The following is a 57,671-nucleotide window of genomic DNA, read 5'->3' as shown; positions in this document are numbered from 1 at the left end:
CGGACGTAAGCAAACGAGAGCCGGACAGTTAGGGCGCGTGGGGATTGGCCTCGGCCTGATCCTACTGGCGCTGGAGCTGATTGTTCAGGCCGTCCATCCGATAACGCAAGCCAATGGCGTGCAGGTCATTTTCGCCTCGCTGACCGGCGACATCATGCTCGATGCGCTGATCGGCGCACTGTTTGCCGTTATCACCTACTCAAGCCTGGCCGCCGTGCTGCTGACCGCGACCTTAACGGCTACCGGCGTGATTTCCTTCCCGGTGGCGCTGTGTCTGGTTATCGGTGCCAACCTCGGGTCCGGCCTGCTGGCGATGCTCAACAACAGCACCGCCAATGCCGCCGCCCGTCGGGTAGCCCTCGGCAGTCTGCTGTTCAAGCTGGTGGGCAGTTTAATCGTGCTGCCGTTTGTGCATATCCTGGCCGATGTAATGGCCCGTCTGCCGGTGGCGAAATCTGAACTGGTTATCTATTTCCACGTGTTCTACAACCTGCTCCGCTGTCTGGCGATGGTGCCGTTCGCCGAGCCGATGGCCCGCTTCTGCAAGCGTATTATTGTGGAGGTGCCGGAGCTGGATGCACGGCTTAAACCGAAACATCTCGATCCGACCGCACTGGACACGCCGACCCTGGCGCTGGCCAACGCCGCCCGCGAAACGCTGCGCATTGGTGATGCGATGGAAAACATGATGACCGGCCTGCACAAGGTTATCCACGGTGAGCCGCGCGAAGATAAAGAGCTGCGTAAAATCGCCGATGACGTCAACGTGTTGTATACCGCCATCAAGCTGTATCTGGCGCGAATGCCGAAGGACGAACTGGCGGAGGAAGAGTCACGTCGTTGGGCGGAAATCATCGAGATGTCGCTCAACCTCGAGCAGGCCTCCGACATTATCGAACGCATGGGCAGTGAAATTGCCGACAAATCGCTGGCCGCACGCCGGGCGTTTTCGCTGGAAGGGCTGAAAGAGCTGGATGCGTTGTACGATCAACTGCTCAGTAACCTGCAGCTGGCGATGTCGGTATTTTTCTCCGGCGACCTCGACAGCGCCCGCCGCCTGCGTCGAAACAAGCACCGTTTCCGCATCATGAACCGACGCTTTTCGCACGCACACGTCGACAGGCTGCATCAGCAAAACGTACAGAGTATCGAGACCAGTTCGCTGCACTTGGGGCTGCTCGGCGACATGAAACGTCTGAACTCGCTGTTCTGCGCTGTGGCCTACAGCGTCATGGAGCAGCCGGATGAAGATGATGACCGCGACGATTATTGACGCGCTGTTTTCTAAGGCTATCGGCCTTTGGTATAGTTCGCGCATACAGGAGAAACTATGCTGCCGACTCAATCCATCCGATTAAATAAATACATCAGCGAAAGTGGCATCTGCTCACGTCGTGACGCCGACCGCTACATCGAACAGGGAAACGTGTTCATCAACGGTAAACGTGCCGCCATTGGCGATCAGGTGGTGGCAGGTGACGTCGTGAAGGTCAACGGTCAGCTTATCGAGCCGCGTCAGGAAGACGATTTGGTGTTAATCGCATTGAATAAACCGGTCGGCATCGTCAGCACTACTGAGAACGGCGAAAAGGACAACATCGTTGATTTCGTCAACCACAGCAGCCGCGTGTTCCCGATTGGCCGCCTGGACAAAGACTCGCAGGGCCTGATTTTCCTCACCAACGATGGCGACCTGGTGAACAAAATCCTGCGTGCAGGCAACGATCATGAAAAAGAATATCTGGTGACGGTGAACAAACCGGTGACCGATGATTTCATTCTGGGAATGGGCAAGGGTGTGCCGATCCTCGGGACGGTGACGAAAAAGTGTAAGGTCAAGAAAGAAGGGCCGTTCACTTTCCGCATCACGCTGGTTCAGGGCCTGAACCGTCAGATCCGCCGTATGTGCGAACATTTTGGCTTTGACGTCACCAAGCTGGAACGTACGCGCATTATGAACGTCAGCCTGAAAGGCTTACCGCTGGGGGAATGGCGTGACCTTACCGACGATGAATTGATTGAGCTGTTTAAGCTGATTGAGAACTCGTCCTCGGAAGCCAAACCGGCAAAAGCCAAAGCCAAACCGAAAACGGCGGCTACGCCCGCGAAGAAACCTGCCAGCAGCGCGGGTAAAAACATGGCGAAAACCCCAGCGGAACTGGCGAACCGTAAACGCTTTGCGTCACCAGGACGTAAGAAAAAAGGGCGTTAATCCTTTCCGGAGCACAGACAGAAATGCCGGGGAAATCCCGGCATTTTTCGTTATTCGATAGACTTTAGAGCGTTTAGCGTCTGCCGCGTGGCCCGGTGCTGGCGGTCCAGGTGAAGGTCGCTTCTTTATCGACTTTGTAAGCCTGATTTTTCTTTAACTGGCGGGCTTTCTTGGCCGCAGCTTCACGCTCGACCATCAGTTTGTCGATGTACTCTTTTTTGATACTGTTGTTTTCCGCGTTAGTCAGTACACGCCCGTGGGCGATACGGGCGCGATCGAGGAGGGTTTTCAGCTCGCGTTGTTCTTTCTCGGTCATGTCCTGCTGGGTCAGACGTGAAATTGCCATGATGAAACCTCCAAAGAATTGTGCCCTGAGTGTACCGCACAACCGGACGATGCGCCTTCGTCTTATTCGTGCATGACGATATTAGTCGCCATGCCCTGGCATCTTTAACTCTCTTTCGCTACCGCAATCTTCTCTTTTTCGACCGGTTTTCCCGACCAGTACCCCGCCAGCAGCGAGCCAGACAGGTTGTGCCAAACAGAGAACAGCGCACCCGGCAGGGCGGCGAGTGGGCCAAAGTAGATTTTACCCAGCGCGGCGGCAAGGCCGGAGTTCTGCATTCCGACTTCAATCGCCAGCGTACGGCAGGTCGATTCGTCGAAGCCGAACAGGCGTCCACCCCAGTAGCCGCCGAGCAGGCCAAGGGTGTTATGCAGGATAACCGCCACAATCACTACAAAACCGACCGACGCGATATGTGACGCGGAACCCGCCACCACGGCGCTGATAATGGCTAGAATACACACCATTGAGAACGCGGGCAGATACGGCTCCACCGCTTTGACCACGCGCGGCAGCAGGTGATGAACCACTAGGCCCAGCGCAATCGGGATCACCACAATTTGCAGAATGCTGAGCAGCATCCCCATCACATCCACCTGAATATGGGTATCAACGTACAGCCGCGTCAGCAGTGGGGTCGCAATCACGCCCACCAGGGTGGAGACCGACGAAATGGTCACCGACAGCGCCACATCTCCCTTCGCCAGAAAAATCATCACGTTCGACGCCGTGCCGCTGGCCACGCTGCCGACCAGCACCATTCCGGCAGACAGCTCCGGCGGCATGTGGAACAGCATCGCCAGCAGCCATGCCGCGAGCGGCATCACCAGATAGTGCAGGAAAATTCCCGCCGCAACCGGGGCCGGGCGCGACAGCACGCGTTTGAAGTCGTCGAGTCTCAGATGGACACCCATGCCAAACATGATAAGCATCAGCAGGGTAGTGACCCACGGGCCAATCGACGTAAAGGTAGTGGGTGTTTTATAGGCGAGTACAGAGAGCAGCACCGCCCAGAGCGGGAATAGCCGCGTGAGGATAGCGAGCATGATGGTTTCCTTGCGATAGTGTTGTGTTGAATTTATAGGTATAAAAAAGCCGGGTTCGAGCCCGGCTATAGGTATTGTTTATCCTGCTCAGGATGATTATTCAAACAAATTATGATGAAGTTTTCGCACGACTTCTTCCGCTTCAGCGCCCGGTACCAGGAAGCACAGGTTATGGCTGGATGCGCCGTAGCAAATCATGCGGATGTTGAACGGGTCGAGCACGCCAAACACCTCTTTGCCGACGCCACAGGCTTTCGACAGGTCATTACCAATCAGCGCCACCAGGGCCAGATTCTCTTCCACTTCCACGCGGCACAGCGCAGACAGCTCAATCAGCAGCGACTGCGTCAGCAGGGTTTCGCTGGTGGCGGTCGAACCGGTGGTGTCGAGAGTCAGGGCGATGCTCACTTCGGAGGTGGTTATCAGATCGACCGAAATATTATGGCGCGCCAGAATACCAAAGACCTCAGCCAGGAAGCCGCGGGAGTGCAGCATGTTCAGGCTGTGCAGGGTCACCAAGGTTTGTTTGCGGCGTAGGGCCAGCGCGCGGAACAGCGGCGGATTAACGGTTTTATTGCACACCAGCGTGCCGCCCGCTTTCGGATCTTTGCTTGAGCCGACAAACACCGGAATGTCGCTGCGCACGGCAGGCAACAGTGTCGCCGGATGCAGCACTTTCGCGCCGAAGGTCGCCAGTTCGGCGGCTTCTTCAAAGGCAATTTCGTCGATGCGGTGCGCGGCAGGCACCACGCGCGGGTCGGTGGTGTAGATGCCCGGTACATCGGTCCAGATATCGACCCGGGACGCGTGCAGCGCTTCGCCCAGCAGGGCGGCGGTGTAGTCGCTGCCGCCGCGGCCAAGCGTGGTGGTGCGCCCTTTGGCTTCACTGCCGATAAAGCCCTGGGTGATCACCAGACCTTCCGCCAGACGCGGGGCGAGTTGTTGAGCAGAGAGTTCCGCCAGGGCAGCAACGTCCGGCTCGGCGCGACCAAAGCGATCGCTGGTGCGCATCACTTTACGCACGTCAAACCACTGCGCCGGGATTTGACGCTCGCGCAGGATTTCTACGAACAGCAGGGTAGACATCAATTCGCCGTGGCTCACCAGCTCATCGGTCAGCGCCGTTGAGTGGGCCAGCGAAGCGGCTTCTGCCAGGGTGGTAATGTTCTCCAGCAGGCGTTCCACTTCTTCGCGGATCACGTTCGGGTTCTGCAAACGGTCCAGAATATCGAACTGAATTTTACGCAGCGCGTCGAGTTTAACGAAACGTTCCGTGGATTCGAGACCTTCCGCCAGAGCAACCAGCAGATTTGTGACCCCCGCCGAGGCGGAAAGGACGACCAGGCGTGCGCCGGAATCGGAGAGCACCACATCGGCGCTGCGGTTCATGGCTTCGTAATCGGCTACGCTGGTTCCGCCAAATTTGGCGACGACGAGCGGGGAAGCGGCAAGTGTCATAATGGTAAAAACCTCGTGTCAGGGAATTAAGTTCTCAGCCTTGGCACAAGGAAAGAGCGGAAGGGTAGACGTAGAGAAAGCTACAGTTCACCCAGAAGCGCTCCACCTTGTGAAGCGCCCGACTGCGGGTCGCTTCCGGTGACAGCCCAGAGGATTCAGCCTCTGTAGCCGATAGTGAACACTGCCAGATGCTCTGCTATCTCGGCATCGCTCCCCATAAAGTGTTTTCGCAGGACTGGCTCCTCGAACACTTCGCCTGGGCGATGCTCCTCTTCTGGCCTGCGCACGGGTGCGCAGGTAGGGGTTAATAAATAAAGGGTTCCGGGGGGTGTTGTCAACGTTACGATGATGGCGATTTTTCATTTTCAACAATCGCCACTAACGTACACGGCAACGGCGGAGCCTGGTGGCTGTTCATCGTCATCAACACCCCGTCCTCTTTACGGGCAAACAGCGGTGTCGCGCCGGGGTTCGCGCTGCGATAATCCTCCCAGCCAAAATTCTCATTCAGCCGCGTAACCTTCACCACCGCCCCTTTGGCCAGCAGGCTGCTAAGCCGCGCCCAGGTCAGCTCTTTATCAAACAATCGTTCATGACGCGTTTCGGTTTCGCTGCGGCCTTTCGTCGCCGGACCAGTGCGAATCGAGAACACCCGGTTTTCGCCGAAGATGTGTTTGAAATGCAGCACCGCGAGCGCATTTTGATGGCGGTTCGGCGACAGGGCGATCACCTGCCGCGTCTCGCTCAGATTGAGGAAGTTCTCTGCATGTTCCGACCAGACGTTGCCGTAATAGGTCGGCAGCCCTTCCATGCGCGCCAGGCGATAATATTCCCAGCTGTTGTCACTGAGCTGGACCGGAATATCAAGCTTTATCAGCGCTTGCGCCAGGGTCCTGGCCACGGTATTCGCCCCAACAATCAAGATGCCGCGCGGTTTACGCTGCTGCACCCCGAGCAGACGCGCCAGCCAGCCGCTGGTCAGGCTTTGCAGCACTACGGTGCCGATGATAATGGCAAACACCACCGTCACCAGTTGGTCGGCACCGTCATAACCCTTTTGTTGCAGCGTCAGGGCGAACAGTGAGCTGACCGCCGCGGCAACAATCCCGCGCGGGGCAATCCAGCACAGCAGCAGCTTTTCACGCCAGTGCAAAGAGGAGCGGTAGGTCGAGGCCAGAATACACAGTGGGCGGGCGATGAACTGCACCACCAGTAACAGCCCCAACAGCGGCCAGCCCATTGCCCACAGGGCGTGAATATCCAGCCGTGCGGCCAGAATGATAAACAACGCCGACAGCAGAATGGCGGAGAGTTCTTCTTTGAACTCGACGATATCCGTGGTTTCGACTTCTTTCATATTGGCGAGCCAAATACCGAGCACCGTCACCGCCAGCAGGCCAGATTCATCAGCGAGCGTGTTAGACAGCCCGAAGGTCAGCAGCACAATCGCCAGCACCGCAAAGTTTTGCAGATAGCCCGGCAGCCAGCCGCGCTTTAGCGCATTGCCGAGCAGAAAACCGAATATCCCGCCGCTTGCCAGCCCGACGACCAGCGTCTGCGCCAGCATCAGCAGCAGGTGGAGGCCACCACCGGAGACATCCTTGAGGGTGATAAATTCGAACACCATCAGGGTGAAGATCGCGCCAACCGGATCGATGACGATGCCTTCCCAGCGCAGCACCTGGTTAATGGACGAGGACGGGCGTACCACGCGCATCAGCGGGGCGATCACCGTCGGGCCGGTGACCACCGTCACCGCACCAATCAGGGCGGAAATCTGCGGGGTCAGGCCGAGAATGCCCCAGCATGCCAGTGAAATGACGGCAAAGGTAATCAGCATCCCGACGGTGACCAGATTACGCACCACGCCGCCGAGCCCGCGAATTTCGTCAAAGCGTAGCGTCAGTGCGCCCTCGAACAAAATGATCGCCACCGATAGCGACACCAGCGGAAACAGCAGCGAGCCGAATAGCAGGTCGGGTTGCAGAATGTGCAGCCCCGGACCAAGTCCGACGCCAATCAGCAGCAGCGGCAAAATCGCGGGGATGCGTAAACCCCAGGCCAGCCACTGGGCCAGCAGAGAGGCGATAGCAATGATCACCAGCAGAAACGGGACAGGCAGTTCCATTTTTTCTTTTTATCCTCAATAACGTGGGCGGTTGAACCCGCCTAACGGCAGTATGTTCAGAGTATAAACAAGGCTGTTGGTAACAGAGCCCTCCCGGTGCGTAAGAAATCGCTGAATGACACAAAAATCATCACAAAAACCGTCGCAGGCGCTACAATCGACCGAAGTCACATTTTTCAAATCAGAAGAGTATTGCTATGAAAAACATCAATCCAACGCAGACCTCTGCCTGGCAGGCATTACAGAAACATTATGATGAAATGAAGGACGTGTCGATTGCCGACCTGTTCGCGAAAGATGGCGACCGTTTCGCTAAATTCTCCGCGACGTTCGACGATCTGATGCTGGTGGATTTCTCCAAAAACCGCATCACCGAAGAGACGTTAAGCAAGCTGCAGGCGCTGGCGAAAGAGACCGACCTGGCCGGTGCCATTCAGTCGATGTTCTCTGGCGAGAAGATCAACCGCACCGAAGACCGTGCGGTGCTGCACGTCGCGCTGCGTAACCGCAGCAACACCCCGATTATCGTTGACGGCAAAGATGTGATGCCGGAAGTGAACGCGGTGCTGGAAAAGATGAAGCATTTCTCAGAAGCGATCATCTCCGGTAACTGGAAAGGTTACACCGGCAAAGCCATCACCGATGTGGTGAACATCGGCATCGGCGGCTCTGATTTAGGTCCGTTCATGGTGACCGAGGCGCTGCGCCCGTACAAAAATCATCTGAACATGCACTTCGTGTCTAACGTCGATGGCACCCACATCGCTGAAGTGCTGAAGGGCGTGAATCCAGAAACGACCCTGTTCCTGGTCGCTTCTAAAACCTTCACTACCCAGGAAACCATGACCAACGCCCACAGTGCGCGCGACTGGTTCCTGAAAACCGCCGGTGATGAAAAACACGTAGCGAAACACTTCGCAGCGCTCTCCACTAACGGTAAAGCGGTTGGCGAGTTCGGCATCGACACTGCCAACATGTTCGAGTTCTGGGACTGGGTCGGGGGGCGTTATTCCCTGTGGTCGGCGATTGGTCTGTCGATCATCCTGTCCGTCGGCTACGACAACTTCGTTGAGCTGCTGTCCGGCGCGCACGCGATGGATAAACACTTCTCCACCACCCCGGCTGAGAAAAACCTGCCGGTGCTGTTGGCGCTGATCGGTATCTGGTACAACAACTTCTTCGGGGCTGAAACCGAAGCTATCCTGCCGTATGACCAGTACATGCACCGCTTCGCGGCGTACTTCCAGCAGGGCAACATGGAATCCAACGGTAAATACGTTGACCGTAACGGCAACGCGGTGGATTACCAGACCGGGCCAATCATCTGGGGCGAACCGGGCACTAACGGTCAGCACGCGTTCTATCAGCTGATTCACCAGGGCACTAAAATGGTGCCGTGCGATTTCATCGCCCCGGCTATCACCCACAATCCGCTGTCTGACCATCATCCGAAGCTGCTGTCTAACTTCTTTGCTCAGACCGAAGCGCTGGCGTTTGGTAAAGCGCGTGACGTGGTTGAGCAGGAATATCGCGATCAGGGTAAAGATCCGGCCAGCCTGGATCACGTGGTGCCGTTCAAAGTATTCGAAGGCAACCGCCCAACCAACTCCATCCTGCTGCGTGAGATTACCCCGTTCAGCCTCGGCGCGCTGATTGCGCTGTATGAGCACAAAATCTTTACCCAGGGCGCGATCCTCAACATCTTCACCTTTGACCAGTGGGGCGTTGAATTGGGCAAACAGCTGGCGAACCGTATCCTGCCAGAACTGGCCGACGGCAAAGATGTCAGCAGCCATGACAGCTCGACGAATGGTTTGATTAACCGTTATAAGTCCTGGCGCGCTTAAACAAACCGTCACGACTTGCCCGGCGGCACTGCGTTTGCACGGGCCTACAAGATCGTAGGCACGGTAAGCGAAGCGCCACCGGGCGATAACTCAGGCTATCCGCAGACTCCTTATTCCCAGCAGTTTTGCGATAGCCGCTATTTTTTCCCCGACGTGACCCATCCCAATCGCGCAATGATGCGCCGGGCCGCCTTCGCACCAGCGACGGGTGAACTCCCGGGCAGACAGCGCAAACCGATAGTGGCTGTTGGTGTTGCCGATATCCAGCACCTCGCCCGGCACCGCTTCTCCTTCGGCATATTGCAGCGTCACGCTACCATCTCGATGTTCTACCACTGATAAAAAGGTCACTGGCCCCGGGGCGACCGTCATTTGAATCGACACCCCTTTGCCCGGTTTACCGTGATACACCGGCAACGGCACCAGCCGCACTTTCTCCGTCGACATCAGCGGATGCGCGGGTCCATCGTGACCCCATTGCACGGTATCGCCCTCAAAATCAATGCCGTACGGCTCCGAGAACGATCCGCCCGCTTTTAACAGACTGAGGATTTTCATGGCGATCACATTCTTGATTTCGCACTCGCCCGCGACCGGTATATCTCGTGCGGTGAGGAGCGTATTGCCGAGGATCACCGAGGTCATACTCTTTTCCTGCGGCGAACCGGATGCGCCTTCGTAGTAATACGCCATCGCGCCGAGTTGATGGCGGGCCACCAGTTTATCCAGCGCCACCGAGGTGTTAATGGCGCGCTGTAGCTCAAATTCTTCACAGGCCGGGTCGACGTCGAGCGTTGCGAAAACCTGCTCGCGCTTATGCTGGCGCTCGGGGTCTGTGCTCTGTGAAGCGGCCAGCTCACACACTTCCAGTACCTTGAAGCGCACGCCGAATTTGGCCGACAGGTTGGTCATGTTGGAATAGACATCAACCATGCCGTTGTAGTAGTGCCCGAGCACGCCGATGTGGGTGGTTTTCAGCGCCTTAACGGTTCTGGCTGCGTCGAGCCAGTTGGCGATTTCCTGCCACGCCTGCGGATCGTCGAGATACCCTGGCACCAGCGTGTAATCGATGTTAGCGCGCTGAAACACGTTCACCAGCTCCGGGGCGCTACAGGCCTGGCAGTGCGCCAGCCATTGCCCGGTACGCTCCCCGCGATCGTCGCGCTGATTGATGGTGGCGCATGGCACTTTTTTCTCTGGCTGCAACGCCAGAATCAGCACCGGCACCTTGAGCTGCTGTACCAGCGGCAGCACCGTCGAACTCAGGGCGTAGGTGGTGATGTACAGCACCAGTGCATCGACGTTTTGACGGGCAAATACCTCGACGGCGTTATCCATGCTTTGCGGATTATCAACCAGCCCGGCGTTGACCACCGCGACCTCCCGCTGTTGCAACTGGCTATCGACCCGCCCGAGATAGCCGACGAGCTGCTCGCGAAGGCCATCAAACTGCGGCCAGTAGGTGTCCAGACCAATGCCGAACAAACCAACGGTGAATGTTTTCATGAGACGTTCCTGGGAAAAGTGCGAGGCAATGGGGTTACTTTACGCAGGGGCGTGGGCGAAAACCTGTCGCTGATGGACAGCGAAAAGTAGGGCGTGGCAATACCGCCGAGGAAAGCCTTAGACGGATCGCATAATAGTTATTCCGTTCGTGAACCAAGATTAATTTCCCCCTAAAACTGCAGGGAATAATGCACAGGTGACCGATATCTATTCTGCTTGTCGTGTTCAGGTTAATCCTAAAAACGGTTGTGATCGCCAAAGCATATTTTATTTTTTAGGATTTTCTTGATGTTGTTAAATTTACATGTTCATGATTTTAAAGGTTTTATCTATTTTCATTATTCCCGGAATAAAGATTTCTTCCCATAGTCCTAAAACCCGTCTGCTTATTTCCTGTGCCGTAATCCGGCTACTTGAGTTGTGTATACTCGATGACGCCTGAATATCTCAGGTGAACCTCCATTCATTCAACCAATGAAGGGAAATAGCAATGAAAAAAGCTCTCTATGGCATTTTTGCCATTTCTGCGCTTGCGGCGACGTCTGCCTTTGCGGCACCGGTGGAAACCGGTGAAGCGGCAGGGTCGGCAGCGACGTCTGTGTCTGCGGGCAGTTCTGCCGCAACCAGCGCCAGCGCCGTAAGTTCGGCCGTGGGGGTCGCACTGGCGGCGACCGGTGGTGGTGATGGCTCCAATACCGGAACCACGACCACGACAACCACAAGTACCCGCTAAGTCTCACGGGTCATTAACCCTAACCACACTTCGGTGTGGTTATTTTGCCCCCTCGGAGAAGAGTCGTGAAGCGACCTATTATTGTTACCCTTTGCCTGCTGCTTCAGGCCTGTTCCGCCAGCACGGAAGGGCTGGGCAAATCGCTTTGGCACAGCCTGTTTGGCACCCCTGGCGTGCAGTTGACCGCCGACGATATCCAGAACATGCCTTACGCCAGTCAGTACATGCAGCTCAACAACGGTCCGCAGCTGTTTGTGGTTCTCGCCTTTGCCGAAAACGGCCAACAGAAATGGGTCACCCAGGATCAGGCGACGGTCGTCACCCAGCACGGGCGCATCGTGAAAACGTTGCTCGGCGGTGACAATCTGCTCAGCGTCACGAATATCGACGCCGATCCGCTGGTGAAGCCCAACCAGATTGTCGATGGCGCAAGCTGGACCCGGACAATCGGCTGGACGGAACACAAACAGGTGCGCTATGCCACCGCTCGCTCGCAGTTCCACTGGGAAGGCACCGATACGCTGACGTTGGCGGGAGATGCCACCGCCGTTCGCGTGCTGGTGGAAGAGGCCAGTACCGATCGGGCGAGCTGGCAGAACCGTTTTTGGGTCGACAGCGATGGGCAAATTCGTCAGTCCGAGCAGTATCTCGGCGCGAATTTCTTCCCGGTGAAAACCATTCTGATCAAGGCGGCGAAGCAATGACCATACGCACCCTTGCCGCCGTAATGGCGCTGTTCATCTCCCCGCTGGCTCTGGCCGCAGGCACCGTTGATGTTTATATCAATGGTGCGACACAAGCGAAAACCCTGACTGATGCTGCCCATCTGGCGGATCTCGTCGGGCAGCCGCGGCTGGCAAACAGCTGGTGGCCAGCCGCAGTCATCGCTGAAAAACAGGCCACCGTCGTGGCGCAGCAGCAGAAAAAAGAATTACTGGCGCAGCTTGCCGCCCTGGCGGCAGAGGAAGACGGTGACGACGCGGCGGCGATTAACGCCGTCCAGCAACAGCTGCAGGCGCTGAACGTTACCGGACGGCAGTTTGTCAGCCTCGACCCGGACCGCGTGCGTTTGGGGCGTCGCGCGAACCCGCCGCTGGAAGGACACTACAGCCTGTGGGTCGGCAAGCCACCGTCGACGGTACGCGTTTTCGGCCTCGTCAGCCGTCCGGGCAGCGTGGCGTTCACACCGGGTAAACCGGTTGCCGATTACCTGGACGAGATGAGCGTGCTTAGCGGGGCCGACCGCAGCGATGCCTGGATTGTCTATCCCGATGGACGCACAGAAAAAGCCCCGGTTGCCTACTGGAATAAGCGTCACGTCGAACCTATGCCCGGCAGCATCATTTTTGTCGGTTTCGCCGACTCACTTTGGACGAAGAAATATGCCGACCTGAACGCCGCCCTTCTTCGCGCCCTTGCACAGCGGATCCCGGAATAATGAAAAACAGATTTCTCTACAGCCTGCTGGCGCTGGGTGTCAGCGCGGCCTGTCATGCGGAAACGTATCCGTCGCCGATTGGCCCGTCGCAGTCTGACTTTGGCGGCGTGGGCCTGCTGCAAACCCCGACCGCCCGCATGGCGCGTGAAGGCGAGATGAGCCTCAACTATCGCGATAACGATCAGTACCGCTATTACTCGGCCTCGGTACAACTGTTCCCGTGGCTGGAAACAACCCTGCGCTACACCGACGTGCGCACCAAATCGTACAGCAGCGTGGAATCCTTCTCCGGGGATCAGACCTACAAAGACAAAGCGTTCGACCTGAAATTACGCCTGTGGGAAGAGAGCTACTGGTTGCCGCAGGTGTCGGTGGGGGCGCGGGATATCGGCGGGACCGGGCTGTTTGACGCCGAATATTTGGTGGCGAACAAGGCCTGGGGACCGTTCGATTTCAGTCTCGGCCTGGGCTGGGGATATCTCGGCACCAGCGGTAACGTCAAGAACCCGTTCTGTAGCTACAGCGACAAGTATTGTTCTCGCGATAACAGCTATCGCCAGGCGGGTTCAGTGGACAGCAGCCAAATGTTCCACGGCCCGGCCTCGCTGTTTGGCGGCGTGGAATACCAGACGCCGTGGCAGCCGCTGCGCCTGAAGCTGGAGTATGAAGGGAATGATTACAGCCAGGACTTTGCCGGGAAGCTCGACCAGAAAAGCAAGTTTAACGTCGGGGCCATTTATCGCGTAACCGATTGGGCCGACGTTAACCTGAGCTACGAGCGGGGCAACACCTTCATGTTCGGTGTGACCGTGCGCACCAACTTTAATGATTTACGCCCGTCGTATAACGATAATTCGCGGCCCAAATATCAGCCGCAGCCGCAGGATGCGATCCTGCAACACTCCGTGGTGGCGAATCAGTTGACGCTGCTGAAATACAACGCCGGTTTTGCAGATCCGAAAATTCAGGTCAAAGGCGATACCCTGTATGTGACCGGCGAGCAGGTGAAATACCGTGACTCGCGGGAAGGTATCGAGCGGGCGAACCGCATCATCATGAATGATTTGCCGGACGGCATCAGTACTATCCGGGTCACCGAAAATCGTCTTAACATGCCGCAGGTGACCACCGAAACCAACGTTGCCAGCCTGAAGCGTCATCTGGAAGGCGAGCCGCTGGGCCAGGAAACGCCGCTGGTGCAGAAACGCGAAGCGCCGATCGTGCCGGTTAAAACCGAACAGGGTTGGTACATCGACAAATCGAACTTTGATTTCCATATCGATCCGGTGTTGAGCCAGTCAATCGGCGGCCCGGAAAGTTTCTACATGTACCAGCTGGGTGTTATGGCAACCGCCGACTGGTGGGTGACTGACCACCTGCTGACTACCGGCAGCCTGTTTGGCAACATTGCCAACAACTACGACAAGTTCAACTACACCAATCCGCCAACCGATTCGACGCTGCCGCGCGTCCGTACCCACGTGCGCGAATACGTCGAGAACGACGTCTACGTGAACAACCTGCAGGCCAACTATCTGCAATATCTCGGCAATGATTTTTATGGCCAGGTGTACGGTGGCTATCTGGAAACCATGTACGGCGGCGTGGGTGCCGAAGTGCTGTGGCGACCGGTCGACAGCAACTGGGCGTTCGGCGTGGATGCCAACTACGTGAAACAGCGTGACTGGACCAGTTCGCTGAACATGATGAAGTTCACCGATTACAGCGCCAAAGTGGGTAACCTGGCCGCTTACTGGACCCCGCCGTTTGCTCAGGACGTGCTGATTAAAGCCAGCGTCGGGCAGTATCTGGCGGGCGATAAAGGCGGCACGCTGGAAGTATCAAAACACTTCGACAGCGGCGTGGTTGTCGGGGCCTACGCGACCATCACCAACGTGTCGGCAGATGAATACGGCGAAGGCGATTTCACCAAAGGTGTATATGTTTCTGTCCCGTTGGACCTGTTCTCGTCTGGCCCGACCCGCAGCCGGGCGGCGATTGGCTGGACGCCGCTGACGCGTGACGGCGGTCAGCAGCTGGGCCGTAAGTTCCAGCTGTACGACATGACCAGCGATCGCAGTCAGAACTTCCGCTAGGTTTTCTCTCGTTCTACCCCTCTCCCTTCGGGGAGAGGGGTCTGCATTGCACAAAACATAAACAAAAAATGTAGATCTACGTCACATTTTTACGTTATACAGGGATCTCGCCCTTGAGAAGGAGATGCAGAATGACGCCGCTTATTCGTCCACGCGTAGAGTTTATCTCCATCGTTTTGCAGACCGTGTTGAACCTGGGTTTGCTCAGTCTTGGCCTGATATTAGTCGTATTCCTCGGCAAAGAAACGCTCCACCTGGCGGATGTGCTGTTCGCCCCTGAACAAACCAGCAAGTACGCGCTGGTTGAAGGGCTGGTGGTCTATTTTCTCTATTTTGAATTTATCGCGTTGATCGTGAAGTACTTCCAGTCTGGCTTTCACTTCCCGCTGCGTTACTTCGTCTATATCGGGATCACCGCCATTGTGCGGCTGATCATCGTCGATCATAAATCCCCGCTTGATGTGTTGATCTATTCCGCGGCGATCCTGTTGCTGGTGGTCACTCTGTGGCTGTGTAACTCGAAGCGCCTGAAACGTGAATAAAAAAATGGCGCTCCAGGGAGCGCCAAACAACAGTCACAAGTATGAGGGATAACGATTACAGCGGCATTACAGTGGCATAGAACAATGAAACTTAACCTTTCACCCCGCCTGAGGTCAGGCCGTTAACCAGCCAGCGCTGGGCCAGCAGAAACACCAGGGTGATCGGAATGGCGGACAGCACAGCCGCAGCGGCAAAGTCGCCCCACAGGTAGTTTTGCGGGTTGAGGTATTGCTGCATCCCGACGGCGAGGGTGTAGCTGTTCACGTCGCGAAGCAGCAACGAGGCGACCGGCACTTCGGTGATGGCGGCGATGAATGACAGAATAAAGACTACCGCCAAAATCGGCACTGACAGTGGGAGCAGCACCAGGCGGAACGCCTGCCACGGCGTAGCACCGTCCAGCGCGGCGGCTTCTTCCAGCGAGCCGTCGATGGTTTCGAAATAGCCTTTTATCGTCCAGACGTGCAGGGCTATCCCCCCCATATAGGCGAAGATGACCCCGCCGTGAGTGTTCAGGCCGATGAACGGAATGTACTGTCCGAGGCGGTCAAACAACGCATACAGCGCCACCAGCGACAGCACCGCCGGGAACATCTGGAAAATCAGCATACTTTTCAGCAGCGTGGCCTTGCCCGGGAACTTCATGCGGGCGAAAGCGTAGGCGCAGGTGGTGGACAGCGCCACGATACCCACCGCGGTGATCCCGGCGATTTTGATCGAGTTCCACAGCCATAACAGTACTGGGAACGGTGGCGGAGTGACCCGGCCATCGGCATGTTCGACGCTAAAGCCCAGCGCCAGCTTCCAGTGCTCCCAGGAGATTTGATCCGGGATGAGGCTGCCGGTTGCAAAGTTACCTTCACGCAGCGAGATAGCGATAACCATCAGCAGCGGGAACATGATCGCGGCGATAAACATCAGCAGCCCTAAGTGCGTCACCAGGAGGCGCAGCTTTTGAGATTTCGGTTGAACCATGGCCATTGTCGATATCTCCCTTAATCGAATTTCATGCGTGTGGCTTTGAGGTTAATAATCGCCAGCGCCCCGACCAGCAGGAAGATCAGCGTCGCAATCGCCGCCGCCAGGCCGAAGTCCTGACCGCCGCCGCCTTCAAAGGCAATACGGTAGGTGTAGCTCACCAGCAGGTCGGTATACCCCGCCGGGGTGGTGGTGCCAAGACGGTCCGGGCCCCCGTTGGTCAGCAGCTGGATAAGCACAAAGTTGTTAAAGTTAAAGGCGAAGCTGGCAATCATCAGCGGCGTCAGCGGCTTGATAAGCAGCGGCAGCGTAATCTTAAAGAAGTTCTGGAACGGGCCTGCGCCGTCCATCGCCGAGGCTTCGTACAGATCTTCCGGAATCGCCTTCAGCAGCCCCATGCACAGGATCATCATGTACGGATAGCCGAGCCAGGTGTTGACGATAATGATCATCGAGCGGGCAGTGGTCGGGTCGCTAAACCACGCCGGTTTGATGCCAAACAGCGCGCTCAGCATCATGTTGATTTCACCAAAGCTCTGGTTGAACAGCCCTTTGAAGATGAGGATCGAGATGAACGACGGCACGGCATACGGCAGGATTAACAGCACGCGGTAAATGGCTTTGCCTTTCAGCGATTCCCACTGCACCACGCACGCCAGCACCATGCCTACGGCGACGGTCAACAGCACGGTCAGCACCGAGAACACCACCGTCCAGACGAAGATAGCGAAGAACGGTTTCTGAATGCCTTCGTCGGTGAATACCCGGGTGAAGTTGTCCCAGCCGATGCTAACGGTATAACCCGGGCTGAGTTTCTCATCGCCCCAGTTGCCGTCGGCGTTAACCGACTGATAAAAACCAATCTGATTATTCGGACGGTATTTCACGCCGCTCTGGTTGTTGGTCAGCTCACCTTTTTCGCCCTCGGTATACAGCGGGCGGGTGCCGGAGAACTGGCGCAGAGAACTCATAATGACTTTGCTGTCATCCGGCAAAATGGCGGTCAGCTGATTCAGCGCCTGGCGATTCTGAGTGATCACCCGCAGGTTACCGCGTTCGCCTTCCGGCAGCGCGTCGGCCTCTTTCAACGTAATCTTTTGCTCACCGCCAAATTTAAAGGCGTCGGAGACATAATTTTTACCGCTCTCGCCGTCGGTCAGGGCCAGCTTCCACTCACTGCCCGCCGGGTATAAGCCGAAGTTATAGGTTTTGCCCGCCTGATAAGAGCGGTCCATTAACACCTGCTGCGCACGCTCCTGCGTTAGCTGGTTGGTGCTGCTGTAGTTGGTGAAGGCGATGGCGATGGTACACACCAGTGGGAACAGGACGAACAGTCCCATCCCGGCCATGCCAGGATAAACATAGCGCCACGCATAGGCTTTGCGGTTGGCGAAGATATACAGGCCAGCAGAGCTTAAAATCAGCGTCATGATGGCGAACAGGTATTCCCCCTGGGCGTACATTAAAACAACAAGGTAACCCACCAGCAGGCCCAGTAGCCCGACCACGGACCACTTCAGCGTTTCGCTTTGCCACCAGTGACTCTTTTTAACGACATCCATGGGGTAATTTCCTCTACAGCTGTGAAAACGTGTAGGCCGGATAAGACGCTTAGCGTCGCCATCCGGCAACAGCACCTGATGACGCTTCGCTTATCAGGCCTACATTTCGTGCCTTATGACTTACTTAGTGATACGACCCTGAGCATCTTTCAGCGCTGCATCCACGGTCTGACGTCCGCTGGCGGCGTTGATAACCGCGGTGCGGGTGGCGTACCAGAAGGCGGCCATCTGCGGGATGTTAGGCATAATTTCGCCTTTCTGGGCGTTGGCCATGGTGGCGGCGATACGCGGATCTTTTTCCAGCTGTTCCTGGTAAGATTTCAGCGCTACGGCACCCAGCGGTTTGTCCTTGTTCACGTCCGCCAGACCGTCGTTAGTCAGCAGATAGTTTTCGAGGAACTCTTTCGCCAGCTCTTTGTTCGGGCTGGCGGCGTTGATGCCCGCGCTCAGCACGCCCACAAACGGTTTAGACGCTTTGCCTTTGAAGGTTGGCAGCAGCGTTACGCCGTAGTTGATTTTGCTCTTGTCGATGTTGGACCACGCCCACGGACCGTTGATGGTCATCGCGGTTTCGCCCTTGTTGAACGCCGCTTCCGCGATGGAGTAATCGGTATCCGCGTTCATGTGTTTGTTCTTGATAAGATCAACCAGGAAGGTCAGGCCCGCTTTTGCCCCTGCGCTGTCTACGCCCACGTCTTTCACGTCGTATTTGCCGTTTTCAAACTTAAAGGCATACCCGCCGTCGGCAGCGATCAGCGGCCAGGTGAAGTACGGTTCTTGCAGGTTGAACATCAGCGCGGATTTGCCCTTCGCCTTCAGCGTTTTATCCAGCGCCGGGATCTCTTCCCAGGTTTTCGGCGGGTTCGGCACCAGGTCTTTGTTATAGATGAGCGACAGCGCTTCGACCGCGATTGGGTAGGCGATAAGTTTGCCGTTGTAGCGTACGGCATCCCAGGTGAACGGATACAGTTTGTCCTGGAACGCTTTGTCTGGGGTCACTTCAGCCAGCAGGCCGGACTGCGCGTAGCCACCAAAACGGTCGTGCGCCCAGAAGATAATGTCCGGGCCATCGCCAGTGGCGGCCACCTGCGGGTATTTCTCTTCCAGTTTATCCGGGTGCTCAATGGTCACTTTAATGCCGGTATCTTTCTCGAATTTCTTACCGACTTCAGCAAGGCCGTTATAGCCCTTATCGCCGTTGATCCAGATAACCAGCTTGCCTTCTTCAATTTTCGCGAAGGCAGAGGCGGAAAACATCATCGTGGTCAGTGCAGACAGCGCGAGGATGCGAGCGCCAGTTTTGATTTTCATATATCCCGTCCTATTTGGTGATGTGCTCGTGGATACGCCTGGTGGCTTTTACAACGCTGAGTTTCCTTTCTTAGCAACCTCTTTCCATCCTCCCCAACCCTACGCCCCACCGCTCCTTTCTGTGATCTCTGTTGCATAAATTTTAGTTATGAGTCCTGGCGCACACAAAACGACGCCGAATTTTGCCGTGTGCATCACGAATTTCACCAGGCCACGCCGGACGTGGGGGCAGAGCAGCTCTCCTCATCCTCCCGTCTCCTCCCCCATCAAAAACCAGGGGGCGGAGGATTCACGAAAGTTATTGGTCGCGCATAGTCAGCGCCAGAATAAATATTTCTTTTCGTGACAGGTAGTAATCAAGGGAGAAGGGGATGGCGAGCGTACAGCTGCGTAATGTAACGAAAGCCTGGGGTGACGTGGTGGTGTCGAAAGACATCAATCTCGACATCCATGAGGGGGAGTTCGTGGTGTTTGTCGGGCCATCAGGCTGCGGTAAATCCACGCTGCTGCGCATGATCGCCGGGCTGGAAACCATCACCAGTGGGGACTTGCTGATTGGTGACAAGCGAATGAACGACACGCCGCCCGCCGAGCGTGGTATCGGCATGGTGTTCCAGTCTTATGCGCTTTACCCCCATCTCTCGGTGGCAGAGAACATGTCGTTTGGCCTCAAACTTGCCGGGGCGAAAAAAGAGGTGATCGCCCAGCGCGTGACCCAGGTGGCCGAAGTGCTGCAGCTGGCTCACCTTCTGGAGCGTAAACCGAAAGCACTGTCCGGCGGGCAGCGTCAGCGCGTGGCGATTGGCCGTACGCTGGTGGCTGAGCCGCGGGTGTTCCTGCTTGATGAACCGCTTTCAAACCTTGATGCCGCACTGCGTGTGCAGATGCGTATTGAGATTTCCCGACTGCATAAGCGTCTGGGTCGCACGATGATTTACGTCACCCACGATCAGGTCGAAGCGATGACCCTGGCCGACAAAATCGTGGTGCTGGATGCCGGGCGCGTGGCGCAAATCGGCAAGCCTCTCGAACTTTATCACTATCCGGCAGATCGGTTCGTCGCGGGCTTTATCGGCTCGCCGAAGATGAACTTCCTGCCGGTGAAAGTCACCGCCACCGCCATTGAGCAGGTGCAGGTGGAACTGCCAAACCGTCAGCAAATCTGGCTGCCGGTGGAAAGTACCGGCGTGCAGGTTGGCGCAAACATGTCATTAGGCATTCGTCCTGAGCATCTTCTACCGAGTGATATCGCTGATGTCACCCTCGAAGGTGACGTGCAGGTCGTCGAGCAACTGGGTCACGAAACGCAAATTCATATCCAGATCCCCGCCATCCGTCAGAATCTGGTGTACCGCCAGAATGACGTGGTGTTGGTAGAAGAGGGAGCCACATTCGCTATCGGTCTGCCGCCAGAGCGTTGCCATCTGTTCCGTGAAGATGGTTCCGCATGTCGTCGGCTGCACAAAGAACCGGGCGTTTAAATCCCATAACAAAAGAAAAGCAATGGTCTCAGGAGATAGAATGATGATTACTCTGCGCAAACTTCCAGTGGCACTCGCCGTGACAGCAGGCATTTTGTCTGCGCACGCGGGCGCTGTAGATTTTAAAGGTTACGCCCGTTCGGGTATCGGCTGGACCGGTAGCGGCGGCGCGCAACAGTGCTTCCAGGCGACTGGTGCTCAAAGTAAATACCGTCTCGGTAACGAATGTGAAACGTACGCCGAACTGAAATTTGGTCAGGAAGTGTGGAAAGAGGGCGATAAGAGCTTCTACTTCGACACCAACGTCGCTTACTCCGTCGCACAGCAGAACGACTGGGAAGCCACCAGTCCGGCGTTCCGTGAAGCCAACGTGCAGGGTAAAAACCTGATCGACGCCCTGCCAGGTTCCACTATCTGGGCCGGTAAGCGCTTCTATCAACGTCACGACGTTCACATGATCGACTTCTACTACTGGGATATCTCCGGTCCGGGTGCAGGTCTGGAAAACGTGGATGTGGGCATCGGTAAACTCTCCTTCGCAGCAACCCGTTCGACCGAAGCAGGCGGCTCCAATGCTTTCGCCAGCGACAATATTCGTGATTACACCTCTTCAACTGCCAATGACGTGTTTGACGTGCGTTTGGGCCAGATGGAAATCAACCCAGGCGGTACCCTGGAGCTGGGTGTGGACTACGGTCACACTAACGTAAATGACGATTACTACTTGCAGCCACAGGCATCGAAAGATGGCTGGATGTTCACCGCGGAACATACCCAGAGCATGCTGAAAGGCTTTAACAAGTTTGTGGTGCAGTACGCCACCGACTCCATGACCTCTCAGGGCAAAGGCCAGGCGCAGGGTGCGGGTGTTGGTCTCGGCAATGACGAGAGTGGCAAACTGTACGCGTACGGCATTAACAACGACGGCCACCTGCTGCGTATCCTCGACCACGGTGCAATTTCCCTGGGCGACAGCTGGGACCTGATGTACGTCGGTATGTACCAGGACATCAACTGGGATAACAACAACGGCACCAAATGGTATACCGTCGGTGTTCGTCCAATGTACAAATGGACGCCTATCATGAGCACCTTGCTGGAAGTGGGCTACGACAACGTCAAATCCCAGAACACCGGCGACACCAACAACCAGTACAAAATTACCCTCGCACAACAATGGCAGGCTGGCGACAGCATCTGGTCCCGTCCGGCTATCCGTGTGTTCGCCACCTACGCCAAGTGGGATGAGAAATGGGGCTACGACACTTCCGGCAGCCCAGCGACCAACAACGGAAACTACAACTCCAACTTCGGTATGCAGACCGCTGGCCTTGGCCGTGGCGACAACGACGAGTGGAGCTTCGGTGCCCAGATGGAAATCTGGTGGTAATTCGCAGTTAAGTTAACCCACTGTTATGCCACACAAAGAGGGACGAAAGTCCCTCTATTTTAGACTCAGCGCGCTATTGCCTGGCTACCGCTGAGCCCTGTCTTTGAGGTGATAAAAATGAAAATGAACAAAAGTCTCATCGCGCTGTGCCTCTCTGCTGGTCTGCTGGCAAGCGTCCCTGCCGTCAGTTTTGCTGAGGTGAATTTCGTGCCGCAGAACACCACTGCCGCACCGGCTATCCCGGCAACTGCGCTACAGCAGTTGGTCTGGACGCCCGTTGATCAAGCTAAAACCCAAACCACTTCTCTCTCCGGTGGCGGTCAGTCGCTAAACGTGCCGGGGATTTCTGGCCCGGTGGCGGCGTATAGCGTCCCGGCAAATATTGGTGAGTTGAACATTACCCTCACCAGTGAAGTGAACAAACAAACCAGCGTGTATGCGCCGAACGTGCTGATTCTGGATCAGAACATGACGCCATCGGCGTTCTTCCCGAGCAGCTACTTTACCTACCAGGAGCCAGGCGTAATGAGCGCCGACCGACTGGAAGGTGTCATGCGTCTGACCCCAGCGCTGGGCCAGCAGAAAATTTATGTGCTGGTGTTCACCACCCCGCAAGATTTGCAGCAAACCACTACCCTGATTGACCCGGCAAAAGCCTACGCTAAAGGCACCGGTAATGCGGTGCCGGATATTCCGGACCCGATTGCCCGGCACGTGACCGAAGGCACGCTGAAGCTGAAAGTGAAAACCTCATCCGCCTCCAGTGTGCTGGTTGGCCCACTGTTTGGTTCTTCAGGCCCTGGCCCGGTCACCGTGGGCAACACGGCGGCACCGGTTTACAGCGCACCTGCGGCAGCACCGTCAACGGCGGCAGTGGCAGCGTCAGCCACCGCAGCATCAGCACCGGCAGCGAAGAGCGAACCGGTTCTCAATGACACCGAAAGCTATTTCAACAACGCGATTAAACAGGCTGTGAAAGAGGGCAATATCGATAAAGCCCTGAAACTGTTAAACGAAGCCGAGCGCCTCGGTTCGACTTCAGCCCGTTCCACCTTTATCAGTAGTGTAAAAGGCAAGGGGTAAAAACATCTCCCCACATTGCTGATGTTTAGGCCCTGGCCATTCGGTGCGTCTCCCTCGACGCACCGTTTTTTCTGACGCAACGGCGGATGTTGCATCCCTGTTGCGCTACCGCGCGGATATTGACGTTTCTTCCTCCCGCTAACCCTTTTCTACGATACAATGCCGATAAGTTTTGTATCGGAGAGTCTGGCATGTCACACCCTGCGCTGGCGCAGCTGCGTGCACTACGCTATTACACCACCCTTCCGGAACTCGATGCGGCGCTGCTCGACTGGCTGCTGCTGGAAGATTCCATGACCAAACGTTTTGAACAGCAGGGCAAGCGCGTCACCGTGACGCTGGTGCGTGAAGATTTCGTGGGTCAGGATGAGGTCGCCGAAGAACTGGCGCTGCTGCCCGCCGAGCCGCGCTACTGGCTGCGTGAGATTTTGCTCTGCGCCGACGGCGAATCCTGGCTTGCCGGCCGAACGGTGGTGCCGGAATCTACCCTGTCTGGACCGGAGCTGGCGCTGCAACAGCTCGGCAAAACCCCGCTGGGGCGCTACCTGTTTACCTCATCCACCTTAACCCGTGATTTTATTGAAATTGGTAAAGATGCAGAGCTGTGGGGGCGTCGTTCCCGCCTTCGGCTGAGCGGAAAACCGCTGCTGTTAACCGAGCTGTTTCTGCCTGCGTCGCCGCTGTACTGAGAGGAAGAGAATTATGGAGAGGAGTCTGACGCAAAATAAGCTCCAGGCTTATAGCCGTCTGATGCGTATTGATAAGCCGATAGGCTCGCTGCTGCTGCTCTGGCCGACGCTGTGGGCGCTGTGGGTAGCCATGCCTGGCGTACCGCCGCTGTGGATCCTCGCGGTGTTCGTGGCGGGGGTGTGGATGATGCGTGCCGCGGGCTGCGTGGTGAACGACTACGCCGACCGTAAAATTGATGGTCACGTCAAACGCACCGCCCATCGCCCGTTACCGAGCGGCGATATCAGCGAGAAAGAGGCGCGCATCCTGTTTGTGGTGCTGGTGGTGCTCTCGTTCCTGCTGGTACTGACGCTCAACACCATGACTATTCTGCTGTCGGTGGCCGGTCTGGCGCTGGCGTGGGTGTATCCGTTTATGAAACGCTACACCCATCTGCCACAGGTGGTGCTGGGCGCGGCGTTTGGCTGGTCTATCCCGATGGCCTATGCCGCGGTCAGTGAATCGTTACCGCTGAGCTGCTGGCTGATGTTCCTGGCGAATATCTGCTGGACGGTGGCCTACGATACCGAATATGCGATGGTTGACCGGGATGACGATTTAAAGATTGGCGTCAAATCTACCGCGATTCTGTTTGGCAAACACGACAAGCTGATCATCGGGATTTTGCAGGTCTTATCGCTAGGATTGATGGTGGCGGTCGGCTGGCTGAGCCATCTTAACTGGGAATTCTACTGGTCGATTTTCATCGCCGGGGCGCTGTTTATTTATCAGCAGAAGCTGATTAAAAACCGCGATCGTGATGCCTGCTTTAAAGCGTTTATGAACAACAACTACGTGGGGCTGGTGTTGTTTATCGGTCTGGCGATGAGTTATATGCTTTAACCTCTTCCCGGCGGCGCAAGGCTTGCCGGGCAAAAACAAAAAAGCCGGAGCAACTCACATTGCTCCGGCTTTTTTACGCGCTAAGGTCACGCGTCCTGATTGGCGCTCTCGACGGTCAGACGCACATCGGACGCAATCAGCTCAGCCAGCATCTGATACACCTTCAGCGTTTCCGCCGGTTCGGCATCGCCGGTATCACTGATGTAACCTTCGTCACGCAGGGTCAGCACCAGGGTACTGAACACCGCTTTATCGAAGAACTCCGGCGCGTTGATGCCATGCAGCACTGACAGACGTTGTGCCACGGTGCGGCTCTCTTTCTCCAGCGTACTGCGGTTGATGGACGGATTCGCACTCAGCAGCCAGAAGGTAATGGCGTAGCGTTGCAGCGTTTCACGGGCTCCAGCAGCCAGCAGTTGCAGGGTACGGGAGTGCGACGGGTTGACGCTAACGTCGTCATTCTCAACCGTGATCAGCGCCTGACGCTGCATTTCGGCCAGCAGCAGGTCGATAACGCCCGCCAGCTCGTCTTTTTCCCAGCGCAGGAACAGCTCGGCTTTCAGCATCGGGTACAGCACTTCCACATGTCGCACCATCTCCGCGCGGGAGATTTTGCGATGCTGGGTCACAATCGCGGCCAGCAGCGACGGGATCATCAGCATGTGGGTAATGTTGTTGCGATAGTAGGTCATCAACACCGCCTGCTCGCGCGGCAGGATGATGATATCGCCGATGGTGTCTTTCTCGACTTCGAACTTGTTCATCTGCAACGCATGATCGATAAGCTCGCTGGCGGTGGCAGACGGTACGGTGGAATCCGAGGAGTACGGCACGTTGCGCATCAGCTGTAGATAGCATTCGAGCTGCTCGGTTAACTGCTCGCGGGTCAGCGAGCGCTGACGCGAGGCCAGCAGCGCGGTCACACACAGGTTCATGGCGTTGGCCGCCCCGGCGTTGTTAATGCGCACCATCAGGTCTTCGGCGATGTTGTTCACCGTTGGCGTCAGCCAGGCCGGACGAATGGATTCAATCGGGTCGATGGACTCCCGCCACTCCGGCACGTGCTGGTTGAGATAGGTCATCAGCGGCATCGGTTCGCCAAAGTTGACGTAGCCCTGACCGAGATTACGCAGTTTGCTCAGGCCGCGCAGCATCTGCGGCAGACTCTCTTTCTCTTTGGTCGCCCCACGCAGCTCTTTGGCGTAGGTGCCCACTTCCATCACGTGCTCGTAGCCGATGTAAATAGGCACGAGAGTGATTGGACGGGTGCCGCCACGCAGCATCGCCTGAATGGTCATCGACAAGGTGCCGGTTTTCGGATCCAGCAGACGACCGGTACGGGAACGCCCGCCTTCCACGAAGTATTCAACGGAATAGCCGCGGCTGAACAGCTCGCCTAAGTATTCGCGGAATACGGTGGAATACAGCTTGTTACCTTTGAAGGTACGACGAATAAAGAACGCGCCCAGGCGGCGGAAAATCGGGCCCGCGGGCCAGAAATTCAGGTTGATGCCTGCGGCGATATGCGGCGGCACCAGCCCCTGGTGATAAAGCACGTAAGAGAGCAGCATATAGTCCATGTGGCTGCGGTGGCAGGGCACATAGACAATCTCATGGCCGTCGTGCGCCAGCTGACGCACGCGCTCGGCGTTATTGACGTTGATCCCCTGGTACAAACGGTTCCAGGTGAAGCCGAGTACGCGGTCGGTGAGACGAATCATCTCGTAAGAGAAGTTGGCGGCAATCTCTTCCATCAGCGCAATGGCGTTCTGCTGTGCTTTTTCATGGGAGATTTTCTTGCTGCGCGCTTCGTCTTCTACCGCACGGGCAATCGCTTTGGATGCCAGCAGCTTATTGAACAAGTCCTGACGGGCAGGCAGACGCGGGCCGACGGCAGCCAGACGCTGACGGGCAAAATGGGTACGCGCCACGCGGGCCAGCTTCTGAGCGATAATTTTATCGGTGCCGTGCTCGGTGGCCATGCGGCGCAGCGACACGGACGGCGAGAAACGCACGAAGCTGTCGCGACCAAGCCAGGTCACGGCGAAGAATTTCTGGAAGCCGTTCATCATGCGCAGAGGCGGATTGGCTTCGCCTTTTTCACGGCCCGGTGAGCGACCAAACATCACCGACACTGGAACCATTTGCACATCGAGTTCTGGATTGCTGCGATGCAAATCCAGATAATGATGGAAGAGCTTGATAGACTCTTCTTTCGGCGTGTAATACGTAAACGCGCGCGGCCCGCCGTGAATGAACACGTAGCGCGGCAGCACGGTGCCGTCGATCTCCAGCGGTTCCAGCGGATCCGGGAGGTCATGCGCCAGACATTGGGCGCGTAACGTCAGCAGGTCTGCTTTCGAGTTATACGGCAGAACATACATAATTGGGCGTGAGGTATCGAGTCCCAGTTCCTCGGCAGGATTTGCCGGGATAGACTTGCTTTTTACCAGCACGCTTAATGGTAAATTCAGTAATTTATAGTAAATTCGTGGCCAGCCAGACATAAACGATGTAAAGCCTCTGGTTAATCATGCAAATGCGCCGCAAGGATAACAGAAAGTACACAGAATATCTGTTCTACCACGCGCGGCGCACACCGACATTGACGCTAATAATGCAAAAGGTTCTTTTGATGGCAAATGATACCACCGGGTTCACCCGAATCTTCAAAGCGGCAGGCTATTCCTGGAAGGGTTTCCGCGCCGCATGGCAAAACGAAGCGGCCTTTCGCCAGGAGGGAACCGCCGCCATTATCGCCGTCATCATCGCCTGTTGGTTAGACGTGGATGCGATCACTCGGGTGCTACTGATTGGCTCGGTCCTGTTGGTGATGATAGTGGAAATTCTCAACAGCGCGATCGAAGCCGTGGTCGATCGCATCGGCACAGAACGTCACGAGCTGTCCGGGCGAGCGAAAGACATGGGCTCCGCCGCGGTGCTGCTGTCGATTATGGTCGCTGTCTTCACCTGGGTGTCGCTGCTGTGGACGCATTTTCGCTAACGCTCGCATAATTACGCAAACGTCTGGTTTTTTGTGCGTTTTGCGGTTCCAAAATCGCCATTAGCTGTATATACTCACAGCATAACTGTATATACACCCAGGGGGCGGAATGAAAGCGTTAACGACCAGGCAGCAAGAGGTGTTCGATCTTATTCGGGATCACATCAGCCAAACCGGCATGCCGCCAACGCGTGCGGAAATCGCGCAGCGCTTGGGGTTCCGTTCCCCGAACGCGGCTGAAGAGCATCTGAAAGCGCTGGCACGTAAAGGCGTCATCGAGATTGTTTCCGGCGCATCCCGCGGTATTCGTCTGCTGATTGAAGAAGAATCAGGCATTCCGCTGATTGGCCGCGTCGCAGCGGGTGAACCCCTGCTGGCACAGCAACATATCGAAGCACATTACCAGGTCGATCCGGCGATGTTTAAGCCGAGCGCCGATTTCCTGCTGCGCGTCAGCGGTATGTCGATGCGTGATATCGGTATTCTTGACGGCGATCTGCTGGCGGTGCATAAAACCCAGGACGTGCGTAACGGCCAGGTGGTTGTCGCCCGTATTGATGACGAAGTGACCGTGAAACGCCTGAAAAAGCAGGGCAGCACCGTTGAACTGCTGCCGGAAAACAGCGAGTTTTCCCCGATTGTGGTCGATCTGCGCCAGCAGAACTTCTCCATCGAAGGGCTGGCGGTTGGCGTTATCCGCAATGGCGAATGGCAGTAACCGTCTCGTCAGGCCGGAATTAAGTATTTTCAGTGGCACCGTTCTGGTGCCATTTTGTTATCTTTTTTACCTCATTCACTCGTACAGGTTTTCTCATGTCGCTCTTCAGCGCTGCGGACAAGGCATTGTGGCGTCTTGCGCTACCCATGATTTTCTCCAACATCACCGTGCCACTGCTTGGCCTGGTGGACACGGCGGTTATCGGCCATCTCGATAGCCCGGTGTATCTCGGCGGCGTAGCGGTCGGCTCAATGGCGACCAGCTTCCTGTTTATGCTGCTGCTGTTCCTGCGGATGAGCACTACCGGCCTGACCGCGCAAGCCTTCGGCGCAAAAGACCCCGTTCGCCTCGCCAGAGCGCTGGTGCAGCCGTTGCTTCTGGCGATTGGCGCTGGAGCAGCCATCGTGCTGCTGCGCACCCCGTTGATTGACCTGGCGCTGCATATTGTTGGCGGCAGCGAGGCGGTACTCGAACAGGCCCGCCGCTTCCTCGAGATTCGCTGGCTGAGCGCGCCTGCATCGCTGGCTAACCTGGTGCTGCTGGGCTGGCTGCTTGGGGTTCAATATGCGCGGGCCCCGGTAATTTTGCTGGTGGTCGGCAATGTGCTGAACATCGCGCTCGATTTATGGCTGGTGATGGGCCTGCACATGAACGTGCAGGGAGCCGCGCTGGCCACGGTCTGCGCCGAATACGTGACTTTTTTCATCGGCCTGCTGATGGTGCGTCGGGTGTTACACCTGCGCGGCATTTCGTGGGCGCTAATGAAAGATGCCTGGCGCGGTAATATTCGCCGCCTGTTGGCGCTCAACCGCGACATCATGCTGCGTTCGCTGCTGCTGCAGCTATGCTTTGGCGCGCTGACGGTATTAGGTGCCCGGCTTGGGAGTGACATCGTCGCGGTCAACGCGGTGCTGATGACCATGTTGACCTTTACCGCCTACGCGCTGGACGGCTTTGCCTACGCGGTGGAAGCCCACTCCGGGCAGGCGTATGGTGCGCGTGATGACAGCCAACTGTTGCAGGTCTGGAAAGCGGCGTGCCGTCAATCCGGCATTGTCGCCCTGGCGTTCGCGCTAATTTATGCGCTAGCGGGAGAACAGATTGTTGCCATGCTGACGTCCATCACTGAGCTGCGGGAACTGGCCGATCGCTACGTTATCTGGCAGGTGGTTCTGCCGGTGATCGGCGTGTGGTGTTATCTGCTCGACGGCATGTTTATTGGTGCCACGCGTGGGGCGGAGATGCGTAACAGCATGGCGGTGGCGGCGGCGGGTTTTGCCCTGACTCTGTTCACTGTGCCCGTTCTCGGCAATCACGGATTATGGTTGGCGCTGGCGGTATTCCTCGCCCTGCGCGGCCTGGCGCTGGCGTGGATTTGGCGGCGTCACGGGCAACACGGAACCTGGTTTTCGTAGCTGCTTCGTTTTTAGTCGATGGTTAAAGATTCTGAATAATCTTCAGCAGGCAAAATCCTTACCTATACTGATTACCACGTCCAGCAGAAAACAGTGTTTTACGGACGATGTTATTTCACTCTCTCCACCGAACTAAGAGGAATGGATCATGAATAAAGACGAAGTCGGCGGTAACTGGAAACAGCTCAAAGGTAAAGTGAAAGAGAAATGGGGTAAGCTGACCGATGATGACTTCACCGTCATTGAAGGTAAGCGCGACCAGCTGGTCGGGAAAATCCAGGAACGTTACGGCTATGAGAAAGATCAGGCCGAGAACGAAGTGAAAGACTGGGAAACCCGCAACGATTACCGCTGGTAAATAAATGCACTACCCGTGCGTACACGGATGTACAACCCTCAGGGCGGCTTAAAGGCCGCCCGATATTTTTCTGGCGCTTATTTCTGACCCGGTTTGCGTTTGATGAGGATCGTATGATCGTGACCGCAGCAGTCCTGTGTGCGGCAAGCTTCCACCTCGACACACCCTGAACACAGCCCATGGGCTTCAATCACGTTATGACGTAGCGCAAAGCCCATCCGCGCCGCCAATGCATGCATAATGTCTTCCACGCCGTCAGCCGCTTCTTCCTTCACCACGCCACAACGATCGCAGATAAACATCGCCGACGTATGCGAGGGTTTATCGAACAGATGGCACATCACATAGCTATTGGTGGACTCCACTTTATGCACAAATCCCTGCTCGAGTAAGAATTCCAGCGCCCGATACACGGTCGGCGGCTTGGCCTGCGGCTCGCTGACTTTCAGCAGGTCCAGCAGATCATAAGCGCTGATTGCGCCCGGTTGCAGCGTCATCAGGCGGAGCACTTCAAGGCGTTGGGGGGTCAGTCGCACGCCACGTTGAGCGCAAAGCCTTTCGGCCTGCACGAGCATGTCTTGTGGAGTGGAGTCGTCCATAGGTGCCTCGAATCGGGTGTAAAGTAAACGCCTACTTTACCATGTTTAGGCTCAAACGCCGATAACCTGCCGAGTGTGCTATACATGACCCAACGTACCCAGGAGGGACAAAATGAAAAGACCTGACTGTATTCGACACTGGCGCGAGCTGGAAGAACCCGATAATTCAACCTATCCCGACAGCAGCGAGCTGTTTTCCATCGGCGCACCGCTGGCGCGTAAGCTCGGGCTGATGCGCCTGGGTATTCATCACGAACGCCTGCCGCCGGGCCGCCGCACCTCGTATCCCCATGCCGAAAGCGATGAAGAAGAGTTTATCTATGTGGTGAGTGGTCGCCCTCAGGCGTGGATCAACGGCTACCTTTGGCAGCTTGAGCCGGGTGACAGCGTGGGTTTTCCATCGGGTACTGGCATCTGCCACACTTTTATCAACAATACAGCGGCAGACGTAGAATTATTGGTGGTCGGAGAGGCCAATAAAAAGCATAACCGTATTTATTACCCGCTGAATCCGGAATATGCCGCCACCCGCCAGGATCGCTGGGTCGACCATCCGCCACAGTTTTTTGGTCCGCACGACGGGAAACCTTCGCGAAAATAACAATCTCTTCTATAAATATTGAGGGGCATCACACAATTCAACCTTAACACAGTGAGCCTTAAGGCAAATCATCCTAATTGGCTGCTTTTTACATCGTTATTCACAGCAATAGTTCGGCCCTTTTCAGCGGATAACTGAACGGGGAAAAACGTTCACCTGCATATAACGAGCATACTGTGAAAAAAAATATTAAATATTCTGTGGTGTCAGCGGCCGTCTCCCTGTTTATGGCAAATCAGGCGGGAGCGGCCAATACCTGGTCCGAGGCAAGAAACGATGCAATGGGGGGAACCGGGGTGGCGTCGGCTAATTATGGCAGCGCGGTGCTGATTAACCCCGCGTTACTGGCGAAGTCACAACCGGACGATGATGTCTCTGTCGTTATTCCATCTGTAGGGGCGCAGATTACCGACAAAGACAATCTTCGCGATCAAATTGACGATATCAGCGATGAAATCGACCACTACAAAAAGGTACTCGATAACCTGACGCCACAAGATATCCTGTTGAACCCTGGCGGCACGTTAAACGAATTCCAGAGTGCGGCGGGGGATCTGGCCGGACAGTTGGAAGATCTGAAAGGAAAAACTGCCCGCGCGACCGCCGGGGCAGGGATCGCCGTCAGCGTACCAACCTCGGCGGTATCCCTGGCCTTTGTCGCCAAAGCCTATGCCCACGCGCGTGCCAGCTCCAGTATCGATCAGAACGATATCGACTACCTGCGGAACATTCAGAACTCCGACGCGTTCGCTGCCACCCAGGCCGCCAATGCGGTGATCAACGGCAGCGACGAAATCACCAACAACCTCAACTCAACGGCGTCCGGTAAAGGGGCAATTGTTTCCGATTACGGGATAGCGATTGCGCGCCAATTCGATATCGGCGGCGTGCCGGTGTCGTTGGGTGTGACGCCAAAACTGCAGCAAACCTGGCTCTACAACTACACCACCTCTATCGATGACTATCACAGTGACGACTGGAAAAAGGACAAATACCGCACTGACGACACCGGTTTTAACGTCGATGCCGGTATCGCGGCGGATTTCGGTGAAAACTGGACTCTGGGCCTGAGCGGTCAAAACCTGATGTCGCGTGATATCGACACCAAAGACGTGCGCATCACCAACGGGGCCACCGGGGTGACCACCAACTACAAAGATACTTATCAGATCCGTCCGCTGGTGACGGCTGGCGTGGCGTGGCATACCGATTTTGTGACTCTGAGCGCCGACGGTGACCTGACGGAAACCAAAGGCTTCAAGAGCGAGGACGACTCACAGTATGTCGGCGTAGGGGCCGAGGTGACGCCGCTGAGCTGGCTTGCGGTGCGGGGCGGTTACCGTGCAGATGTGAAGGGTAACGACAGCAATGTCTTCACTGCCGGGGTAGGCTTCGCGCCGTTGAACACCGTACACGTCGATTTAACCGGGCTGTATGGCGAAGATCAAACCTGGGGCGCGGGCGTGCAGTTGGGCCTGACCTTCTGAGTCGCGTTGGTTAACAGGATGAAGCGGAGGCCATGCGCCTCCGCATTTTCTTTATGCTATAGTAGCGCCCCATTTCCACCGGATGCTCATAAATTCGCCATGCTGCCAGAAACACAATCCACCGCTTATCCTGCTCACCGCTTCTCCATCGCACCGATGCTCGACTGGACGGACCGGCATTGTCGTTACTTCCTGCGCCAGCTGTCTCGCCACACGCTGTTGTACACTGAAATGGTGACCACTGGGGCGATCATTCACGGCAAAGGCGACTACCTGGCCTACAGCGAGGAAGAACATCCGTTGGCATTGCAGCTCGGTGGCAGTGACCCGGCAGCGCTAGCGCACTGCGCTAAGCTTGCGCAAGAGCGGGGTTACGATGAGATCAATCTCAACGTTGGCTGCCCGTCTGACCGCGTACAGAACGGTATGTTCGGTGCCTGCCTGATGGGCAACGCCCAGCTGGTGGCCGATTGCGTCAAAGCGATGCGCGACGTGGTGTCCATTCCGGTGACGGTCAAAACCCGGATCGGCATTGATGACCAGGACAGCTACGAATTCCTCTGTGATTTTATTAACACCGTTTCCGGCAATGGCGAATGCGAGATGTTTATCATCCACGCGCGTAAAGCCTGGCTTTCCGGCCTGAGCCCGAAAGAAAACCGTGAAATTCCCCCGCTGGATTATCCGCGTGTCTATCAGCTCAAGCGTGACTTCCCGCATCTGACAATGTCGATTAACGGCGGCATCAAATCGCTGGCGGAAGCCCACGAGCATTTGCAGCATATGGATGGCGTGATGGTGGGCCGCGAGGCGTATCAAAACCCGGGTATTCTGGCCTCGGTCGATCGTGAGATTTACGGCGTTGATGGGGTTGACCCTGATCCGGTGGCGGTGGTGCGTGCCATGTACCCATACATCGAGCGCGAGCTGAGTAATGGCACCTATTTAGGCCACGTTACGCGGCACATGCTTGGCCTGTTCCAGGGCATTCCGGGCGCGCGCCAGTGGCGTCGCTACCTCAGCGAGAACGCCCATAAGGCCGGTGCGGACATTGAGGTTTTAGAACAGGCGCTGCAACTGGTGGCGAATAAACGTTAATTTTACGCTAAAAGTTAGTCTGATTGACCACGCCTCGCACAGTGCTGCGGGGCGTTTTCATTTTTAATCAATGGATTACGTGTTGGCATGATTTTTGTATTTGTCATAGTAAAGGCAGAGGATAATTTCATAAGGGGAAAAAGCCATGCTGGAACTGTTATTTATCATCGGATTCTTTGTCATGCTGCTGATCACCGGGGTATCGATGCTGGGTATTCTGGCGGCGATTGTGGTTGCCACCGTACTGATGTTTGTCGGCGGCCTGTTTGCGCTGATGATCAAACTGCTGCCGTGGTTGCTGCTTGCCGTCGCCGTGGTGTGGATTATCCGCGCCGTCAAAGCGCCGAAAGTGCCGCAGTACCGTCGCCGTTATTAATGATTGCGGGATGCGTCACAACCTGAGAAGGGCAGCGTAGGCAGCGCGTCATAAATCTGTCATTGTTAGCGCGATAATGAATTCATCGCGCTGTACCCTACATACAGCGAACGATAAAAAAAGAAGGGCTTCCCACGGGAAGCCCTCATTATTTCTGCCAGTGCCCCGTTAGGGAATCAACAAGCTTGAACCTTCTGTTGCCCGGCTCTCCAGCGTTTCGTGCGCCTTCTGCGCATCGTGCAACGCAAATTTCTGGCTGTCGGCCACATCCACTTTAATCACCCCGCTGGCGATCAGAGAAAATAGCTCATTGCTGGCCTCTTCCAGCTCTTCCCGGTTAGTGATGTAGCCCTGAAGGGAAGGGCGCGTGACATACAGGGATCCTTTTTGATTCAGGATCCCGAGATTCACGCCGGTGACCGCGCCGGAGGAATTACCAAAGCTGACCATCAGGCCACGGCGTTGCAGACAGTCCAGCGAGGCTTCCCAGGTGTCTTTCCCCACTGAGTCATACACCACACGCAGTTTTTTGCCGTGGGTTATTTCTTTCACCCGTTCGACCAAATTTTCTTCACGATAGTTAATCACCTGCCAGGCCCCGGCCTGAAGCGCGCGCTGCGCCTTTTGCGCCGAACCCACGGTGCCAATCAGCTGCGCCCCGAGCGCTTTAGCCCACTGGCAGGCAATCAGCCCTACGCCGCCCGCCGCCGCATGGAACAGGAACGGTTCGTTGGGTTTGATTTCCCAGGTTTTACGCAGCAGATAAAACACCGTTAGCCCTTTGAGGAACGAGGCGGCGGCCTGTTCGTAAGAGATGGCGGCAGGCAGAATGGCGACTTTGTCTGCCGGAACGTTATGCACCGAACTGTACGCGCCAAGCCCAGATTGCGCATACACCACGCGATCGCCCGCCTTGATGTGCTGCACGCCGCTGCCTACTTTGCTGACCACGCCTGCGCCTTCCGTTCCCAGACCGCTCGGCAAAGCGGGCGGTGGATACAGTCCGCTGCGGATATAGATATCGATATAGTTAATGCCAATGGCCTTGTTCTCCACCTGGACCTCGTTTTCTTTCGGATCCGCTGGGGTAAATTCCACGGCGTTGAGTACGTCAGGTCCACCGTGTTGATGAAATTCAATGCGCGTTGCCATGCTTCCTCCGTACATATCGTTTAGCGGGGGCATCAGATATGATAATCTTACGGCCCACTCTTTAACCCGGTAACTCCATTCACTATGGCAGGAAATAAACCCTTCAACAAACAACAGACTGAGCCACGTGAGCGCGATCCGATGGTCGCCGGGCTGAAAGTACCGCCGCACTCGATTGAAGCGGAACAGTCGGTGTTGGGCGGTTTGATGCTGGATAACGAGCGCTGGGACGACGTGGCAGAACGCGTCGTGTCTGAAGATTTCTATACCCGTCCGCATCGCCACATCTTTACCGAGATGGCGAAATTGCATGAATCGGGCAGTCCGATTGACCTGATTACGCTCGCGGAATCGCTGGAGCGGGAAGGGCAATTAGACAGCGTCGGTGGTTTTGCCTATTTGGCAGAATTGTCGAAAAACACGCCAAGTGCGGCGAACATTAGCGCCTATGCAGATATCGTGCGTGAACGTGCGGTCGTGCGTGACATGATCTCCGTGGCGAATGAAATCGCCGAAGCGGGATTTGATCCCCAGGGGCGCACCAGTGAAGACCTGCTGGATTTAGCCGAATCCCGGGTATTCAAAATCGCGGAAAGTCGGGCCAACAAAGACGAAGGCCCGAAAAATATCGCCGAAGTGCTCGACGCCACCGTGGCGCGTATCGAACAGTTGTTCCAGCAACCGCATGACGGCGTCACCGGGGTCAACACCGGCTATGACGATCTGAATAAGAAAACCGCCGGTTTGCAGCCGTCGGATTTGATTATCGTCGCCGCGCGTCCGTCGATGGGTAAAACCACCTTTGCGATGAACCTCGTCGAAAACGCGGCGATGTTGCAGGATAAGCCGGTACTTATCTTCAGTCTTGAAATGCCCTCAGAACAGATAATGATGCGTTCTCTGGCCTCGCTGTCGCGCGTCGATCAGACCCGAATCCGTACCGGTCAGCTCGATGATGAAGACTGGGCGCGCATTTCGGGCACCATGGGCATTCTGCTGGAAAAACGTAACATCTACATCGATGACTCCTCCGGCCTGACGCCAACGGAAGTGCGCTCCCGCGCGCGCCGTATCGCCCGTGAGCACGGTGGCATCGGCCTGATCATGATCGACTACCTGCAGCTGATGCGCGTGCCGTCATTGTCGGATAACCGTACCCTTGAAATCGCCGAAATCTCGCGTTCTCTAAAAGCGTTAGCCAAAGAGTTGCAGGTGCCGGTGGTGGCGCTGTCGCAGCTGAACCGCTCCCTGGAACAACGTGCCGACAAGCGCCCGGTCAACTCCGACCTGCGTGAATCCGGCTCCATCGAGCAGGATGCCGACTTAATCATGTTCATCTACCGTGATGAGGTTTATCACGAGAACAGTGATCTGAAAGGCATTGCCGAAATCATTATTGGTAAGCAGCGTAACGGCCCGATCGGTACGGTACGTCTGACGTTCAACGGACAATGGTCGCGTTTTGATAATTATGCGGGCCCGCAATATGATGATGAGTGATATCTAAGGAATTCAAATGCAAGCGGCAACTGTAGTCATTAACCGCCGCGCTCTGCGACACAATCTGCAACGCCTGCGTGAACTGGCCCCGGCCAGTAAGCTCGTTGCGGTCGTGAAAGCGAACGCCTACGGACACGGTCTTCTGGAGACCGCGCGCATGCTCCCTGACGCCGATGCCTTTGGCGTCGCTCGCCTGGAAGAGGCGCTGCGCCTGCGAGAGGGTGGCATCCGCCAGCCTGTTCTGCTGCTGGAAGGTTTTTTCAATGCCAGCGATCTGCCGCTGATATCAGCCCAGGGTTTTCACACCGCGGTGCATAACCCCGAACAGCTTGCAGCCCTGGAGCAGGCAGAATTGCCTGAACCGGTAACGGTGTGGATGAAACTAGACACGGGGATGCACCGTCTGGGCGTGCGTCCGGAAGAGGCCACTGCATTTTACCAGCGCCTGAGTCAGTGCAAAAACGTGCGCCAGCCGGTGAATGTGGTGAGCCACTTTGCCCGGGCGGACGAGCCTGATTGCGGTGCCACCGAGCAGCAGCTCGATATCTTCACCACCTTCACCGAAGGCAAGCCGGGTCAACGCTCCATCGCCGCGTCCGGCGGGATCCTGCTGTGGCCCCAGTCGCATTTCGACTGGGTGCGCCCGGGCATTATTCTCTACGGCGTCTCACCGCTGGAAGGCTCACAGTGCGGCGAAGATTTTGGCTTCCAACCCGTGATGTCGCTGACCTCGAGCCTGATCGCGGTACGTGAACACAAGGCTGGCGAGCCGGTAGGCTACGGCGGCACCTGGGTAAGCGAACATGACACCCGTCTCGGCGTGGTCGCTATGGGCTATGGGGATGGTTACCCGCGGGCTGCGCCATCCGGTACCCCAGTGCGGGTTAACGGTCGCGAAGTGCCGGTGGTTGGTCGTGTCGCCATGGACATGATTTGCGTCGATCTCGGCCCGCAAGCCGCTGACAAAGCGGGCGACCCGGTAATACTGTGGGGCGAGGGCCTGCCGGTCGAACGGATTGCTGAAATAACGAAAGTAAGTGCTTACGAACTTATCACGCGCCTGACGTCGCGGGTAGCGATGAAATACGTCGACTGATCGCCGCGTTGTCACCCTTTTCAGGCCGGAAAGGGTGACAACAGTGGTTTCGCCCTAACATCCGCTCGATCTTCCCCCGTATCCAGTTTATTGTGTTTATCCCTGCCCCGCATAACTCTGGAGAATTCACCTGTGTTTCAGAACGTTGACGCCTATGCAGGCGACCCCATCCTTTCTTTAATGGAACGGTTTAAAGAAGACTCTCGCCCCGACAAAGTGAACCTCAGCATTGGCCTGTATTACAACGAAGACGGGATTATCCCGCAGCTGCAGGCCGTGGCAGAAGCAGAGGCGCAGCTGAACGCTCAGCCGCACGGGGCATCGGTGTATCTGCCGATGGAAGGTCTGAACACCTACCGCACCGGCGTAGCGCCGCTGCTGTTTGGCGTTGACCATCCGGTGCTGAAGCAAAACCGCGTGGCGACCATCCAGACGCTGGGCGGTTCCGGTGCGCTGAAAGTGGGAGCGGATTTCCTCAAACATTATTTCCCGGACTCAAAAGTGTGGGTCAGCGATCCCACCTGGGAAAATCACATCGCCATATTTGAAGGCGCTGGGTTCGAAGTAAGCACTTACCCTTGGTTCGATTCTGAGACCAACGGCGTGCGTTTCGATGCGCTGCTCGAAAAACTGAATAGCCTGCCTGAAAAAGACATTGTGTTGCTGCATCCGTGCTGCCACAACCCAACGGGTGCAGATCTGACCAACGCCCAGTGGGATGCGGTCACTGAGGTGCTGAAAGCGCGGAATCTGATCCCCTTCCTCGACATCGCCTATCAGGGCTTTGGCGCGGGCATGGAAGAAGATGCCTACGCCATCCGCACCATCGCGGGCGCAGGCCTGCCGGTGTTGGTCAGCAACTCGTTCTCCAAAATTTTCTCGCTCTATGGTGAGCGCGTGGGCGGTCTGTCGGTCGTCTGCGAAGAGAGTGAAACCGCAGGCCGCGTGCTCGGTCAGCTGAAAGCGACCGTGCGTCGCATTTACTCCAGCCCGCCGAATTTTGGTGCGCAGGTGGTATCGGCCGTATTGAACAACGCTGCGCTGAAAGCCTCATGGCTGGCGGAAGTGGAAGCCATGCGCACCCGTATTCTGGCGATGCGTCAGGAACTGGTTAACGCGCTAAAACAGGCGATACCGAACGGCAATTTTGACTATCTGCTCAAGCAGCGTGGGATGTTCAGCTATACCGGGCTGAGCGCCAAGCAGGTCGATCGGTTGCGTGAAGAGTTTGGTGTGTACCTGATTGCCAGTGGTCGCATGTGTGTCGCGGGCCTCAACACTCGCAACGTTCAACGCGTGGCGCAGGCGTTTGCTGCTGTAATGTAAGTGCTCACTTACCTTCTCTCTCCCGGCTGGGAGAGAGATATTAACAATTGGATGTTAAAGGGATACCTATGCGCAAGGTCACATCAGCGCTCAGCGCTATTTGCTTGTTGTTTACCATCAACAGCGCCGTGGTGGATGCACATGCCTCGTCGCCATCTCCGCTGTATATGGGCACAAACGTCGCGAAGCTCGCCGAACAGGTGCCGATTCATTGGGTTTCCGTGGCACAAATTGAAAACAGTCTGATGGGCCGCCCGCCAATGGCTGTTGGATTCGATATTGATGATACTGTCCTGTTCTCAAGCCCAGGCTTTTGGCGTGGTAAAAAGACCTTTTCTCCGGACAGTGAAGACTACCTGAAGAACCCGGAATTCTGGGAAAAGATGAACAACGGCTGGGATGCGTTCAGCATCCCGAAAGAAGTGGCTCGCGCGCTGATCGCCCTGCACGTGAAACGTGGGGACAGCATCTATTTCGTCACCGGGCGCAGCCAGACTCAAACCGAAACCGTGTCTAAAACACTACAGGATGATTTCCTGATCCCGGCTACCAACATGAATCCGGTCATTTTTGCAGGCGATAAGGCCGGGCAGAACACCAAGGTTCAGTGGCTGAAGGAGAAGAACATCAAAGTGTTCTACGGTGATTCGGACAATGACATTACCGCCGCTCGCGACGTAGGTGTCCGGGGTATCCGCATCCTGCGGGCCTCAAACTCTACCTACAAGCCGCTGCCGAATGCCGGGGCGTACGGTGAAGAAGTGATCGTCAATTCTGAATATTGACAATGAAAAACGGCAACCGAGAGCGTTGCCGTTTTTTTAATCAGAAGCGTTTCCCCTTTCTCCCGTCTTGCTGCACACTAAGAAAAGACTTATTTCGCTGAGGGGAACCACGATGACCATTTCGGAGTTGCTGCAATACTGCATGAACAAACCCGGTGCCGAACAGAGCGTTCACAGCGACTGGAAGGCCACGCAGATTAAAGTGTCTGATGTGCTATTTGCGATGGTGAAAGAGGTGGAAGGCCGCCCGGCAACCTCGCTGAAAACCAGCCCGGAACTCGCGGATTTATTACGTCAGCAGCACAGCGATGTGCGTCCCAGTCAGCATCTCAATAAAGCCCACTGGAGCACGGTGTATCTTGACGGGTCACTGCCGGATTCGCAGATTTACTATCTGGTGGATGCTTCTTATCAGCAGGCGATGGGGATGCTGCCAGACCAGGTCAGGCAGCATCTTACAGAGTGATTACAGTAACGGCTTGAGGAAGCGTGCCGTGTGAGAGGCTTCGCATTCCGCGACCGTTTCTGGCGTGCCGGAGATGAGAATTTCCCCGCCGCCGCTGCCGCCTTCCGGGCCGAGATCGACAATCCAGTCTGCGGTTTTAATCACGTCCAGATTGTGCTCGATAACCACGATGGTGTTGCCCTGGTCCCGCAGCTTATGCAGCACGTCCAGCAGTTGCTGGATATCGGCAAAGTGCAGACCGGTGGTCGGTTCATCGAGGATATATAGCGTTTGACCGGTACCGCGTTTCGACAGCTCACGCGCCAGCTTCACGCGCTGGGCTTCACCGCCGGAAAGCGTCGTCGCCGACTGACCCAACCGAATGTACGTCAGGCCAACGTCCATCAACGTTTGCAGCTTACGCGCCAGCGCCGGAACGGCATCAAAGAACTCACGCGCTTCTTCAATGGTCATATCCAGCACTTCGTGGATGGTCTTGCCCTTGTACTTAATCTCCAGCGTTTCGCGGTTATAGCGTTTGCCTTTGCACTGATCGCACGGCACGTAGATATCCGGCAGGAAGTGCATCTCAACCTTGATAACGCCATCGCCCTGACAGGCTTCGCAGCGACCACCGCGCACGTTAAAGCTGAACCGGCCCGGCGTATAACCGCGTGAGCGCGATTCCGGCACGCCAGCGAACAGTTCACGCACTGGGGTAAAGATGCCGGTGTAGGTCGCCGGGTTAGAGCGCGGCGTACGGCCAATCGGGCTCTGATCGATATCAATCACTTTGTCGAAATGCTCAAGGCCCGCGACATCGCGATAAGGAGCCGGTTCGGCAATGGTCGCGCCGTTGAGCTGGCGCTGGGCAATCGGGAACAGCGTATCGTTGATCAGCGTCGATTTACCGGAACCGGACACTCCGGTCACGCAGGTGAACAGGCCAACCGGCACCGTCAGCGTCACGTCTTTGAGGTTGTTGCCGCGCGCGCCGGTCAGTTTCAACACTTTGGCCGGGTCAGCAGGGACACGCTCTTTCGGCACTTCGATTTTGCGCTTGCCGCTCATGTACTGGCCGGTCAATGATTCCGGCACCGCCATAATGGCTTCCAGCGGGCCTTCGGCGACCACTTCACCGCCGTGGACGCCAGCGCCTGGGCCGATATCAATCACGTGGTCAGCCGCGCGGATAGCATCTTCGTCATGCTCCACCACAATCACCGTATTACCGAGATTACGCAGGTGAATCAGGGTGCCGAGCAGGCGTTCGTTATCGCGCTGATGCAACCCGATAGACGGCTCATCCAGCACGTACATCACGCCCACCAGACCGGCACCAATCTGGCTTGCCAGACGAATACGTTGGGCTTCGCCGCCGGAGAGGGTTTCCGCCGAGCGAGAGAGTGAAAGATAATTCAGACCGACGTTGACCAGGAATCTCAGGCGATCGCCAATCTCTTTCAGCACTTTCTCAGCAATTTTGGCGCGTTGCCCGCTGAGCTTCATGTTCTGGAAGAACTCCATCGCATGGCCGATGCTCATGTCTGAAATCGTGGGCAGCGGAGTATTCTCGACGAACACATGGCGCGCTTCGCGGTTCAGACGGGTACCGTCACAGCTGGTACACGGACGGTTGCTGATGAACTTCGCCAGCTCCTCGCGCACCGCGTTAGATTCGGTCTCTTTGTAACGGCGCTCCATGTTATGCAGCACGCCTTCGAACGGATGACGACGTACAGAGGTATCGCCACGATCGTTCATATATTTGAATTCAATCGACTCTTTTCCTGAACCGTACAGCACCACTTTCTGCACATGCGCGTTCAGGCTGCCCCACGGGGCTTCGACGTCGAATTCATAATGCTCCGCCAGCGAGCGCAGCATCTGGAAGTAGTAGAAGTTACGGCGATCCCAGCCGCGGATAGCGCCGCCTGCCAGCGAAAGTTCCGGGTTCTGAATGATGCGATCCGGGTCGAAATATTGCTGCACGCCCAGGCCGTCACAGGTTGGACATGCGCCCGCCGGGTTGTTGAACGAGAACAGACGCGGTTCCAGTTCCCGCATGCTGTAGCCGCAAATCGGACAGGCAAAGTTGGCGGAGAACAGCAGCTCATCGGCTTTCGGGTCGTCCATGTCGGCGACAATCGCGGTGCCGCCAGACAGATCCAGCGCTGTTTCAAAGGATTCGGCCAGACGCTGGGCCAGATCTTCGCGCACCTTGAAGCGGTCAATCACCACTTCGATGGTGTGTTTCTTTTGCAGCTCGAGCTTCGGCGGATCGGAAAGGTCGCAGACCTCGCCGTCAATACGGGCGCGGATGTAGCCCTGGCTCGCCAGGTTTTCCAGCGTTTTGGTGTGCTCGCCTTTACGCTCTTTAATCACTGGTGCCAGCAGCATCAGGCGTTTGCCTTCCGGCTGCGACAGCACGTTGTCGACCATCTGGCTGACGGTTTGTGCCGCCAACGGAACGTCGTGATCCGGGCAGCGCGGCTCGCCCACACGGGCAAACAGCAGACGCAGATAATCGTGTATTTCGGTGATGGTCCCGACGGTGGAACGCGGGTTATGCGATGTTGATTTTTGCTCAATAGAGATGGCCGGCGACAGCCCCTCGATATGGTCAACGTCGGGTTTTTCCATCAGCGACAGGAACTGACGCGCATAGGCGGAGAGTGATTCCACGTAGCGCCGCTGCCCTTCGGCATACAGCGTATCAAACGCCAGCGAAGATTTTCCTGACCCAGAAAGCCCGGTCACGACAATCAGTTTGTCGCGAGGGATGACGAGGTTGATGTTTTTGAGATTATGGGTGCGGGCGCCCCGAACTTCGATCTTATCCATTCACCTTTCCCGGTAGAGACTCGGAATGCCTGGTTTGCTTGAAGGACAAACGGCGGAAACGGCTAATTATGACACAGTTTGACCTGAATGAATATACAGTAGTGGAATCGTGCTTCAGCGTTTCGCTGCAACGAACTGTATCCAAAATGGATTGCTGGAATGAAGCTCGCAAACTATCAAATCGACACTTTGTAATGCTACAATCCCCCGTTTACACTATTAAGAAATGTTTTCAGGAGACACGATCATGGCCAGCAGAGGCGTAAACAAGGTGATTCTCGTCGGTAATCTGGGTCAGGACCCGGAAGTACGCTATATGCCGAGTGGTGGTGCAGTTGCCAACATTACGCTGGCTACTTCTGAATCCTGGCGTGATAAAGCAACCGGCGAAATGAAAGAGCAGACTGAATGGCACCGCGTCGTGCTGTTCGGCAAACTGGCGGAAGTGGCCGGTGAATATCTGCGTAAAGGTTCCCAGGTCTATATCGAAGGCCAGTTGCGTACCCGCAAATGGACCGATCAGTCCGGCGCAGAAAAATACACCACTGAGGTGGTGGTCAACGTGGGCGGCACCATGCAGATGCTCGGTGGCCGTCAGGGCGGCGGCGCACCAGCAGGTGGCGGTCAGCAGCAGGGTGGCGGAAGCTGGGGTCAACCACAGCAGCCACAGGGTGGCAACCAGTTCAGCGGCGGCGCGCAGTCCCGTCCGCAGCAGCAGCCGTCTTCCGCTCCGGCACAGTCTAACGAACCACCGATGGATTTCGACGACGATATCCCGTTCTGATATCCCGCTGCGCGATAATCATTTGAATACGTTGAAGGCCCCGTTAAGGGGCCTTCTTGTTTTTAGCGTTCGCTATTTTTTATGAATGTATCCACATCATGGGCGAGTGGGATAGCGTCAATAGCTCCAAATTTTGTGCAGGTCAATGCGCCACAGACGTTGGCCCAGCGCACCGCATGCAGGAATTCTGATGCGTCGTCTAACCGGCAGCCGGATTGGGCAACTTGAGCTAACAATGCGCCGATAAATGCATCACCCGCCCCGGTCGAATCAATGGCCTCTATCGCTACAGAGGGGATAAGGTGTTGCTCGCCTGAATGATGACTAACCCAGGTTCCCCGCCGACCACAGGTGACGGTGACGTAGCTGACGCCTGTCTCATGCAATCTACTGCAGCCCTCGGTGTTGGTCTTCGCGCCGGTGATGAAGTGCAGTTCCTCCTCACTGACTTTGACGATATCCGCCTGCTGAAACCACGGCGTGCAACGGGCGATAAACCGTTTCGGATCCTGCCCCCACAAACCGTCCCGATAATTGGGATCAAATGAGATCAATACCCCACGCTGTTTAGCTTCATGCAGGAGACGCTGGTAGGTGACATACAGTTCTCCGTCCAGCAGGCCGGTGGCGGCCCCAAAATGAACGATGCCGACATTATCAAGAAAATCAGCGGGAATATCCCTCCACGAGAGATCGCCATCGGCACCACGGCAAAAGGTAAAATCGCGCTCACCGTCTTCCTGTAAACCGACAAAGGCTAACGTAGTGGGTGTAGCGCAGCGCGTCACGCCAGTGCGCTCAATGCCCTCAGATTCCAGGGTGTGCAGCAGGAAATCGCCGAAGGGATCGTGGCCGATTTTCGCCGCCAGCTTCGCGTGGCCGCCGCTACGGTTGATGGCTGCGGCAACGTTAGCGGGGGCTCCCCCGGCTTTTTTGAGGAAGCGGGCCCCCTGTTTCAGGCCCAGTCCAATGTCGGTGCAGACAAAATCAATCAACAGTTCACCAATGCAGGCAATGTAATAACCACCCATTAACGTTGTCCTTCCGCCGTTGCGCCGGAAGTGGGCGTCGCTCTAAAGGCGTTCACGGTTTTATCAATCACCACCTGGCTGTCAGTGCCTGAATCCAGCACCGTATTTTGCTGCGAGGCGGGTTCTATCTGGACGGCAGTCACCGTCAGCGCTTCAAGACCCTGAGTAGACAGCAACGCGTTGACCTGAGTCGAGAAACAGGCGCTGGCGTCTGCTGCCTCCTGCACGGTGGAGGTTTCGGTAGTAGCGACAATAGGGTTATTAGAAATCGTATTTCCTTTGCCGGAAACGACTCGAATAATGACCGGCGTCGCGCCAGTTGGCGTAATATATTGCGTATCAATGGTCTCGGAAATATGGTTGGCAACGATCGAGTTATTATCGCCACTGATATACAGGAGGCCATATAAATCATCTAACCCATTGTTGTAGGCCTGCATCGGTGCCCAGGGTTCACGCTCGCGGAAGAAATGGTTGGACGATACCAGGTTTTCAGAACTGCCTTCCTCCATTATCAACATGCCAGGGTAAAATGAATGGAATCGGTTGCTGCTGATTGAGGAGCGAACCACATTCGAGAAATGAACGCTGCTTTTTCCTCGCGGGAATATATTGTTGGCGGTAATTAACAGGCCACCGAAGTTTTCTGCGTATACAGAATAACCACGATAACCTGCCCCAATCAGGTTATCGGTTATTTTAGATGCCTGACCGGACTCGCGTAACTCGATGCAGTTCCCACATTCAGCGATGAAGTTGTTATGTATCGCCAGGGCGTCAGCATTATAAATCGTTGCCCCGTGTTCAAGATAGACCAGCCCCATGCCGCTGATACGGAAAGAGTCCTGTGCGCTGGCAATGTAGATGCCGGTCTTACCGTTAAGGTAGCTGTTCTCCGGGTCATTGCTGCCAGAGTTGTCATCGACAAAGTGTAAACCGTCAATACAGAAGTCAGCAAACTCGACGGAACTTATTCGCGGATCTCCGCTGCGGGCGATATAGAATGCGGCCCCGGCAGATTCCGCTGCGCCATCTTCCGGTGATATATCTACCAGAATACGGCTGCCACCCGGCCATAATTCATGCCAGTTTGGCCAATTACTCTTGGGAGTATTGAAACGGATGCTGGACGAAGTGAAGCCATGTCCGGAACCCATGATTTTCAGATAACTAATATCTATCACCACCTGAGTGAGAAGATGATAATCACCCGGTGGAATATAAATTACCGCGCCGGGTTTACCGCCTTCATTCACATTGGTGTCAGTTTGTCGGCTTTTAATATCGGCAATCATGCTATTAATCACTTCACCAATGTCCGTGTACGGATTACCTGTGTCCCATTCCGTGACATCGTAATAATTATTACTCGACATATATTAAGTCCTTCTGTGACATTAAATTAAAGAGGTTTATTACTGCGGATAAGCAGCACGATAGTGGGTGAGTATGGCCGTGGTGCCCGTGAGGTGTATTTGCGTCAGCGTACTGCATGAATAATAACGTCGCGTCCCGCAGATGCTGCCCGCGTTGGCAAAGACTTCAACGATCCCGGCGTCGAAGCACAGCGTGACATCTTCCACGTTCGCCACTGGCGCATGATATCGGCCATCATCCTGGCCTTTTTCGCGCAGCGACAGTAATTTGCCGTCATATTCGAGAACAATTTCCTGACCGCTTTCCCCGCTAAGGGTCAGACAAAAAGCGGCTGTCGGGCTAAATGCGATCGCACAGGCTTTGCTGCCCTTGATCCCCGACCATGCAACGTTATCAGCCAGTCTGTTCTGACCGATGACCAGTGATTCGGGCGGTAAAACAGGTGTCATGCAGAGCTGCTGTTGCGCATTAAGATGAAAGCGGCGCGGTAAGGACATTTCACCGCAATAGCTGGAGTCGACGCTTTTTTGCGTGGCCCAGTTATACAGCCAGGCAAAGCCGGTACGCGCATCTTCTTCGCCCCAGGTTTGCAGGGCATAGAAATCGGTACCGAAATCCAGTATTTGCAGTGGGTGTGCTGCCGGGGTGAAATAGCCGTTGCGGAAATCACCGGTTTGGGCAAACAGCAGGTTGTGGCGACCGGTTACAGGTTCGGTATAACCCACGACGCCGATGATTAACACCCACACGCCATCCAGACAGAAAAAGTCCGGACATTCCACGCAGCGGCCTCCGTTTTCGCGAAAGTAGGCCGGGGCCACGTACAGCACATGATGAAATGCCCAGCTTTCACTGTCTGTGGAGTGAAACAGCAGCATCGCCGGGTCGCCGTTTAAGGCGGCACCGAGGATCATATAGAAAGTGGCATCTGCCTCTTCATACCAGACTTTGGGATCGCGGAAATCACAATCGACGCCGGGAGGCAGTTCAGTTAACACCGTTTTCACTGACGCGGGTTTGTCGTAACTTTCCAGCGGTACGGCCATTTTCTGAATTTCGCGGTAGCCACGGTATAAATCGTAAGCGGGCAGTCGCTCGGTATACCAGAAACGGGTTAGCCCTTGCGCATCAATAAACGCGCTACCGGAGAAGGCACCGCCTGTCGCTCCCAGAGCTGCCAGATTTTGTTCCGGCTGGAGAAAGACCGGGTAGTGTCGCCAGTGATAAAGGTCTTTGCTCACCGCGTGGTTCCAGTGCATCGGCCCCCACTCGGTGCTGTGCGGGTGATACTGATAAAACAGGTGCCATTCGTCGCCTTTACGATGCAGACCATTGGGATCGTTCATCCAGCCAGTGTGTGGAGAAAAATGCAGCGCTGGGCGTAACGGATCCTGCAAATAGCCGTTGGCAATATCGCAGTCGCTCAACAACCGGAGGGCATTGTCCTGAGTGGCGATAAAGCTGACCCCGTTTTCGGGCAGCGTATCCGGATGCCAGGTATAGCACAGCGAGATTTCGCAGTGCTCAGGCAACCACTCCAGGCAGGCTATTCCGTCCTGCCATGCGGTCCAGGTAAAATAGTGGTAGTAGGGGGGGGCGGTGGTGATTTTAAATAGCACCTCATTTTCCATACGGATGGAAAAAAGAGGGAAGCTGGCGGGCTTTGTTTCTTTCAGCCATATATCAATCCGCTGGCCTTGCTTAACATTAAACGACAGGGACATCTTTATACTCCTGAGTCTGGGCAGAGCTGTTTTGCAGTTCACGTTTCGCGAGGTCGACTTTAATGGTTTCGAGCAAGGTGTTGTTCAATTTGAAGTAGCGCACTATCCAGGCACTGATGAAATAGCTCACCATCGGTAATAACGAGAACATGATAATAATGCCCTGCAGGGTCTGTTCATTTTGCTGTGGCTTATTGGCGACATACCCGGTATAGGATAATATCCAGGCGACAATCGCCCCGGCGACGGCCAGACCCATTTTCAGCATAAACAGGTTGCCGGCAAACGAAATACCGGTCAGGCGTTTGCCTAATTTCCAGTCACCGTAATCATCGACGTCTGACATCATTGCCCACAAAATAGGGCCAGACTGAATAAGATGCAGAATGTTAATTACAATAAACAGCGCCAGCAGCGGTGTCAGTGAGTGTGGATCGACAAACCACAGGGTGAAAGAAAGGATGCCGAGAATAATATTAATAATACGGAACAGTTTAATTTTATCAAAACGATCTGTCAGCGGTTTTGCAATGACACTACCCAACATATTGCAGGCCACGCCGAGGGCCATGAAGAAGGTAATGAATCCAACGGAGGCCTGCATCACGTAGGTGGCATAATAGATGGTCACCGCCCCACGAATAAAAGCCGGAAAAACGTTCAGGAAGGTAATCGTTATCATCAGCAGCCATTGATCATTTTTGATAATGTCTTTGAGATCCTTCCTTAAGGTGTCATTGGCTTTAATGGAGACCACGCGCTCTTTGATACTGGAGAAACAGAACAGGAACATTAACGTCGCCGCGCCGCCCATGATCATCATCGTTCCCTGGAAGCCGGACGCCCGGTTGCCATTACCCAGCCAGTCGGTTAACGGTAAAATCGAGGAGGAGACGATAAGCGTTGCCAGGCCGTTGAGGAAAAAACGCCATGACAGGCAGCCCAGACGTTCTTTTTGGTTGAGGGTAATGACGCCTGCTACCGAGCAATATGGGATATTGATGGCAGTATAAATCAATGACATGACTAAGTAGGTGACCCAGGCATAGATGATTTTTCCGTTCATGCTCAGGTCGGGCGTGGTGAACATTAACACTGCGCCGAGGCCAAATGGCACGGCCATCCACAGCAGCCAGGGCCGGAATTTACCCCAGCGGGTTCGGGTACGGTCGCAAATTGCGCCCATGACCGGATCGCTAAAGGCGTCAAATACACGGATCACCAAAAAGAGGGTGCCAACAATTCCAGGATCAAGGCCATACACGTCGGTATAAAACCAGGTTAAATAGAGCGCCAGCACGCTCCAAATCATACAGGAACCTGCATCACCCATACCGTAGCCGATCTTTTCTTTGAGGCTCAATTTTTCATAAGCACTGTGTTTTTCTGCTACTGTAGCAGACATAAATATCCCTCAATATTGTTATGTCATAAATACAATGCATGGAGTATTACGATCCATGCCGTAGTAAAATACAGGGGAGTATTATCTCTCCTTCAAATTTCATGGTGTTCAGAAAGGTAAAACTTACAGAGTAGTAATATTAAGATTGATACTGCTCTCACGGATAATTAAGCGCGAGACTATTTCATACATTTCGATACTCTCCTGCTTGTTGTTATTGCTGACCATCTGGAACGCCAGGTGTGCGATCTCATTGATCGGTTGTGCGACGCTGGTGATTTTTTTCGTCTGCGCCAATAACGTGTTATCGAAACTGACGATGGCAATGTCCTGTGGAACGGAGATTCCCTTATTGTTTAACCCATCAATAATATAACTGGCGGCGACGTCGTTATAGACCATCAGACACGTGCATACTGTTTCCCGGCTGGCTAATTTTTCGATAATGTCATCCAGTATACTGATATGCCCAGATATTTTTTCACCTTCGCCTTTCGCTATCCAGAATTGGTTCTGTGGATTAAGGGATAATCCGTGGCCAATGATTTTTTTACTCCAGGCTGACACTTTACGATTGTCGACCCCCTCCTGTGCAATAAAACCTAAGGCGGTGTGTCCGGTCTGGATAAAATGCTCGGCAATATTTTCCGCGCCTTTACTCTGATTAATCGATACCGAGTTAAAAAACCGAGAAACCTGTGTCACAACCGCCACCGGAATGTGGGTGGCTGCCAGCCACTCCGCAAGTTCCGCTTCCGCTTCTGTAGGGACCCACAGCAGACAGTCAATTCCCATCCCGATCAGGGTATGAATAATCTGTTTATCCTGCTGCGGTTGGTTCTGGTGTGTTTTCACGATCACCGTCTTGCCGATGTATCGCGCTTCTTCCTCAAAGGTGGCCAGCAGTTCACAAAAGTGCGGGTTAACCAGGTTCGGCAGAACGACGGCGACCAGACCAGAACGTTTACCGCTCAGTTGAAACGCGCTTTTACTGGGCACATAACACAGGTAATCCATCGCATCCCGCACCGCCTGACGTGTTTCTGGCACCACGCTGGGATGATTGTTCAGCACCCGCGATACGGTAGCTGTTGATACTCCTGCTTTTTTTGCGACATCTTTAATGGAAGCCATGATGATGAAATGTGCCCTCTAAACCGTGAAGTCACTATAAAGTGTGATAGAGGTCAAAAATGTAAGCCAGTTCACATGTTGTTGCGTTACATGAAACCCGGTTCATGCTCTCACTTCTTCAGATCAATAAGATGCAAAAAAGGCCAGTCACTTACATGACTGGCCTTTCACCCTCGCGGGAAAGCAGTGTAGTACAGATGTCGCCTGTCAGGTCACGACCATCGGCCATTCTGACGGGGTCGGGGTCTGGCTCATCACTTCTATCATTACGTCTTTAATGTTGTTCCAGACGACGGACATATCGTGCAGGCTAATCCCCAACAGGCCGGTGGCAAACCAGCAGGAGGCGATGACGCCGAGTAAACTGCAAATGACTGCCAGTCCGGCGTAATCGGATTTTCGGAGCTGAATTTTTAAGGTGCTGGCGAGAAACATCAGCACAGCGCTAACGATTGGCCAGCGAAGAAGAACCACGCCGGTGGTGACTGAAACCATGAAACATACCCTCTGACTATCGGCAGGCATCGACCAATACAATGAAACACTGTTTCGTGTTTCACAAGAATGTGTGAACTATATCACGTTTGTTGTTTTATTCGCCACTGTCAGTATGAAAATTTTCATAGCATGCAAGCAGACATTTTGTTGAAACCATTGATGGGAAGAATATATTCTCCACCTCTTTTCGGCAGGGTTATCTGGTATTTCAGTGGGATAGCAAATCGTCACAACGGTTAAGCATTTGTACAATATTTACATTATGAAATAGTTGGCTTATGCTTTGTGGACAATAATTTTTACTTGCGATCAATTAATCAGCTATTGATTTTATTCACTATTTTATTTTCTGTAATTCTTTTAAGACAACACAGTGTGTTTTGTTACCCTGAGCTTACACTTTAATGATTAACCTGTGCTTAATCATGCAGATCAGTATCTGATTTATTCATTGCGGGTTTTGACACTAACAAACCTGTGATTGAAAAAATGAAAAAAGAGAGACTACACACAGCAATTAACGATGCAGAACTCAGTCTGCATCGACTGGCCAAACTTATGCCCGGGCTGTCGGCACACCGACGGCTGGCCGACGTTTTGCAGCTGATTCACGGCGTGTTTGAGGCACGTATGTCCTGGATAATGCTGGAAACTGACGAGTTACGGCATCTGGAAGTGCTGGGCGATTCGCTACCCAATGATAGCGCTGAACGTCTGCTGGCAGCGCTGCGTCAGCATCGGGCACCGTGGCGGGTAAAGTGCTGGCACAAAAATGTGGGCCGGTTGCTCTATCCTGAGGATCATCCTTTGGCACAGCAATTAAAATGCGGGGTACTTTGCCGTATATTCCCCTTGCAGGATGATGCCCGCGCTTTTCTATTTTTGGCGTTTGATCAACCTTTATTAGCGCCTGCAGTATTGCGCAGCGTGGCGCAGATTATTGCAGAAAAATTGCATGACGCGATGACCGAATTAATATCCCGCGAGCGCACCGCCGTTGAGCTTAAAAATATTATCAATCAATACCGTATTTTGTTTGACCGCGCGCCGGTATTAATGAACTGTTTTGATAAACATAATCGCTGTACCTTATGGAACGGCGAATGCGAGCGAGTATTCGGCTGGACGCTGGAGGAAGTTAATCGAGAAGCGGATCCGTTGGCGTTGTTTTATCCCGATCCGGAGGTCCGCCAACGAGTGCGCGCATCCATAAATACCTCGCCTTCGCTTGAGATGCATGAATGGTATCCGCAACGCCGTGACGGCGCTGTCCTGGCGACACTGTGGTCCAATATTATCTTGTCCGACGGCGAAATCATGAATATTGGCGTGGATATCACCGAGCGCAAACGTGCTGAAAATTTGCTGGCCTTCCAGGCGACGACCGATGCGCTGACCCGCTGTTATAACCGGCTGGCTATCCTCGATCATCTGCAAACAAGCCTCGACAATTGTCAGGCAGAAGACTCCGAGACGCATTTTGCGTTGGTAATGATCGACCTCGATCATTTCAAAAAAATCAATGACCAATGGGGCCATGCGGCGGGTGATGATGCGCTCGTTTATTTCTGCCAGTGTATTCGCGAGCAGTGTGAAGGTCAGCCTCGATTGGGACGGCTCGGCGGTGAAGAGTTCCTGCTGTTACTGCCCGTTTCCGACCCTGGTGAGGCCATCGCGTTTACCGACCGTCTGCGTGCTCAGTTTTTTGCCGCACCTTTTACGATGGCTGACGCCTCGCTGACGTTATCCTTCAGCGCCGGTGTACTTGTTGTTTGCCAGCCTCATGATGAACGTGCGGTGTTATTAACGTTGGTGGATAACGCCCTGTATGATGCCAAAAGAACCGGTCGTGGAAAAACGATAGTCGCGTCATTAACGCAGTAATTTTAAACGGTTGTTTAATAAATAGCTGACTTAATAAAAACGCCAGCCCCGCTTTTAGTTTGCCTTACGGGAAAATATTATCGTCATCACTCAATAATCGTTTTTTGAAGCTAAAAGACGGTTGCTAATGTTGAGTGATTCATGCAACGTAATCACCTGTCAGAAAGCGTCCAGCCTGAATAACAGGCACATAAAATGCAGGGATATCAGGCTGAATATGAATCAGAGTGCGCGAAGCAACGTGCTGAGGGGCTTGGGAGTGGTCATCGTCGTGCTCTTGCCGGTGATACTTGCACTTTGGTTCTCTCAGCTCAGAGCGGAATCTGAAACCCATAATCAACTCAATACCTTCGCGCGTATTGCCCTGAATAAAACGGAGCAGGTGATTCGTCAGGCTGATCTGGCGCGTGATGCCGCCGAACGCTATTCCGGGGCTATATGTTCTCCTGAACATCAGCAGCAGATGTTAAATATCATTCGTGGACGTCTGTATGTTGCCGATTTAATTTACGCCCGCGGCAACCAATTTGTCTGTTCTACCGCTGTGCATCCGGATCATGGCTGGTCGATGCCTGCCGCTAATTATCAGCGTAAACCGAACATTTCTATTTATTACTATCGCGATACCCCTTTTTATCCGGGGTATAAAATGACCTACATGCAGCGTGGGAATTACGTTGCGGTGATTAATCCTCTGTCCTATGGGGAAATTGTCTCCGACGACGATCGCCTGACGTTTGGGGTCTATGATACCAAAACCAATGCGTTCTTTTCTGTCAGTGAAAACACCAGCCCGACCACCTTAATGCCGCTGATCCGCGACAGGGAGTATGCTTTCCAGCACGACAACCGTTTTTATACCATCGCACTTTCTGAGCAGCGGCCCATTGCCGTTATTATTTCCTCACCAGATTCACGTTATTACCAGAACTTCCGTCACCAGCTGACCCTGACATTGCCGCTGGGGTTAATTTGCAGCCTTTTGATTCTGTTAGTCTGGTCGCGCACCCGTCAGCATTTAAATTCCCCAAAGCGTCTGTTACAGCGTGCGTTGAATAAGCAACAACTGCGCCTGCACTATCAGCCGATTATCGATATCAAACATAATAAGTGTGTCGGGGCAGAGGCGCTGCTGCGCTGGCCGGGGTTTGATGGGCCAGTGATGAGCCCCGCGGAGTTTATTCCGCTGGCAGAGAAAGAAGGGTTGAGCGAACAGGTGACGGACTTCGTGGTGGAATCGGTGTTTGCCGATCTCGGGCATTTCCTGCAACACAACCCGCAACTGTATGTTTCTATCAACCTGTCGGCGTCAGATTTTCACTCATCGCGTCTGATTGCGATGATTTCCGACAAGGCTCAGGCGTATCGGGTTCGTGCGCAGCAGATTAAAATTGAGGTCACCGAACGCGGATTTATTGATGTGCCGAAAACCACCCCGGTTATCCAGGCGTTTCGTCAGGCGGGTTATGAAGTGGCGATTGATGACTTCGGGACCGGTTATTCCAACTTGCATAACCTCTACTCCCTGAACGTCGATATTCTGAAAATCGATAAATCGTTCATTGATACGCTCACCACTAACAGCACCAGCCATTTGATTGCCGAGCACATCATCGAGATGGCGCAAAGCCTGCGGCTAAAAACCATCGCTGAAGGGGTCGAAACTGCCGAGCAGGTGAGCTGGTTGCTCAAACGTGGGGTGCAGTTCTGTCAGGGCTGGCACTTCGCGAAAGCCATGCCGCCGCACGAATTTTTTCAGTGGCAGCAGGGCTCAATGCCGTGGGTAGTAGGCCACACCGTTTCTCACGCCGAGATCTGATGACGGTAGTCGCTCGGGGTGCGATCAAACTCGCGACGGAAAACGCGTGAAAAGGTCTGCTGCGAGACGTATCCCAAATCCATCGCAATATCAAAAATCGGGCGCTTAGTGGTGCGCAACGCTTCGGCTGCCATCAGCAATCGGCGTTGACGGATGTAATCGCCCAGCGTCTGGTGCATCACCGTGCGGAACATCCGCTGCAAATACCATTTTGAATACCCCGATTTTCTGGCGACCACGTCAATATTAAGCGGTTGATCAATATGGTCATCAATCCATTCAATCAGCGTTTCAATGATGTCGTGATGGGACATAAGCGGCCTCTCTTTCACAATTTCGGTTCGTCGTTAGGTCTGCGGGCGAGTATAATTCCTCAAGTTAACTTGAGGTAAAGCGCTTTATGGAAAAGAAATCTCCCCGCATTAAAACGCTGCTGACGCCGGGTGAAGTGGCAAGGCGTAGCGGCGTCGCCGTTTCGGCGCTGCATTTCTATGAAAGCAAAGGATTAATTGAGAGTACACGTAACGAAGGCAACCAGCGTCGATACCGTCGTGACGTGCTGCGCTACGTGGCGATCATCAAGATTGCCCAACGGATTGGCATTCCGCTATCGACCATCAGCGACGCGCTGGGCGTGCTGCCGGAAGGGCATAACCTCAGCCCCAAGGCGTGGAAACAGCTGTCGTCGCAATGGCGTGAGGAGTTGGATAGCCGCATCCACACCTTAGTGGCGCTGCGCGATCAGCTCGATGGCTGCATCGGATGCGGCTGTCTGTCGCATCGCGACTGTCCGCTGCGCAACCCGGGCGATATGCTCGGCGAAAAAGGACCGGGCGCGCACTTCCCGGACGATAAGGAATAGAAAAAACTAAAGCGCCACAGGAGGGCGCTTTAGTTGTTTTCCGGTCTTTGTCTTTCTCTCTATCCCGTTGGTTCACGGGAGGGTTTCCCCCGACATCAGCACCCCTCTGTCGATCAAAAGTGGTTGGAGGTTCCGGTTTGTACTGACACTTTAATTGTATGCCGGAACCGGACTTTTGCCAGCGAGGCTGGCGATTATTTCGCCGAAATTTTTCCCGTCTTTCGCCACAGTTCCTATAGTTATTTTGAACAACTCACAGGAGTCCGCCATGCTGACGGTGCATCATTTGAATCTTTCGCGCTCCCAGCGCGTGCTTTGGGCCTTAGAAGAACTGGAACTGCCCTACCAAATCGTGCGTTACCAGCGCGAACCGACGATGCTGGCCCCCGAGGCGCTGAAAAAAATCCATCCGCTGGGCAAATCGCCGGTGCTGGAAGACGACGGCGTTATCCTCGCGGAATCGGGCGCGATCCTGGAATACCTTCAGGAGACGCGTGATCCGGGCAATATACTCAAACCGCTCTTGCCGCAGGACCGTATTCAGTACCGCTTCTGGCTACATTACGCCGAAGGTTCGCTGATGCCGCCGCTGGTGATGAAGCTGGTGTTTGGCAGTCTCGGCAAACCGCCAGTGCCGTTTGGCCTGCGCACGGTAGGTAAAATACTGGGGCAGGGCGTGCAAAAGGGGTATCTCAACAAACAACTGGCGACCCATGCGGCGTTCATCGAGCAGCACCTGGCACAAAACAGCTGGTTCGCCGGAGAGCAGCTCAGCATGGCGGATATTCAAATGAGCTACCCGGCGTTTGCTTTGCTGGCGCGAGGAGCGCAAGGGGAGTTACCGCATCTGAGCGCGTGGAAAAAGCGCGTTGAGATTCGACCGGCCTGGCAACGTGCTATCCAGCAGGGAGGGCCGCTTGATTTCCCCGGCAGCTGATCGAGCCATCACAAAAACCAATGCCTGTGTGAAATGAAAAAAAATTTTCGCAAAAATGTAAGCAGATTGCGCATGGACGACAACGTTTGCGCACACGTTGTCTATTTCTTCGCCGTCATAAGTGAATTTTAGCGAAATGGCGTAAACATCAGTTGAAAAGGGCAGTATAAAAGCCAGATAATCGTTTGCTTTTTTTTACCGATGTCTTTCGGACTGCCTTTTTGTTGACTGCTTTTGATGAAAGAGTCGAGAGAACAGGTCACATAAATTCTCAGGGGATGTTTTCTATGTCTACGCCTTCAGCGCGTACCGGCGGTTTGGACGCCTGGTTCAAAATTTCAGCTCGTGGCAGCACCGTTCGCCAGGAGATCCTTGCCGGTTTAACCACCTTCCTGGCAATGGTCTACTCCGTCATCGTGGTCCCGGGCATGCTCGGTAAAGCAGGCTTCCCGCCAGCGGCCGTTTTCGTGGCGACCTGTCTGGTGGCCGGTGTCGGTTCACTGGTGATGGGCCTGTGGGCAAACCTGCCGCTGGCGATTGGCTGCGCTATCTCGCTGACTGCGTTCACCGCCTTTAGCCTGGTGCTCGGCCAGCACATCAGCATTCCGGTAGCGCTGGGGGCGGTGTTCCTGATGGGGGTGCTGTTCACCGTTATCTCTGCGACCGGTATCCGCAGCTGGAT

51 protein-coding genes and 1 riboswitch (2 of these 52 cut by a window edge) are annotated in these 57,671 nt (G+C 55.0%); of the genes, 32 read left to right on the top strand and 19 right to left on the bottom strand.

The window, feature by feature from the left end; genetic code table 11:
- Positions 1 to 1,273 carry the 3' portion of a Na/Pi cotransporter family protein gene (locus SIK69_RS15990; protein WP_319627608.1) on the top strand. 359 nt of this gene lie to the left of the window's left edge, so the window shows 1,273 of its 1,632 coding nt (coding positions 360-1,632); the start codon falls outside the window, past its left edge; the stop codon is at positions 1,271 to 1,273.
- 57 nt (positions 1,274 to 1,330) lie between these two features.
- Positions 1,331 to 2,212, top strand: a complete 882-nt coding sequence (gene rluF, locus SIK69_RS15985; protein WP_319627609.1) for a 23S rRNA pseudouridine(2604) synthase RluF — start codon at positions 1,331 to 1,333, stop codon at positions 2,210 to 2,212.
- A 73-nt stretch (positions 2,213 to 2,285) separates the two neighbouring features.
- Here rluF and SIK69_RS15980 read toward each other — a convergent pair whose 3' ends face one another.
- From SIK69_RS15980 to SIK69_RS15965, 4 genes are all read right to left on the bottom strand, one after another.
- A complete protein-coding gene (locus tag SIK69_RS15980; RefSeq protein ID WP_319627610.1) occupies positions 2,286 to 2,558 on the bottom strand; it encodes a YjbD family protein in 273 nt (90 codons plus the stop codon).
- 104 nt (positions 2,559 to 2,662) lie between these two features.
- Positions 2,663 to 3,604: a ketopantoate/pantoate/pantothenate transporter PanS gene (panS, locus tag SIK69_RS15975; RefSeq protein WP_319627611.1), complete on the bottom strand. Its 942-nt coding sequence runs from the start codon at positions 3,602 to 3,604 to the stop codon at positions 2,663 to 2,665.
- Between the two features lie 96 nt (positions 3,605 to 3,700).
- Positions 3,701 to 5,062 carry a lysine-sensitive aspartokinase 3 gene (lysC, locus tag SIK69_RS15970; protein WP_319627612.1) on the bottom strand — a complete coding sequence of 454 codons (1,362 nt, stop codon included), beginning with the start codon at positions 5,060 to 5,062 and terminating at the stop codon, positions 3,701 to 3,703.
- Positions 5,063 to 5,149: 87 nt separating this feature from the next.
- Positions 5,150 to 5,344, bottom strand: a riboswitch (Lysine riboswitch).
- A 58-nt stretch (positions 5,345 to 5,402) separates the two neighbouring features.
- On the bottom strand, positions 5,403 to 7,190 hold the full coding sequence (locus SIK69_RS15965; protein WP_319627613.1) for a cation:proton antiporter: 1,788 nt from the start codon (positions 7,188 to 7,190) through the stop codon (positions 5,403 to 5,405).
- 197 nt (positions 7,191 to 7,387) lie between these two features.
- On the opposite strand from SIK69_RS15965, the gene pgi reads away from it, so the two are divergent.
- Positions 7,388 to 9,037 carry a glucose-6-phosphate isomerase gene (gene pgi / locus SIK69_RS15960; RefSeq protein WP_319786514.1) on the top strand — a complete coding sequence of 550 codons (1,650 nt, stop codon included), beginning with the start codon at positions 7,388 to 7,390 and terminating at the stop codon, positions 9,035 to 9,037.
- 90 nt (positions 9,038 to 9,127) lie between these two features.
- On the opposite strand, the gene SIK69_RS15955 is transcribed toward pgi, so the two are convergent.
- On the bottom strand, positions 9,128 to 10,543 hold the full coding sequence (locus tag SIK69_RS15955) for an L-fucose/L-arabinose isomerase family protein (RefSeq protein WP_319786513.1): 1,416 nt from the start codon (positions 10,541 to 10,543) through the stop codon (positions 9,128 to 9,130).
- Positions 10,544 to 11,033: 490 nt separating this feature from the next.
- Between SIK69_RS15955 and yjbE the strand changes: the two genes are divergently transcribed.
- The 5 genes from yjbE to psiE all read left to right on the top strand — a co-directional run bounded on the left by yjbE (position 11,034) and on the right by psiE (position 15,352).
- A complete protein-coding gene (gene yjbE / locus SIK69_RS15950; RefSeq protein ID WP_319627616.1) occupies positions 11,034 to 11,276 on the top strand; it encodes an exopolysaccharide production protein YjbE in 243 nt (80 codons plus the stop codon).
- Positions 11,277 to 11,341: 65 nt separating this feature from the next.
- The gene (locus SIK69_RS15945) at positions 11,342 to 11,980 is read left to right on the top strand and encodes a YjbF family lipoprotein (protein WP_319627617.1); all 639 of its coding nucleotides are present in this window, start codon (positions 11,342 to 11,344) and stop codon (positions 11,978 to 11,980) included.
- The gene (locus tag SIK69_RS15940) at positions 11,977 to 12,714 is read left to right on the top strand and encodes a capsule biosynthesis GfcC D2 domain-containing protein (RefSeq protein WP_319786512.1); all 738 of its coding nucleotides are present in this window, start codon (positions 11,977 to 11,979) and stop codon (positions 12,712 to 12,714) included. The genes SIK69_RS15945 and SIK69_RS15940 overlap by 4 nt, the downstream gene beginning before the upstream one ends.
- Entirely contained in the window at positions 12,714 to 14,810 is a 2,097-nt protein-coding gene (locus SIK69_RS15935; protein ID WP_319786511.1) for a YjbH domain-containing protein, read from the top strand. The genes SIK69_RS15940 and SIK69_RS15935 overlap by 1 nt, the downstream gene beginning before the upstream one ends.
- A gap of 131 nt (positions 14,811 to 14,941) precedes the next feature.
- Positions 14,942 to 15,352, top strand: a complete 411-nt coding sequence (psiE, locus tag SIK69_RS15930) for a phosphate-starvation-inducible protein PsiE (protein WP_319627620.1) — start codon at positions 14,942 to 14,944, stop codon at positions 15,350 to 15,352.
- Between the two features lie 91 nt (positions 15,353 to 15,443).
- Here the strand turns inward: psiE and malG are convergent, their stop codons facing one another.
- The 3 genes from malG to malE form a co-directional block, all read right to left on the bottom strand.
- Positions 15,444 to 16,334 (bottom strand): maltose ABC transporter permease MalG, encoded by an 891-nt coding sequence (malG, locus tag SIK69_RS15925; protein ID WP_319627621.1) that lies wholly within the window; start codon positions 16,332 to 16,334, stop codon positions 15,444 to 15,446.
- 14 nt (positions 16,335 to 16,348) lie between these two features.
- The gene (gene malF, locus SIK69_RS15920; protein ID WP_319627622.1) at positions 16,349 to 17,893 is read right to left on the bottom strand and encodes a maltose ABC transporter permease MalF; all 1,545 of its coding nucleotides are present in this window, start codon (positions 17,891 to 17,893) and stop codon (positions 16,349 to 16,351) included.
- A 120-nt stretch (positions 17,894 to 18,013) separates the two neighbouring features.
- The gene (malE, locus tag SIK69_RS15915) at positions 18,014 to 19,204 is read right to left on the bottom strand and encodes a maltose/maltodextrin ABC transporter substrate-binding protein MalE (protein ID WP_319627623.1); all 1,191 of its coding nucleotides are present in this window, start codon (positions 19,202 to 19,204) and stop codon (positions 18,014 to 18,016) included.
- A gap of 371 nt (positions 19,205 to 19,575) precedes the next feature.
- Between malE and malK the strand changes: the two genes are divergently transcribed.
- The 5 genes from malK (at position 19,576) to ubiA (ending at position 24,730) form a co-directional block, all read left to right on the top strand.
- On the top strand, positions 19,576 to 20,685 hold the full coding sequence (malK, locus tag SIK69_RS15910; protein WP_319627624.1) for a maltose/maltodextrin ABC transporter ATP-binding protein MalK: 1,110 nt from the start codon (positions 19,576 to 19,578) through the stop codon (positions 20,683 to 20,685).
- A 40-nt stretch (positions 20,686 to 20,725) separates the two neighbouring features.
- Positions 20,726 to 22,075, top strand: coding sequence for a maltoporin (locus SIK69_RS15905; RefSeq protein WP_319627625.1), 1,350 nt, complete (start codon positions 20,726 to 20,728; stop codon positions 22,073 to 22,075).
- A 117-nt stretch (positions 22,076 to 22,192) separates the two neighbouring features.
- Positions 22,193 to 23,158, top strand: a complete 966-nt coding sequence (malM, locus tag SIK69_RS15900; RefSeq protein WP_319627626.1) for a maltose operon protein MalM — start codon at positions 22,193 to 22,195, stop codon at positions 23,156 to 23,158.
- 191 nt (positions 23,159 to 23,349) lie between these two features.
- Positions 23,350 to 23,847 (top strand): chorismate lyase, encoded by a 498-nt coding sequence (gene ubiC / locus SIK69_RS15895; protein ID WP_319786510.1) that lies wholly within the window; start codon positions 23,350 to 23,352, stop codon positions 23,845 to 23,847.
- A gap of 13 nt (positions 23,848 to 23,860) precedes the next feature.
- A complete protein-coding gene (gene ubiA / locus SIK69_RS15890; protein ID WP_319627628.1) occupies positions 23,861 to 24,730 on the top strand; it encodes a 4-hydroxybenzoate octaprenyltransferase in 870 nt (289 codons plus the stop codon).
- A gap of 86 nt (positions 24,731 to 24,816) precedes the next feature.
- Here ubiA and plsB read toward each other — a convergent pair whose 3' ends face one another.
- Entirely contained in the window at positions 24,817 to 27,237 is a 2,421-nt protein-coding gene (gene plsB / locus SIK69_RS15885) for a glycerol-3-phosphate 1-O-acyltransferase PlsB (protein WP_319786509.1), read from the bottom strand.
- 128 nt (positions 27,238 to 27,365) lie between these two features.
- Between plsB and SIK69_RS15880 the strand changes: the two genes are divergently transcribed.
- The 4 genes from SIK69_RS15880 (at position 27,366) to SIK69_RS15865 (ending at position 30,225) form a co-directional block, all read left to right on the top strand.
- On the top strand, positions 27,366 to 27,734 hold the full coding sequence (locus tag SIK69_RS15880; RefSeq protein ID WP_319627630.1) for a diacylglycerol kinase: 369 nt from the start codon (positions 27,366 to 27,368) through the stop codon (positions 27,732 to 27,734).
- 109 nt (positions 27,735 to 27,843) lie between these two features.
- On the top strand, positions 27,844 to 28,452 hold the full coding sequence (gene lexA, locus SIK69_RS15875; protein WP_319627631.1) for a transcriptional repressor LexA: 609 nt from the start codon (positions 27,844 to 27,846) through the stop codon (positions 28,450 to 28,452).
- A gap of 95 nt (positions 28,453 to 28,547) precedes the next feature.
- Positions 28,548 to 29,867: an MATE family efflux transporter DinF gene (gene dinF / locus SIK69_RS15870; protein ID WP_319786508.1), complete on the top strand. Its 1,320-nt coding sequence runs from the start codon at positions 28,548 to 28,550 to the stop codon at positions 29,865 to 29,867.
- Between the two features lie 148 nt (positions 29,868 to 30,015).
- Positions 30,016 to 30,225 (top strand): CsbD family protein, encoded by a 210-nt coding sequence (locus SIK69_RS15865; RefSeq protein WP_319627633.1) that lies wholly within the window; start codon positions 30,016 to 30,018, stop codon positions 30,223 to 30,225.
- Positions 30,226 to 30,302: 77 nt separating this feature from the next.
- Here the strand turns inward: SIK69_RS15865 and zur are convergent, their stop codons facing one another.
- On the bottom strand, positions 30,303 to 30,824 hold the full coding sequence (gene zur / locus SIK69_RS15860) for a zinc uptake transcriptional repressor Zur (protein WP_319786507.1): 522 nt from the start codon (positions 30,822 to 30,824) through the stop codon (positions 30,303 to 30,305).
- A gap of 112 nt (positions 30,825 to 30,936) precedes the next feature.
- Here zur and SIK69_RS15855 point away from each other — a divergent pair, with 112 nt between their 5' ends.
- The 4 genes from SIK69_RS15855 to pspG all read left to right on the top strand — a co-directional run bounded on the left by SIK69_RS15855 (position 30,937) and on the right by pspG (position 34,386).
- Complete coding sequence (locus SIK69_RS15855) at positions 30,937 to 31,425, top strand: cupin domain-containing protein (protein WP_319627635.1); 489 nt, start codon at positions 30,937 to 30,939, stop codon at positions 31,423 to 31,425.
- A gap of 176 nt (positions 31,426 to 31,601) precedes the next feature.
- Positions 31,602 to 32,912 (top strand): conjugal transfer protein TraF, encoded by a 1,311-nt coding sequence (locus SIK69_RS15850; protein WP_319627636.1) that lies wholly within the window; start codon positions 31,602 to 31,604, stop codon positions 32,910 to 32,912.
- 99 nt (positions 32,913 to 33,011) lie between these two features.
- Positions 33,012 to 34,010, top strand: a complete 999-nt coding sequence (dusA, locus tag SIK69_RS15845; RefSeq protein WP_319627637.1) for a tRNA dihydrouridine(20/20a) synthase DusA — start codon at positions 33,012 to 33,014, stop codon at positions 34,008 to 34,010.
- Between the two features lie 145 nt (positions 34,011 to 34,155).
- Complete coding sequence (gene pspG / locus SIK69_RS15840) at positions 34,156 to 34,386, top strand: envelope stress response protein PspG (RefSeq protein ID WP_319627638.1); 231 nt, start codon at positions 34,156 to 34,158, stop codon at positions 34,384 to 34,386.
- 168 nt (positions 34,387 to 34,554) lie between these two features.
- On the opposite strand, the gene SIK69_RS15835 is transcribed toward pspG, so the two are convergent.
- Positions 34,555 to 35,538 carry a quinone oxidoreductase gene (locus SIK69_RS15835; RefSeq protein ID WP_319786506.1) on the bottom strand — a complete coding sequence of 328 codons (984 nt, stop codon included), beginning with the start codon at positions 35,536 to 35,538 and terminating at the stop codon, positions 34,555 to 34,557.
- Positions 35,539 to 35,622: 84 nt separating this feature from the next.
- Between SIK69_RS15835 and dnaB the strand changes: the two genes are divergently transcribed.
- The 5 genes from dnaB (at position 35,623) to SIK69_RS15810 (ending at position 40,711) form a co-directional block, all read left to right on the top strand.
- Positions 35,623 to 37,038, top strand: coding sequence for a replicative DNA helicase (gene dnaB / locus SIK69_RS15830; RefSeq protein WP_319627640.1), 1,416 nt, complete (start codon positions 35,623 to 35,625; stop codon positions 37,036 to 37,038).
- A gap of 16 nt (positions 37,039 to 37,054) precedes the next feature.
- Entirely contained in the window at positions 37,055 to 38,134 is a 1,080-nt protein-coding gene (gene alr / locus SIK69_RS15825; RefSeq protein ID WP_319786505.1) for an alanine racemase, read from the top strand.
- A gap of 132 nt (positions 38,135 to 38,266) precedes the next feature.
- Complete coding sequence (gene tyrB, locus SIK69_RS15820; protein WP_319786504.1) at positions 38,267 to 39,460, top strand: aromatic amino acid transaminase; 1,194 nt, start codon at positions 38,267 to 38,269, stop codon at positions 39,458 to 39,460.
- 68 nt (positions 39,461 to 39,528) lie between these two features.
- The gene (aphA, locus tag SIK69_RS15815; protein WP_319786503.1) at positions 39,529 to 40,245 is read left to right on the top strand and encodes an acid phosphatase AphA; all 717 of its coding nucleotides are present in this window, start codon (positions 39,529 to 39,531) and stop codon (positions 40,243 to 40,245) included.
- 112 nt (positions 40,246 to 40,357) lie between these two features.
- On the top strand, positions 40,358 to 40,711 hold the full coding sequence (locus tag SIK69_RS15810) for an MmcQ/YjbR family DNA-binding protein (protein WP_319627644.1): 354 nt from the start codon (positions 40,358 to 40,360) through the stop codon (positions 40,709 to 40,711).
- Here the strand turns inward: SIK69_RS15810 and uvrA are convergent, their stop codons facing one another.
- Positions 40,712 to 43,534 (bottom strand): excinuclease ABC subunit UvrA, encoded by a 2,823-nt coding sequence (gene uvrA, locus SIK69_RS15805; protein WP_319627645.1) that lies wholly within the window; start codon positions 43,532 to 43,534, stop codon positions 40,712 to 40,714.
- 247 nt (positions 43,535 to 43,781) lie between these two features.
- On the opposite strand from uvrA, the gene ssb1 reads away from it, so the two are divergent.
- Positions 43,782 to 44,318 (top strand): single-stranded DNA-binding protein SSB1, encoded by a 537-nt coding sequence (ssb1, locus tag SIK69_RS15800; protein WP_319627646.1) that lies wholly within the window; start codon positions 43,782 to 43,784, stop codon positions 44,316 to 44,318.
- A 62-nt stretch (positions 44,319 to 44,380) separates the two neighbouring features.
- Here the strand turns inward: ssb1 and SIK69_RS15795 are convergent, their stop codons facing one another.
- From SIK69_RS15795 to SIK69_RS15770, 6 genes are all read right to left on the bottom strand, one after another.
- Positions 44,381 to 45,349 carry a carbohydrate kinase family protein gene (locus tag SIK69_RS15795; protein WP_319786502.1) on the bottom strand — a complete coding sequence of 323 codons (969 nt, stop codon included), beginning with the start codon at positions 45,347 to 45,349 and terminating at the stop codon, positions 44,381 to 44,383.
- Positions 45,349 to 46,725, bottom strand: coding sequence for a NosD domain-containing protein (locus SIK69_RS15790; RefSeq protein ID WP_319786501.1), 1,377 nt, complete (start codon positions 46,723 to 46,725; stop codon positions 45,349 to 45,351). The genes SIK69_RS15795 and SIK69_RS15790 overlap by 1 nt, the downstream gene beginning before the upstream one ends.
- 39 nt (positions 46,726 to 46,764) lie before the next feature.
- The gene (locus SIK69_RS15785) at positions 46,765 to 48,450 is read right to left on the bottom strand and encodes a glycoside hydrolase family 32 protein (RefSeq protein ID WP_319786500.1); all 1,686 of its coding nucleotides are present in this window, start codon (positions 48,448 to 48,450) and stop codon (positions 46,765 to 46,767) included.
- Entirely contained in the window at positions 48,434 to 49,855 is a 1,422-nt protein-coding gene (locus SIK69_RS15780; protein ID WP_319786499.1) for a glycoside-pentoside-hexuronide (GPH):cation symporter, read from the bottom strand. The genes SIK69_RS15785 and SIK69_RS15780 overlap by 17 nt, the downstream gene beginning before the upstream one ends.
- A 123-nt stretch (positions 49,856 to 49,978) precedes the next feature.
- Complete coding sequence (locus SIK69_RS15775; RefSeq protein ID WP_319627651.1) at positions 49,979 to 50,989, bottom strand: LacI family DNA-binding transcriptional regulator; 1,011 nt, start codon at positions 50,987 to 50,989, stop codon at positions 49,979 to 49,981.
- Between the two features lie 207 nt (positions 50,990 to 51,196).
- Positions 51,197 to 51,484: a YjcB family protein gene (locus tag SIK69_RS15770; protein ID WP_319786498.1), complete on the bottom strand. Its 288-nt coding sequence runs from the start codon at positions 51,482 to 51,484 to the stop codon at positions 51,197 to 51,199.
- Positions 51,485 to 51,976: 492 nt separating this feature from the next.
- Between SIK69_RS15770 and SIK69_RS15765 the strand changes: the two genes are divergently transcribed.
- Together SIK69_RS15765 and pdeC are read left to right on the top strand one after the other, a co-directional pair.
- Positions 51,977 to 53,371, top strand: a complete 1,395-nt coding sequence (locus tag SIK69_RS15765; protein ID WP_319786497.1) for a GGDEF domain-containing protein — start codon at positions 51,977 to 51,979, stop codon at positions 53,369 to 53,371.
- Between the two features lie 217 nt (positions 53,372 to 53,588).
- Entirely contained in the window at positions 53,589 to 55,190 is a 1,602-nt protein-coding gene (gene pdeC, locus SIK69_RS15760; RefSeq protein WP_319786496.1) for a cyclic di-3',5'-guanosine monophosphate phosphodiesterase PdeC, read from the top strand.
- Here pdeC and soxS read toward each other — a convergent pair.
- The gene (gene soxS, locus SIK69_RS15755) at positions 55,175 to 55,504 is read right to left on the bottom strand and encodes a superoxide response transcriptional regulator SoxS (protein ID WP_319627655.1); all 330 of its coding nucleotides are present in this window, start codon (positions 55,502 to 55,504) and stop codon (positions 55,175 to 55,177) included. The two genes, pdeC and soxS, sit on opposite strands and share 16 nt — an antisense overlap.
- Before the next feature lie 86 nt (positions 55,505 to 55,590).
- On the opposite strand from soxS, the gene soxR reads away from it, so the two are divergent.
- The 3 genes from soxR to ghxP form a co-directional block, all read left to right on the top strand.
- A complete protein-coding gene (gene soxR / locus SIK69_RS15750) occupies positions 55,591 to 56,052 on the top strand; it encodes a redox-sensitive transcriptional activator SoxR (protein ID WP_319627656.1) in 462 nt (153 codons plus the stop codon).
- A gap of 268 nt (positions 56,053 to 56,320) precedes the next feature.
- Positions 56,321 to 56,989 (top strand): glutathione S-transferase family protein, encoded by a 669-nt coding sequence (locus tag SIK69_RS15745; protein WP_319627657.1) that lies wholly within the window; start codon positions 56,321 to 56,323, stop codon positions 56,987 to 56,989.
- 287 nt (positions 56,990 to 57,276) lie between these two features.
- Positions 57,277 to 57,671, top strand: the beginning of a protein-coding gene (gene ghxP, locus SIK69_RS15740; RefSeq protein WP_319627658.1) for a guanine/hypoxanthine transporter GhxP. Its footprint extends 952 nt past the window's final position; only the first 395 of its 1,347 coding nucleotides appear in the window; the start codon lies at positions 57,277 to 57,279; its stop codon lies beyond the right edge, outside the window.

The sequence above is a fragment of the Scandinavium lactucae genome, assembly GCF_033843265.1.
Lineage (GTDB): Bacteria > Pseudomonadota > Gammaproteobacteria > Enterobacterales > Enterobacteriaceae > Scandinavium > Scandinavium lactucae.
Note: the sequence above shows the minus strand (reverse complement) of the source record. Positions and strands in the feature narration are given on the sequence as shown.

Bases quoted from the DNA above. Each gene is read 5' to 3' on its own strand.
- rluF (WP_319627609.1), top strand. From the start codon at position 1,331: ATGCTGCCGACTCAATCCATCCGATTAAATAAATACATCAGCGAAAGT.
- SIK69_RS15980 (WP_319627610.1), bottom strand. From the start codon at position 2,558: ATGGCAATTTCACGTCTGACCCAGCAGGACATGACCGAGAAAGAACAA.
- panS (WP_319627611.1), bottom strand. From the start codon at position 3,604: ATGCTCGCTATCCTCACGCGGCTATTCCCGCTCTGGGCGGTGCTGCTC.
- lysC (WP_319627612.1), bottom strand. From the start codon at position 5,062: ATGACACTTGCCGCTTCCCCGCTCGTCGTCGCCAAATTTGGCGGAACC.
- SIK69_RS15965 (WP_319627613.1), bottom strand. From the start codon at position 7,190: ATGGAACTGCCTGTCCCGTTTCTGCTGGTGATCATTGCTATCGCCTCT.
- pgi (WP_319786514.1), top strand. From the start codon at position 7,388: ATGAAAAACATCAATCCAACGCAGACCTCTGCCTGGCAGGCATTACAG.
- SIK69_RS15955 (WP_319786513.1), bottom strand. From the start codon at position 10,543: ATGAAAACATTCACCGTTGGTTTGTTCGGCATTGGTCTGGACACCTAC.
- yjbE (WP_319627616.1), top strand. From the start codon at position 11,034: ATGAAAAAAGCTCTCTATGGCATTTTTGCCATTTCTGCGCTTGCGGCG.
- SIK69_RS15940 (WP_319786512.1), top strand. From the start codon at position 11,977: ATGACCATACGCACCCTTGCCGCCGTAATGGCGCTGTTCATCTCCCCG.
- SIK69_RS15935 (WP_319786511.1), top strand. From the start codon at position 12,714: ATGAAAAACAGATTTCTCTACAGCCTGCTGGCGCTGGGTGTCAGCGCG.
- psiE (WP_319627620.1), top strand. From the start codon at position 14,942: ATGACGCCGCTTATTCGTCCACGCGTAGAGTTTATCTCCATCGTTTTG.
- malG (WP_319627621.1), bottom strand. From the start codon at position 16,334: ATGGCCATGGTTCAACCGAAATCTCAAAAGCTGCGCCTCCTGGTGACG.
- malF (WP_319627622.1), bottom strand. From the start codon at position 17,893: ATGGATGTCGTTAAAAAGAGTCACTGGTGGCAAAGCGAAACGCTGAAG.
- malE (WP_319627623.1), bottom strand. From the start codon at position 19,204: ATGAAAATCAAAACTGGCGCTCGCATCCTCGCGCTGTCTGCACTGACC.
- malK (WP_319627624.1), top strand. From the start codon at position 19,576: ATGGCGAGCGTACAGCTGCGTAATGTAACGAAAGCCTGGGGTGACGTG.
- SIK69_RS15905 (WP_319627625.1), top strand. From the start codon at position 20,726: ATGATGATTACTCTGCGCAAACTTCCAGTGGCACTCGCCGTGACAGCA.
- malM (WP_319627626.1), top strand. From the start codon at position 22,193: ATGAAAATGAACAAAAGTCTCATCGCGCTGTGCCTCTCTGCTGGTCTG.
- ubiC (WP_319786510.1), top strand. From the start codon at position 23,350: ATGTCACACCCTGCGCTGGCGCAGCTGCGTGCACTACGCTATTACACC.
- ubiA (WP_319627628.1), top strand. From the start codon at position 23,861: ATGGAGAGGAGTCTGACGCAAAATAAGCTCCAGGCTTATAGCCGTCTG.
- plsB (WP_319786509.1), bottom strand. From the start codon at position 27,237: ATGTCTGGCTGGCCACGAATTTACTATAAATTACTGAATTTACCATTA.
- SIK69_RS15880 (WP_319627630.1), top strand. From the start codon at position 27,366: ATGGCAAATGATACCACCGGGTTCACCCGAATCTTCAAAGCGGCAGGC.
- lexA (WP_319627631.1), top strand. From the start codon at position 27,844: ATGAAAGCGTTAACGACCAGGCAGCAAGAGGTGTTCGATCTTATTCGG.
- dinF (WP_319786508.1), top strand. From the start codon at position 28,548: ATGTCGCTCTTCAGCGCTGCGGACAAGGCATTGTGGCGTCTTGCGCTA.
- SIK69_RS15865 (WP_319627633.1), top strand. From the start codon at position 30,016: ATGAATAAAGACGAAGTCGGCGGTAACTGGAAACAGCTCAAAGGTAAA.
- zur (WP_319786507.1), bottom strand. From the start codon at position 30,824: ATGGACGACTCCACTCCACAAGACATGCTCGTGCAGGCCGAAAGGCTT.
- SIK69_RS15855 (WP_319627635.1), top strand. From the start codon at position 30,937: ATGAAAAGACCTGACTGTATTCGACACTGGCGCGAGCTGGAAGAACCC.
- dusA (WP_319627637.1), top strand. From the start codon at position 33,012: ATGCTGCCAGAAACACAATCCACCGCTTATCCTGCTCACCGCTTCTCC.
- pspG (WP_319627638.1), top strand. From the start codon at position 34,156: ATGCTGGAACTGTTATTTATCATCGGATTCTTTGTCATGCTGCTGATC.
- SIK69_RS15835 (WP_319786506.1), bottom strand. From the start codon at position 35,538: ATGGCAACGCGCATTGAATTTCATCAACACGGTGGACCTGACGTACTC.
- dnaB (WP_319627640.1), top strand. From the start codon at position 35,623: ATGGCAGGAAATAAACCCTTCAACAAACAACAGACTGAGCCACGTGAG.
- alr (WP_319786505.1), top strand. From the start codon at position 37,055: ATGCAAGCGGCAACTGTAGTCATTAACCGCCGCGCTCTGCGACACAAT.
- aphA (WP_319786503.1), top strand. From the start codon at position 39,529: ATGCGCAAGGTCACATCAGCGCTCAGCGCTATTTGCTTGTTGTTTACC.
- SIK69_RS15810 (WP_319627644.1), top strand. From the start codon at position 40,358: ATGACCATTTCGGAGTTGCTGCAATACTGCATGAACAAACCCGGTGCC.
- uvrA (WP_319627645.1), bottom strand. From the start codon at position 43,534: ATGGATAAGATCGAAGTTCGGGGCGCCCGCACCCATAATCTCAAAAAC.
- ssb1 (WP_319627646.1), top strand. From the start codon at position 43,782: ATGGCCAGCAGAGGCGTAAACAAGGTGATTCTCGTCGGTAATCTGGGT.
- SIK69_RS15795 (WP_319786502.1), bottom strand. From the start codon at position 45,349: ATGGGTGGTTATTACATTGCCTGCATTGGTGAACTGTTGATTGATTTT.
- SIK69_RS15790 (WP_319786501.1), bottom strand. From the start codon at position 46,725: ATGTCGAGTAATAATTATTACGATGTCACGGAATGGGACACAGGTAAT.
- SIK69_RS15785 (WP_319786500.1), bottom strand. From the start codon at position 48,450: ATGTCCCTGTCGTTTAATGTTAAGCAAGGCCAGCGGATTGATATATGG.
- SIK69_RS15780 (WP_319786499.1), bottom strand. From the start codon at position 49,855: ATGTCTGCTACAGTAGCAGAAAAACACAGTGCTTATGAAAAATTGAGC.
- SIK69_RS15775 (WP_319627651.1), bottom strand. From the start codon at position 50,989: ATGGCTTCCATTAAAGATGTCGCAAAAAAAGCAGGAGTATCAACAGCT.
- SIK69_RS15770 (WP_319786498.1), bottom strand. From the start codon at position 51,484: ATGGTTTCAGTCACCACCGGCGTGGTTCTTCTTCGCTGGCCAATCGTT.
- SIK69_RS15765 (WP_319786497.1), top strand. From the start codon at position 51,977: ATGAAAAAAGAGAGACTACACACAGCAATTAACGATGCAGAACTCAGT.
- pdeC (WP_319786496.1), top strand. From the start codon at position 53,589: ATGAATCAGAGTGCGCGAAGCAACGTGCTGAGGGGCTTGGGAGTGGTC.
- soxS (WP_319627655.1), bottom strand. From the start codon at position 55,504: ATGTCCCATCACGACATCATTGAAACGCTGATTGAATGGATTGATGAC.
- soxR (WP_319627656.1), top strand. From the start codon at position 55,591: ATGGAAAAGAAATCTCCCCGCATTAAAACGCTGCTGACGCCGGGTGAA.
- SIK69_RS15745 (WP_319627657.1), top strand. From the start codon at position 56,321: ATGCTGACGGTGCATCATTTGAATCTTTCGCGCTCCCAGCGCGTGCTT.